The following is a 48,210-nucleotide window of genomic DNA, read 5'->3' as shown; positions in this document are numbered from 1 at the left end:
TCGGCCAGCGCCCGCCACTCGTCCAGCTCTTCGCTATAGCCCGGGGCGATGACCCCGCCGTCGCGGACCAGCACCGGCGGGGCGTCGATCACCGCGCGCTCCAGCAGTTCGCGCAGTTCGGTGAACTCGCCCATTTTCTCGCGCAATTTTTGCACCGGCTGACTGTCAACGTCGGCCAGCAGCTCACGCAGCAGAGGCAGTTGCTGCAGGGCATGACGCATGCGGGCAAGATCGCGCGGCCGGGCGGTACGCAGCGCCAGACGCGCCAGAATACGCTCCAGATCGCCGACCTGGCGCAGCACCGGCTGCAGCTCGGTATAGCGCTCCTGCAGCGCGCCGATGGTCTGCTGGCGCTCCACCAGCACGGCGGTATCGCGGACCGGCATATGCAGCCAGCGCTTGAGCATCCGGCTACCCATCGGCGTCACCGTACAGTCGAGTACCGAGGCCAGGGTGTTGTCGGTGCCGCCGGCCAGATTCTGGGTGATCTCGAGGTTACGGCGGGTGGCGGCATCCATAATGATGCTGTCCTGCTGGCGTTCCATGGTGATGGAGCGGATGTGCGGCAGCGAGGTACGCTGGGTGTCTTTGACATACTGCAGCAGGCAGCCGGCGGCGGACAGGCCGCGCGGGGCGTTTTCGACGCCGAAGCCGACCAGATCGCGGGTGCCGAACTGCAGGTTTAGCTGCTGGCGCGCGGTGTCGATTTCAAATTCCCACAGCGGGCGACGGCGCAGACCGCGGCGGCCCTCGATCAGCGACGATTCGGCAAAATCTTCCGCATACAGCAGTTCCGCCGGGTTGGTGCGCTGCAGCTCTGCCGCCATGGTTTCGCGGTCGGCCGGTTCGCTCAGACGAAAGCGCCCGGAGCTGATATCCAGCGTCGCGTAGCCGAAGCCTTTGCTGTCCTGCCAGATGGCGGCCAGCAGGTTGTCCTGGCGCTCCTGCAGCAGCGCTTCATCGCTAATGGTGCCCGGGGTGACGATACGCACCACTTTACGCTCGACCGGTCCCTTGGTGGTGGCCGGGTCGCCAATCTGCTCGCAAATGGCCACCGACTCGCCCTGGTTGACCAGTTTGGCGAGGTAGTTCTCCACCGCGTGGTGGGGGATGCCGGCCATCGGGATGGGTTCGCCCGCGGAGGCGCCGCGCTTGGTCAGCGAGATATCGAGCAGCTGCGACGCGCGTTTCGCATCGTCATAAAATAGCTCGTAAAAATCCCCCATCCGGTAAAACAGTAGAATGTCAGGATGTTGCGCCTTCAGCTTGAGATACTGCTGCATCATCGGCGTGTGGGCGTCGAGATTGTCAATTGTGCTCATGGGGTGTTATCCAGATCCCTGATTTGAAATGGCTGCGATTTTGTAGTTGTCGTCGTTATCACATGGATGAGACATAATAACGGAGATGGGCAGGTGAGGGAAACCGACGAAAGCACGCGGCGCGATCCGGATTCCAGTTGCAGAGGGGGCGGGGTACCGTCACAGTAATTGAACCGCCGCCACGCGATCGTCTTCATACATTACGTTCGCCGTCGATGTTGTTCTGCCTTCTGGCCGTAGACCTCGTTACGACAACGGCTTGTGGTTGCTAGTCGTAAAGCCATTTACCTGCTTTTGCTGATTCGGCAAACATTTTGATAGTTAAAGGTTTACGCGTTTTTTCTACATCTTCTCGTTTTACTTTAAACCACCGAGTTAGCATTGGAGTATTCTCCCAAGGGAAATAACACGACCATTTAACACTGGAAAGATCAACATTAAATTTTTGTTCAAATTTATTTAAAGCGTCATGCAGATCGTCGCCGGGAGCATCAAATAAGTCATAATCAAGTTCCAATGGGATTTCTTTCCAATTTTTATCTAAACGGGTTGAGATCTCATCTTTAAACAAGTCTAAAACCTGATCTTGAATGCTTTTCATTAAAAGGATGTCCATTGTATACGGTCTTTGGGGCGAGCTATTAGGTTGTATTTTTCCTGAGTTTTTCTTGAAACTTGATAAATTGAGTTTACAAGTCCTATCCAACCTAACCACGGAACATAACGGGCGATAACAGCAGCAAGACTATTCGTTTTTCTCATTCTTACACCAACGGGTGTAGGAACCCTAATACCAAATGGAGTTTTTGCATTTCTCAGAAGCATCCTTCCATATTTAGAAACAACACTTGTTCCTTTTATTGCCTCTCCTGGCTTTGTTCTGGTTTTTAGCCAAGGTTGCCCGGCGAGGATAGCGGCACCAGATTCAATACCAATGCCAAGTTCGTCACAAAATTGTTCAAGAAAAATGACATCAAAAAGTTCACCAGCCGAAAGATTGGATTGTCCGTGATAGAAATAGGTTCCATTTAGTTCTTCTGTCGTATCCATTTGCTCATCTATTATGCTGTTTGTCTTTCATTCCAGGCATCGGTGAAAATTATATTTCCGTCACAATGTTTCCAGGTGATCTTCTCATATCTAAGTTCGACAGATTCAAGATGGTTGTTGTTCTTGTCTTCTGGGGAAGCCATTGTAGGAGATATTGATACGATTCGGACGCCTTCAAGTAGCATATTGAAGTATTCCACTTCTTGACCAGCATCGCTGATTTTATACCATTTGATTTCAGCAGATTTCAGGTTCTGACCAGTAGCTACTGCTTTGTAGAGGTATTGACTGGAATAGTCGAATTCTTTAACGATGATCATTGGTGAGTGCTGACGAGTGCCGGTAGGCTTGCCAGTGGCATTATCAGTGGGAATGGAGAGATTGTGATGAAACCCTTTAAATTCGATGCTGAACTCCCTGTCTGCAACATCACAACCACCTTTGATTAGTGCCCCACCGTCGTCGTATATCCACATATTACCTGGAATAGCCATGCTTCTTCTTCCCTCTATTATCATTAGTAAGAAAACAGTGTATCGAGTTGATTAAGCGCAGTAAATAATCAATGTGTCGTTTTTGGATTAATACGGGAAATATCTTCTCTGTAATGATGGTTTATATTTAAAAATAGCTGTCGTAAATATTTCATTGGGTTATTACGCCATTGGTATAGATTTTAAATATAAATGACCCTCAATAATATAATGCAGGCAATTATTGCCAGAAAGCGTAAGCGCGGCGCGATCCGGATTCCAGTTGCGCCGCGCGGGGGTTACGGCGCCAGATAAACCTGGGGGACCGCGTTGTCCGGGTGCTGGACGAGGCGGACATCCGCCCCGTACCAGCGATGGATAACCGGCTGCTGGATCACCTCCTGCGGCGTGCCCTGGGCGACCAGATGGCCCTGGTGGAGCAGCAGGATGCGGTCGGCCCACAGGGCGGCGAGGTTAAGGTCATGCAGCACCACGCAGACATGCAGTTGCCCGCCGGCGGTGAGCCGTTTGAGCAAACGCAGCAGGTGCTGCTGATAGTAAAGGTCCAGCGCCGAGGTGGGCTCATCGAGAAACAGCCAGCCCTGCGGCGCGCCGTCGCGCCATAGCTGCGCCAGACAGCGGGCCAGCTGTACCCGCTGCTGCTCGCCGCCGGAGAGGCCGGGATAGCGGCGACCGGCAAGGCCATCGCAGCCGGTGACGGCCATCACCGCCGCCAGCACCGCCGGATCCGCCGTCGCGCCCCACGGTGAGCGTCCCATGGCAATGACCGTTTCCACCGTCCAGTCGGCCTGCAGGGCCGTTCGCTGCAGCATGACCGCCCGCCGGCGCGACAGCGCCTCGGGGGACCAGGCCTCCAGCGGCTTGCCTGCAAGATGGCGGGTGCCGCTGTCCGGAGTCAGATAGCCGGTCAACAGGCGCAGCAGAGTGGATTTCCCGGCGCCGTTCGGCCCGATAAGCGCCGTCATCTCGCCGCCGCGCAGCGCGACGGAGACGTTGTCGATAATCTGTCGTTTACCAAGGTGAAGTGACAGCCCCTGGGCGCAGTATTCATTAACCATGTCTGGAGTTCTCCCGACGAAAGACCAGCCACAGAAACCAGGGGGCGCCCAGCAGGCTGGTGAGCAGACCGACCGGTATCTCCGCCGGCGCCGCCACGGTGCGGGCCAGGGTGTCGGCCAGCAGAAGCAGGATCGCGCCGGCCAGCAGCGAGCCGGGGATCAGTCCGCGATGGTCCGGTCCCAGCCACAGGCGCATCAGGTGCGGCACCACCAGGCCGATAAAGCCGATGACTCCGCTGATGGCCACCGCGGCGGCCACCAGCACCGCGCTGCACAGCAGCAGCCAGCGCTGCAGCGCCTGCACGTTGACCCCGAGATAGTGCGCCTCTTCATCGCCAAGCTGCAGCAGATTGAGGCGGGACGCCATCCACCACACCGCCAGCGCAGCCGGGATAATCAAGGTCGCGGCCACCAGCAGCGTCGGCCATTCGGCCTGGCCCAGACTGCCCATTCCCCACAGCGACAGCTGGCGCAGCTGGGCGTCATTGCTCAGCCAGGACAGGACGCCGACCAGCGCGCCGCACAGCGCGTTGATGGCGATCCCCACCAGCAGCAGGCGCGACAGCGAACCCTCCTCCGCCCGACTGAGGATGAAAATCACCACCATCACCGCCAGGCTGCCAATAAACGCCGCCAGCATCGGCATATACAGAGCGATCAGCCCCGCAGCGGAGAACGGGAGCACTAGCCAGCTGGCCACCGCCAGCGCGGCGCCGCTGCTGATGCCCAGCAGGCCCGGGTCGGCAAGCGGGTTGCGAAACAGCCCCTGCATCACGCAGCCGGAGAGGGCCAGCGCCGCGCCCACCAGCAGGGCCAGCAGCACCCGCGGCAGACGGATGGTCAGCCAGATATGGCGCAGCATGTCATCCCCGGAAGGCAGCAGGTTGACCAGCGGCAAGCGCATGGCGCCGAGGGTGGTGGCAAACAACGTCAGGGAGACCAGCAGCAGCGTCATCAGCAGCAAACGGCGAGCGAGGGCAGGGCGCATCAGGGCAACTGCTCCGCTTTGTTTCGCAGCGCGATTATCGCCTGCGGTGTGCGCGGCCCGAAGCCCAGCAGGGCCATATCGTCGATCGTCAGCAGCTGTTTATGACGCCCCGCCGGGGTCTGCGCCAGGCCGGGCAGTTTCCACAGCCCGGCTTCGCCGCCCATCCCTTTGAGACCATCGGCGGAGATCACCACCAGATCCGCCTGGCTGGCGGCGACCCCTTCCTGCGACATGGCGCGATAGTGGTCGAAGCCCTGCATCGCGTTCTGCAATCCGGCGGCGCGAATGGCGCCATCGGCCGCGGTATGCTGTCCGGCCACCAGGGTATTCATTCCGCCGTGGCTGAGAATAAACAGCACCCGCTTAGCAACCGGCTGCGTGGGAATGGCGGCGATCTGCTGCTGAAGCTGCTGGCGCAGCGCGTCGCCTGCCGCCGTTTTGCCTAACGCTTCGGCAATGACAGCAACTTTGTTATCGATCGCGGACAGACTTTCGCCGCCCGGCACGTTAACCACCTTCACCCCGCTCGCCTGCACTTTGTGTAAGACCAGCGAGGGCTGCGCCTGGGCGCTCGCTAACACCAGCTGCGGGCGTAACGCGAGGATCCCCTCGGCGTTCAGCTGTCGCAGGTAGCCGACGTCCGGCAACTTTTGCGCCGCCGGGGGCCAGCTGCTGGTGCTGTCCCGCGCCACCAGGCTCTCCTCCGCGTGAAGGGCATAAACGATCTCAGTGACATCTCCGCCGAGTGTGACGAGCCGCTCAACGGCGGCGTGACTCAGCAGCGGGAAAGCGATCAAGAGCAGTAACCAGCGCATCATGCGGGCTGCCCTTCACGGGTCAGGCGGTCTACCTGCTGGCGCCATTGCGTCTGCTCGGGGTGCCCCTCGCTGCGCTGGCCGTAGAGCTGGGCAATCTGGGTGCCGTCTTTAGCGAACAGTTCGACGCTGGTGACGTGTCCGTCCGAAGTCGGCTTGCGGGTCACCCACACTTCATCGAGGCTCTCTTCGCGCAGATGCAGGGTAAAAGTAGTATTGAAGATATTCAGCCAGCCGCGCATGGGGGCCAGCTTTTCCAGGGCGCCGGTAAAGATCTGCACGCAGCCGCGATTGCCGACGAAAATCATGATTTCATTGCCCTCCTGGCGCACCGTCTCCAGCAGCGACGGAAGCGCATGGCGATCCACGCGGCAGGCGAGGTCGTCGCTCACCAGACGGAAGGCCTGCTGGCGGGAAAGCTGATATTTACGCAGCAGACCGAAGAACTGGTGAACGTCGGTCATCGCGCGCCAGTCGTTCTCCAGGGCGGCGCCGTCGGCGGTATCGGCATATTTCACCGGCTCCAGCGGGCGCAGGGTCAGCGGTGCCGGCGCCGCCACCCGATATTCCGCGATCAGGGTCTCCCAGGCCGCCATGTCGGTCTGCGTGGTCGCATAGACTTTCAGCAGGGCGTCGCCGTGGTGGTCGAAAAACTGGATGCTCTGACGGCCATTATCGTTCAGATGGAAGGCGCTGGCCCACTGGCTGAGGAACAGACGCAGGTCGAGCGCACGCGGGTTCAGCACCAGCCCGGCGTGGCCGCTGAGGTGCTGGTGCGTGAACTGGCCCACCTGCTCATGCACGGCATACTCGTTGCGGCAGATGCATTTGGTTTCGCCGACGCGCTCCAGGGCGGCAATCAGCGCCCGGGCGTCATCGCTCAGGCGCACGGCATCATGGCCGAGGCGGGCGGCGGTCAGCTCGGCTTCGCTGATCCCCATTTCCGCGGCGATATCGCGGGCATATTTCGCGGTACTGGCCGCTTTGGTGGCCTGGTAGCGCTGACACAGGTCAGGGTGTGCATTTGGCATAATCATATCCTTCTCGACAATGAATATCCCCGGCCGGCGGGCCGGGGGCAGGTGCGTTATTATTCGGGCAATCAGAAGTCGACGTTGACGCCCAGCTGCCAGGTGCGGCCCGGCATCACCGCCAGCGCTTTATCGTTGGCGTCCTGGTTGGTGCCGGTCTCGATATTGCGGCTGCTCAGGTAATCCCAGTATTTACGATCGGTGAGGTTGTAGACCCCGCCATTGAGGCGCACGTTTTTCGCCACCTGCCAGTACGCGGTCCAGTCCAGCATGCCGTAGCCCGGCACGCGCATATAGTCGCTGCTGGCATCGGTGATGGCGGATCCGCTGTTGCTGTAGCTTTCGCGGTTGGTGGCGGTCGCCTGTTTCCCTTTGACAAAGGTCGCCGTCAGGGCGGTGCCGTAGCGTTTCGCCGGATCGTCCCACGCCACGCCGACGATGGCTTTCATCGGCGCCACGCTGTCGAGGTCGACGTATTTATCGCCGCTGTAGCTGGATTTCGATTTCCCTTCGCTATAGCCGAGGGCGAGGGTGGCGCTCAGGCCGTCCACCTGCTCAAACCAGGTGCCAAAGTTAAATTTAGTGCTGATCTCACCGCCGTAGATATAGGCTTTATCGCGGTTTTCCGCCTGATAAATGGTGTAGATGTTCGACGGCACATTCGTGAACTGGCCCGGATTGTTGGCGCGGGTATAGCGGGTATAGGCGATAAAGTTCTTATAGCTGTTGTAGAACAGCGCCGTGCGCAGGGTGATGCCTTCGGTAACTTCCCCTTTCAGCCCCCACTCGAGATTATCGCTGGTTTCCGTCTTCAGATCGGTATTGCCGATCAGGGCATACTGCTGGCTGCCGGCGTAGCTGGAGCCGAGGTTCCAGGAGCCATACAGCTGGCTGGCGTTGGGGAACTGCGCCCCGCGCTGGTACTGCAGGTAGGTCATCAGGCGCGGGGTGAGGTCGTACTGGAAGGTCAACGACGGCAGAACCTGGGTATCGCTGTTTTTGCCGTACAGATTCGCCACCGACGATTCGCTCAGCACGCTGCTGTTGGCGGCGAGATCGGACAGATTTTCCGGCTTAGTCGATTGATGCACCACGCGCACGCCGGGAATAACGGCGAAGTTGTGGCTGTCGAGATCGAAGTTGATCTTATCCTGGACAAAGCCGCCGAGGGTGTAGCTGCGGCTGTCTGCCTCCGGCTGCATGATCTCGCTGTAAACGCTGGGGATCGGCGACTGGCTGAACGGCCGCTGGGTTTTGCTGGTGCTGGCGTTGAAACCGGCGCTCAGATCGTGGCGGCCCAGGGTTTTCGCCAGCGCGGTCTGCAGGCCCCAGGTGTCGGTATCGTAGTTAGAGTTCACCTTCTGCATTCTGCGGGTGACGCTGTCCGGCATATAAGTCCAGTCATGGGCTTCGGTATGCTGGTAGTAGATTTTTGTGGAGACGCTGTCGAGGTAGTCGTTCATCGGCGTCCAGTCATCCTTCAGGCTCAGGCCCCAGCGCCGGGTCTGGCTGGTCTGGTTGGCGGTGCCGATGGTGCTGTTGCCGCTGGAGTCCCAGGTATCGTAGTGGGTGTGGTTGGTTTTATGGTAATAGTCGAAGGTGCTGGTCAGCTTGTGCTCATCGTTAGGCTGCCAGATCCCGGAGGCCAGAAAAGCATCGGAGTGCCAGTTCGCCGGGTAGGCGTCGACGGTGCCGCTGTTGTTTTCGGTTTCCTGGCCGTCACGGCGGCTATAGACCAAAATCCCGCGCAGGAACTCATCGCCGCCGGCGACGGTCACCCCGTTGTGCCAGCTGCGATCCGCAGAGTCGTAACCGCTGCGGTAGCCGAAGGCGCTGGTCTTGCCCGGGCGCAGGTAATCATCCGCTGATTTCGGGCGGAAGGAGACATTCCCCCCGATAGCGCTGTTGGCCGTTTCCGTCGAGGTGGCGCCGGACTGGATATCCACGCTGCCGTACATATACGGGTCGATATAATCGCGGCCGATGCCGAAGGTGTTGAGCCCGGCGCGGCCGACGTAGCCGCGGCCGGTGGCGTTGGGTTGCGCGATACCGTCCACGTCGATGCCTACGCGGTTGCTCTCCATACCGCGAATGTTGTAGCCGGTGTAACCTCCGCGGTCGAAGCCGCTTTTGCCGTTGCCGGAGCCGCCGCTGGCCCCGGTGGCGCTGATGAGCGGCTCATAGCGCATGATTGAGCCGAAATCGTTAGCGCCTTTATTCTCCAGCTCCCGAGCGCTGATGCTGTGTTCGCTACCGGCTTTCTGCACCGGCGCGGGGGCGGTGACGGTCATTTGTTCCGAGGTGTCATCCACCGCCTCGCCGCTAACGGCGGAAGTATCTGCTGCGATGGCAGAAGTCTGATAAATTGCTGCAAACAAAGAGGTCACCAGCAGGCGTTTTTTACACCATGCTGCTGACGGAGTCGATTTGTACATAGTCGCCACGCCTTGATCGTTATTAGTATCGGCTCACGCGTTACTTCCAGAGTTGCAGGTTGCTCCGTCTTTTCCGTTGCGGATAGGGTCTTACTCCATTTGTTGATTGCGAATGGTAATGATATGTATTATCGTTTGCAACAAAATAATCATGTGTTCTTCATTTAAACTGCACTTTGTTTACAATTTGCCCTTTCAGACTTAGCGAGACGACGATGAACTCAAAAGCGGCCATCACCATCACCTACTGTTCCCAGTGCAACTGGATGCTGCGCGCCAGCTGGATGGCGCAGGAGCTGTTACATACCTTCAGCACCGACATCGCCTCGGTGACGCTGGTGCCGGGGACCGGCGGGATCTTCACGATCAATGTCGACGGTCAGCAGATCTGGGAGCGCAAGCAGGATGGCGGTTTTCCGGATGCGGCCGAGCTGAAACGCCGGGTGCGCGATGTCTGCTTCCCGGAGAAGCCGCTGGGCCATGTGGATAAAGGTGACCAGAAGGGGTGACAACCCCCTCCGGACGACAAGCGCCCGGAGGAGAAGCCGTTAGTGGGCTAACTGCACGTCAACCAGCACGCTTTGTCGGCGAGTGTGTATGAGGGATACCGCTTCTTCCAGCACGCCGGGGAGATCTTCGGCCCGGGAAACCGACAGGGCCGCCGCGCGGCTGGAGGCGGCGATCGCGGCGAAATCCGGCGAGGTGGTAAAGGCGGTGGCCGGAATGGTTTCCGCGCGGGCCGCGTAGCCGTCCGGGTAGAGCGCTTTGGTGCCGCCCGCGACGGCGCCCCATCCGCCGTTATTTCCGACCACGACGAGGACAGGAAGCTTCATTACCTCCGCAATATGGTGGCAGACCGCAGGGTTGGCGAAAAGGTACGACCCGTCGCCGACGGCGGCAATAATCAGCTCTTCCCGGCGCGCAAGCTGCAGCCCCAGCGCGATGGGCAGGGCTTCGCCCAGGCCGCCGGCCAGCGCTTCCTGGTAATAGCTCTCGGCATGGGTCAGTCCGGCAAACTGCGGCAGCGTGGTCAGTTCAGAAACGATCCGGCCGCGGTGTTGATTAGCCAGATGGCCGAGGCAGTAGCTGAGCCAGGGTTTGGTAATGGCCCCGGTCTGGCTGGCATGGAGAAGCGCGTCGCGCTGGTTTTTCTGTTGCTGGATGCGGCTCTGCGTATATGCCGCCCGCTCCGCCACATGCTGCTGGCGGGCGGCCTGCAGCGGGCGCAGCGCCTCTTCCAGCAGGCTGAAGACTTCATCGGTCTCGCCCGCCAGGTTGATGTCCGCGCGATAGCCGCGCACCGGGTAGCGGGAGAAGAGCGGATCGGGGCCCATCTGGATCACGGTGCAGTCCTGGCGACAGTCGCCCTCGGCGATCATCCATGGCGCCTGCGAGTCGACCACCAGAATCACATCGGCGTCAGCGAGCCAGACGCTGGGATCAGCCCCGGCGAGCAGGGGATTATCGGCGCTCAGGGTCACCTCGGTGCCCCAGTATTCCACCAGAGGGATCGCCCATTCGCGCACCAGACTATCGAGGCGCGCAAAGCCTTCCGCCGTTCGGGCGCCGCGCTGGGCGAAGATGACCGGGTGTCTGGCGCAGGCGATTGCCTCGGCTGCGCGGGCGATATCTTCCCGGACTGGCGCATAGCGGACCGGCTGCTGCGAAGGGCCAGCCTGCAGCGCGGCCTCATCGACGGCAAAGGTTTCGCACAGTGGCTCACGCGGTAAGCTCAGGTAGACCGGCCCTTTCGGCAGGGAGCTGGCGATCGCCCAGGCCCGGTCAACATGCTCGCCGATCTGATCGGCCAGCCGCAGTTCAAAATCCCACTTCACGGATTCACGGATCAGCGCCGCCTGGTCGCGCATCTCCTGGCCGTAGCCAATCGGCGTATTACGGCAGCCGAAGTGGGAATGTTCGCTTATCGGCGTGCGGCCGCCAAAAATCAGCACCGGAATATTGCTGTTCGCCAGATTGATGACGCCGCAGGCGGCGTTGGCTAGCCCGACGTTGGTGTGAACCATCACCGCCTGCACCTTGCCGGTGCCGAGGTAATAGCCATGGGCCATGCCGATGGCGGCGTTTTCATGCGGGCAGATCACTAACTCCGGTACCTTTTGCCCGGTCGCCCGGGCCTTTGCCCAGGCTTCAATGACTGGAGGATAATCGGTGCCCGAGTTGATAAAAATATACGCCACGTCCAGCGCCTGTAGCCGATGCAGTAACAGTTCAGCAGCCGATAATGTGATAGAGGCCATATTCTCTCCGTATTCACGCGGTGTAATCGCGGTAATTAAAAGGTTAAGAAAATAAATCCGCCCATCGTAATGATGGAGGCAATAATACTCAGCGCCATCGTCGAGGCCATTTCCTGCTCGCCGGTTTTATACTGCATAGCAATAATTATCGCGATGGAGCCTACCGGGATAGCCATCGTCAATACGACTTCCTTTATTTGCTCCATGCTGAAGCCCATTTTTAATAAAATGAGATAGCAGGCGCCGGGGACCAGAATATTGCGGGCGATAACGGTGATAATGGTAGCGGTGGTGATAACAATGCTGCGCGTATAGAGCACGATCCCGGCGGCAAACAGCGCCAGCCCGCCAGAGGCTTTGCCCAGCAGACCCAGCGACATCGAGATAGTCTGCGGAATATGGATATCCGCCAGCACGATGATCAGGGCGATCACCGGCGACCAGACCACGGGTTGTTTAATGGCGTTCACCACCCGTGCGCCAAAGGAAATATGCTGGCTCTTATCGCCGGTGGCGACCGACATCAGTATCATCACCAGCGGCAGCTGGAAGACGTTTTGCGTGATGCTGGACACGGTGATCAGCGACGCGCTGACGGTGCCAAATAAAAAGGCCAGCACTGAGGTGCCGATAAACGGGACTGCCGGCGAGCCGATGGCCAGCGCCTGCAGCGTACTGAGGGCGAGGTCGCGTCGAAACAGATAGCGGGCGACCAGTAAGGGAATGACGAAGCTGAGAATCAGCGCCAGGATGATAGCCACGGCGACCGGGCCCATGGTCATGACGATGTGTCGCGGCGTCATCACCATATTGCTGAAAATACTTAGCGGCAATGCGTAGAGCATCACAATTTTATTGATGTCTCCCGCCTGCTGCCAGTTAAAGTCTTTTCGTTTACCGCTAATATAGCCGATGATGACGGTAATGATGACCGGTAATATAGCGCCTGAAATTAATAGAATATTGTTCTGTGTCATGGTGATATATTCTCATTATAAATTATCTTCGGTTCAGAAATGTGTTTTGCCGTGGGTGGTGAGATAAATAAATCCTTTTGAAGTATGCGTTCCGGTGATTTTTGAGCGTATTGATAGCGATATTTATTCGCTAAAAAAGGGCGCAGGGGAAATGCAAAAACCGTTTATTCAATGAGTAAATATCATGCCAATGAAATTTAAGCAGATTCAGGCATTTATTACCGTCGCCCGCGAAGGCAATATGACCCTGGCCGCAGAGAAAATGGGGATCACCCAGTCGGGACTGAGCCGACTGCTATTGAGCCTGGAAGCGGACCTGAGCGCATCCTTATTCGAACGACATAAGCACGGCATGGCGTTGAGCGAATATGGCAGCGCCTTTTTACCCTACGCGCTGACGATGCTGAATACCGAACAAAAGGCGCGCGAGGAAATTGAGCTCATCCGCGGCGCCGGGAAAGGCATTCTGCGGATTGGCTGCGTTTCCAGTCTGCTGACCAGCCATTTCATCGATAAGCTGGCGGCTTTCCATCAGCACCATCCCCAGATCCATCTGCGGATCGTCGACCGCATTGACTCCGAGCTGTATAAGCTGTTGCTGATGCACGACATCGATATCGCCCTCTGCGGTCCCTTACCGCATGATGAGAAAATCGTGGTGCGGGGCAAAATTAACTGGCAGGACCGGATCTGCATCGTCGCCAGGCAGCACCACCCGCTGCATCAGGCGGCGGACGTCACCCTGGAGGCGATGCTGGACTATCCGTGGATTATGCCGCCGCCGTCTAGTACGCCAATGAACATCCTGGCGGATATCTTTCGCGCCCGGCAGTTGCCCTGTCCGCAACCGGTTATTGAGTGCGCCTCATCCTCGGCCATTAAGGCCTTTCTGTGCGAGAGCGATCTGTTAACGTCAATGCCGGCCCCGGTTTACCGACACGAAGAAGCGCTTGGCCTGCTGCGCCCGTTTGAGCTCGAGGGCAGCGTTTTTATCCGGGATTTCTATGCCTACAGCCATTTCGGGGTTCTGTCCGGGGCAGCCCTGCAGTTGATTCAGCATCTGAAGCAGTGAGTCTGGTCGGGTATGGATATTAAGGTGTATGATAAATACACCTTAAGAGCAGACGAAAGGCGGGGAGATGGGGAAGCGTATCGAACGGGAAAAAATGACGATTCAGCGGATGATTGCCCTCTACCAGCGGCGCAGTCCCGAGGCGCAGGCCGATGATGCGCACTATCAGGCGCTGAACGCCTACGCTGACAAGCGCCTTGATAAGTGCGTGTTTGGCGAGAATAAACCGGCCTGCAAGCAGTGTCCGGTGCACTGCTACCAGCCGGCGAAGCGCAAGGAGATGAAGCAGATTATGCGCTGGGCCGGGCCGCGGATGCTCTGGCGCCACCCGATCCTCACTATTCGCCATCTGCTGGACGACAGGCGCCCGGTGCCGCCGCTGCCGGAAAAATATCGACCGAAAAAGTAGCGGCTTTCCCTGGTCAGCGCTGCGCAGCCGGGCGACAAGTCGTGCTCTTGTAGCCCCGGCAAGGCGTTAGCCGCCACCGGGGATAATTGCTGAAGTTTTCTGTTTCTGACTATCGCGGATCGTGCTTGCGACAAAGGCGACTACAAACAGCGCGGTAAACAGCACCACGATAGTCGGCGCTGGCGCGCTGTCGAGATAAAACGCCAGCCACACCCCTCCCGCCGAGCAGCCGATGGCCACCGCTACCGCCAGCAGCAGGGCGTGGATAAAGCGTCTCACCAGCAGAAGCGCGATCGCCCCGGGGGCAATCAGCAGCGAAATCGACAGAATAATCCCCACCGACTGCAGCGTCGCGACGATGGTCAGGGCGATCATGCACAGCAGGCCGTAGTGCAGCAGTCCGCCGCGCAGGCCGCTGGCTTTAGCCTGCGTTGGATCGAAGGCGTGCAGCAAAAAATCCCGCCATTTGAGACCGATAATCAACGCAATCACCAGTGCGATCGCCGTCGTTTGCCCAATATCGCTGAGGGAGATCCCCAGCATATCGCCGAACAGGATATGGTCGAGATGAACATCGGACTGGATCGCTACGTACAGCACCAGTCCGGCGCCAAACATGCCGGAGAAGACAATCCCCATGATGGTATCGCGCTTGAGTCGGCTGTTATCGTCGAGAAAACCGGTCGTCACGGCGCACAGCAGACCGGCGATAAACGCGCCGATGGCGAAGGGGATGCCGATAATGTAGGCCAGCACCACGCCCGGAAAGACCGCGTGGCTCATGGCGTCGCCCATCAGCGCCCAGCCTTTGAGCACCAGAAACACCGACAGCAGCGCGCAGGGAATGGCGACGACGATCGATATCGCTATCGCATTGACCATAAAAGGAAACTGGAACGGGGCCAGGAACAGGTTCAGCATGCGGCCTCCCTGGCGCGGCGGCGGCTGGCCAGCAGGCCGTGCTTCGGCGCGAAGATAAAGGTGATGAGGAACAGCAGCGTTTGCGCGACCACGATAATGCCGCCGGTGGCGCCGTCGAGATAGTAGCTGAGCCAGGCGCCGAAGAAACTGGTCAGGCTGCCGATAGCCACGGCGATGGCCAGCAGGCGCGGGAAGCGATCGGTTAACAGCCACGCGGTGGCCCCGGGAGTGACCACCAGGCAGATGACCAGAAAGGCGCCGACGGTCTGCAGCGCCGCCACGGTGCAGGCGGCCAGCAGGGTAAAGAACAGCAGCTTCAGGCCGCGGGTGTTCAGGCCAATCGAGCGGGCGTGGTGTTCATCAAAGAAGGTCACCATCAGGTCTTTCCACTTCAGCAGCAGAATCGCCATTGAGATAAAGCCGATCGCCGCCAGCTGGATAATATCCTCCGGGGCGATGGCCAGAATATTGCCGAGGATGATGGTCTGAATATTCACCGACGTCGGATTCAGCGACACCATAAACAGCCCGATCCCGAAGAAGGAGGAGAAGATCAGCCCGATAATGGCATCCTCTTTTAGCCGCGAGCGCTGTTGCAAAAACAGCATGCTGCCCGCCGCCAGGCCGCCGGAGAGAAACGCGCCGAGCGCGAAAGGCAGGCCGAGCATATAGGCCCCGGCGACGCCGGGCACAATCGAGTGGGAGAGGGCGTCGCCAATCAGCGACCAGCCTTTGAGCATCAGGTAGCAGGAGAGAAACGCGCAGACGCCGCCCACCAGCGCCGACACCCACATCGCATTGAGCATATAGTGATAGCCAAACGGCTCCAGCAGCCAGCTCATCGTGGGCCTCCCGCCGCGCGCCGGCTGATAAACGGCCACTCGTCATCGGTGATAACCTGCGCTTCCCCGCCGGTCAGCGCGACGTGGCGCAGCACGCCGCTGAAAGCCCGCTCCAGATTCTCGGCGGTGAAGGTGGTTTCTGTCGGGCCGCTGGCCAGCACGGTGCCTTTCACCATCACCGTATAATCACAAAATTCACTCACTGACCCGAGGTTATGGGTGGAGACCAGCATGGTACAGCCCTCATCGCGGAGCTCGCGCAGCAGGCTGATGATCCGCGCTTCGGTCTGCACATCGACGCCGGTGAAAGGCTCATCCAGCAGGATCACCTGACCCTGCTGAGCGATGGCGCGGGCAAGAAAGACGCGCTTTTTCTGCCCGCCGGAGAGCTCGCCAATCTGCCGATGGCGGTACTCGCTCATGCCCACGCGGGCCAGTGCGGTATCGACAATCTCGCGATCGCGCGGCTTTGCCCGCCGCAGCCAGCCCATATGGCCGTAGCGGCCCATCATCACCACATCCTCCACCAGCACCGGGAAGGACCAGTCCACCTCTTCCGACTGCGGGACATAGGCGACCAGGTTCTGGCGCAGCGCGCGGTTGACCGGCTGGCCGAGTATGGCGATCTCGCCGTGGCCGACACGCACAAAGCCCATCAGCGCTTTAAACAGCGTGGATTTACCCGAGCCGTTAACCCCCACCAGCGCGGCAATGGAGCCGCGCGGCACGCTGAACGAGGCGTCGCGCAGGGCAGTGTGGCCGTTGCGCCAGGTGACGGTGAGCTGGTCGACATACAGTCCCGCTTGCGCTGCATTCATGGCTGCTTCCTCATCCCGTCCTGGATACCGTTGACGATGGTTTCGGTGGTGACGCGCAGCAGGTCGAGCCAGGTCGGCACCGGGCCGTCGGCGGCGCTCAGCGAATCGACATACAGCACGCCGCCGTAGTGGGCCCCGGCTTCCCGCGCCACCTGACGCGCCGGTTTATCGGAGATGGTGCTTTCGCTGAAGATGGTCGGGATGCGTTCTTTCTTCATGGTGTCGATAACCTTGCGCACCTGCTGCGGGGTGCCCTGCTGGTCGGCATTGATCGGCCACAGATACAGTTCGCGCAGGCCATAGTCGCGGGCCAGATAGGAGAAGGCTCCCTCGCTGGTGACCAGCCAGCGCTTATCCGCCGGCAGCTGCGCCAGTCTGGCCTGCAGCGGCGCCATCGTCTGACGGATCTTCTCTTTGTAGGCCTCGGCGTTACGGCGATAGGTGTCGGCGTGAGGCGGATCGTACTTCACCAGCGCATCGCGAATGTTATCGACATAGATCAGGGCGTTATCTGCCGACATCCAGGCATGGGGATTGGGCTTCCCGCTATAGGGGCCCGCGCTGATGCCCATCGGCTGGATCCCCTCGCTGACCACCACCTCCGGAACGCCCTGTAAGTGCTGATAAAAACGGGCAAACCACCGTTCGAGATTAAGCCCATTGCTGAGGATCAGCTGCGCCCCCTGCGCGCGTTTGATATCGCCGGGCGTGGGCTGGTAATCATGGATCTCCGCGCCCGGTTTAGTAATGGAGCTCACGTCGGCGGCGTCGCCGGCCACGTTCTGCGCCATATCGGCGATAACCGTGAAGGTGGTGATAACCCTGAATTTCTCCTGCGCGGTGGCCGGCGTCGCGGCCAGCAGAGCCAGCGCGCTGGCCAGCAGCAATGATTTCAGCGGTGTCAGGTGTAGCATAGGATCCCTCGCAATGGTGTGGTTAATTTCCCAGCGTTTATAGCCATTGCTATGTTATATAGCACAAGCTATTTATAAATGAAAATAATTCTTATTTGCATGCGTGGGTAATAATGAGCCGGGAAACGAAAGCGCGAAAAGGGGAGGTAAGTCTGGCCCGGCGCCAACCGGGCGAAGATCAAGAGATATCGGCGACCGACTGGCGCGGGATCAGGCGGCCAGCCAGCGAGCGGCCCTCGGCGGTGAAGGTTGGCCGGTCGTCAATCAGGCTGCGAATACGCTGAATACAGTTATCCAGCAGCGCCTCCAGTGGCCAGGAGATGCAGGTCAGCGGCGGGTAGAGCAGCGAGGCGAGCGGGGAATCCTCAAGGCTCAGCAGGGAGACCTCCTGCGGGACGGCGATGGTGAATTCGCGCAGCAGACGCATCGCCTCAGCCGCGTAGCGGTCGCGTTTAACGATAATGACTGAGTATTTACTGAAGCTGTTAATTAAGGTCAGCAGCGCCTGCTCGACGTCATCGTTGGCCGTCAGCACCAGCTGACGGTTAAAAGGAATGGAGTAGTTCTGCAGGACGTTGCGGTAGCCTTCCAGCATCTGACGGCTGGCATCGTCGCTATCGCTGTCCACCAGCAGGGCGATGTTGCGGTGTCCCTTGCCAATCACATAGCGGCAGGCGCTTTCGGTGGCAAAGGCGAAGTCATAGCCCTGGCTGTTGCTCCCGGCGACGCCGAAGCGGTCAAAGGCGATAACGTTGCGCGGCGCGTCGGCGGCAACGGCGCCCAGCACCACCACCGCCACGCACTGGCGCTGCAGATCGTCGATTACCGCCGCCTGCTCTACCGGGTCGCTGACGTACTGGACCAGCAGGCTTTTATTCAGCCCTTTCAGCGCCTGAGAGAGCAGCGGCAGCAGACGTGCGCCGTGGCTTTCGTCCTGCGCGGAAATCACCAGACCAACGTGGCTGGATGTCTGACTGGCGAGGTTTTGCGCGGCAAAGCTCGGGCGATAGTTGAGTTCTTCAACGGCCCGCAGCACAGCTTCCCGGCTCTCTTCGCGCACGCCCCGGGTGCCGGTCAGCACGCGGGATACCGTCGCTCTTGAGACATTCGCTAATCTTGAAACATCATCAATCGTTGGCATGGCTTTTTCTGTCTGAACATTTTCGCCTAGCTTAACATACCTGCTGAAAAAAGTGTCTACCGCTGCCCTTGCGCGGCGCCGGGAAGCCGGGGCAGCCAGGCCGCGCCGCGCACGCCGCTGGCGTCGCCGAAACGGGCCGGTTTGATCTGCGTGCGGCAGGTGTCGGAGAAGATCCACGGCACGATGGCGGCAGGCAGATCGCGATAGATCTGGCTGACGTTGGACAGACCGCCGCCCAGCACAATCACCTGCGGGTCGAGAATATTGATCACCGACGCCAGGCTGCGGGCAAAGGCATCGATAAAGTGTCGCCAGTGGGCCAGCGCGTGCGGATCGCCGTTTTGCGCCGCGGCGACAATGGCTTCCGCACGGGCTTGTTCCCCATAGCGGCGGGCGAAGCCGGTACCGGAGAGAAAGCTTTCGATGCAGTTCGTTTTGCCGCAGTAGCAGGGCTGCGGCGGGCCATCGCGCTCAGGAGTATAGCCCGGCAGCGGATTATGCCCCCACTCCCCGGCGATAGCGTTGGGGCCGCTGAGCAGCTGTTGATGAACGGCGATCCCGCCGCCGCAGCCGGTACCGATAATCACCCCGAAGACGGTGGTAGCTCCGGCGCCGGCGCCATCCACCGCCTCCGAAAGGGTGAAGCAGTCGGCATCGTTTGCCATCCACACCGGCTGGCCAAGCTGCTGCATGATATCCCGGCGCAGATCGTGACCGTTGAGCACCAGGCAGTTGCAGTTTTTAATGCGTCCGCTTTGCGGATCGATAGCCCCGGGCAGGCCGATCCCCAGGGTGAACGGCTGCGGGCTGACCGCGCGAATATCGGCAATCAGGGTCAGCAGCTGACGCATAAAGGCGTCATAGCTCTCTTTGTGGGTCGGCCGGCGCAGGCGCTGGACGCATTCGCCCGCCGGGTCCAGCAGTACGGCTTCCATTTTGGTGCCGCCAATATCTATTCCAAGATGTAACATAGTGACCTCGGGGAATCAGGCCCGGCCAGCGCGTCTGGCCGGGCAAGGCGCTAGGCGTGAAGCGGCTGCGCGCGGTAAATCGCAATCAGTTCGGCAATAAGCTCTTTCGCCAGAATGGATGTCATCAGGTGATCCTGAGCATGGACCATTACCAGCGTCATTTTGGTTTTTCCCTCGCCTTCGTCAGCTTCGATAAGCTGGGTCTGTACAAGGTGAGCTTCGCGGGAATAGTGCGCCGCTTCCTGCATTTTGGCGTCGGCGGTGGCGAAATCACCCGCTTTAGCGGCGTGCAGCGCTTCGTAGCACAGGCTACGTGACTGGCCGGCATTGATGATGATCCCCATCACCTGTTCTTCTAATTCCATGATTATCCTCTGAATCGTTAGCGTTAAGCGGTTTGCGCCGCGTTGTCAGCCTGGCCGACGGCGTTTTCACGCTCCTGGGCCAGCAGCTGTTTTTCGTAAGCTTTGAGAAATGGCAGGTACATCACCATGGCGGTGGCCATACAAATGAGGCACAGGATCACCGGGCTAAAGCTCCAGTTCGCCGCCCACGAGGCGCCGATAGGCGCCGGCGTTGTCCATGGCGTCATCGACACTACGCGGCTGACCAGGTCCAGCTTCAGCGCGAAGTACGCCAGGGTCGCGTTCACCATCGGCACCAGCACGAACGGCAGGAAAAACAGCGGGTTCATGATGATCGGCGCGCCGAAGAGGATCGGTTCGTTAATATTGAATACCCCAGGCACGACCCCCATCCGGCCGATCGTCCGCAGATGCACGGCCTTGCTGCGCAGCAGCATCAGCGCCAGCGGCAGGGTGGAGCCGACGCCGCCGATCAGCAGATAGTGATCCCAGAAGCCCTGGACATAGATGTGCGGGATAGCGGTGCCAGCGGCCATGGCCGCCTGATTGACCGACAGGTTGGCCATCCAGAACGGGTTCATGATCCCGGTGACGATCAGCGCGCCGTGGATCCCGGCGAACCACAGCACCTGACAGACCAGCACCGACAGCAGGATCGCCGGCAGCGTATCGGAAGCCGCGACCAGCGGCTTCACCAGCGACATGATCGCTTCCGGAATGATCATCCCCAGCTGGGCTTCGATAAACAGGTTCAGCGGATGCAGCGTCAGAATGATCGCCAGCACCGGGATCAGGATTTCAAACGAGCGCGCCACCCCGGCAGGCACTTCCGGCGGCAGGCGAATGGTGATGTTATGCCGTTTGAGGAAGGCGTACAGCTCGGTGGAATAGATGGCCACCAGAATGGCGGTAAAGATCCCCTGACCGGAGAAGTAGGCAGTAGAGATCTGGCCATCTTTCAGCGGCGCGGCTACCAGCAGAAACGACATCAGCGACAGCATCCCGGCGGTCAGCGAGTCCAGATGATGGTGTTTGGCGAGGCTGGCGGCGATCCCGACGGCGATAAACAGGGTCATCACCCCCATGCTGAAGTTGAACGGCAGCATCAGCGCATCGCGATGATCGAGCGAAAATTGCAGCCAGGCGCGTGCAAACCCCCACGTCGTATCCGGAGAAAACGGCGGGAAGATAAACACCAACAGGAACGAGCCGACGATCATAAAGGGCAGGGCAGTGATAAAGCCATCGCGGATCGATGTGACATATTTTTGCTGGCCGATCGCGCCGGCCATAGGCGTGATCTGCCGTTCGATCACGTCGATCAGTTTAGCGTACAGAGAGCTCATGATCTTTCCTTAGTTCTTGTTTTCGATAAGGGAAAGGGCGAAATCAAGGACCGCGGCGCCTTTTTGCATGCCGTAGTCCATCATATTGATGGGTTCGACGCGGATACCGTATTTATCCGCCTGTTTTTGCAGATCCTGCTGCATGTATTTCACCTGCGGCCCCAACAGCACCACCTGATAATGGCCGACCTGTTCGGCGAACTCCGCTACGCCATAGGCGTTGATCTCTACCGGCAGGCCCCGCTGTTCGGCTTCCGCAATCATTTTTTTCATCAGCAGGCTGGTGGACATGCCTGCTGAACAACACAACATAATTTTTTTCATAATTACCGCTCCTGATGAGGTTGGATGAGCGGACTATAGTCAAAATGGATGCATTACGGAAAGCGCTTTCCGTTTGTGGATTTATTAATTGTGACCATGATCACCTATGGCAGGCTTTCACTTTCCGGTGTTGTGGGCGATCATCCCGGCGAGACAACCATTCGCAAAGGTAGGAGTATGAACATTCAGTTAATGAATGTGGCCGTGGACATCATCGAGCAGCGGCTGGCGCCGCTGGCGAATGTTCTGACGCGCAACAACCACATTACGGCGATGCGCGATAGCTTTGCGCTGGCTATGCCCTTTGTGATTGTTGGCAGCCTGTTAGTTCCCATTTTGTTTCCGCCCGTTTCCATCGACGGCGCCTCGCGTTTCGGCCAGGTCTATTTGCTGCTGCGGCCTATCCTGCAGCCGACCTTTCAGCTAACTATTGGCCTGGTGGCGCTGATTGTCGCCTTCGGCGCCAGCGCCAGTCTCGCCAAGCAGTACCGTCTGCCGGAACGGCTCTGCGGTTTAACCGGGTGTCTGGCTTTTCTGCTGTTTATCGGCTTTCGCGAGACTGCGGTGAGCAATGTTTATCTCGGCGGTATGGGGATATTTACCGCCCTGATATCCAGCACCTATTCCATTGAGATAATTCGCTTTTTCTACAAAAAAGGCTGGTGCATTCGCTTGCCTGATGAAGTGCCGCTGATGACCCGCAATGGCTTTCAACTGCTGATCCCGCTGCTGGTGGTGATGCTGTCGATAAGCGTGATGAATGCCATACTGCTGCAGACCACCGGACGCATCGTACCGGAGTTGATCAGCGAAGCGGTGCGGCCGCTGGTGCTGGCGTCCGACACGCTGATGGCGGTACTTATCTCTTTATTTATCTGTAACTTACTCTGGTTTATCGGTATCCACGGCGCGCTGATCATCACCGGGATCATGAACCCCTTCTGGATGACCTATTTGTTTGAAAATCAGCAGGCGCTGGCGGCGGGTTCGCCAACGCTGCCGCATATTTATCTGCAGGGGTTCTGGGATTTTTACCTGCTGATCGGCGGTATTGGCTCCACTTTGCCGCTGGTGCTGATGGCGATGCGCAGCCGCTCGCGGCAGCTGAAAAGCGTGGCCAAGATTGGCCTGCTGCCGTCGCTGTTTAATATCAACGAGCCAATACTGTTTGGTTTTCCGGTGATCATGAACCCGGTTTTTTTACTGCCGTTTCTCTTTGTTCCGCTGATAAATGCCTGTATCGCATGGTATTTAACTCAGCTGGGTATCCTCGACCGCGCGGTGGCGATGCTGCCATGGTCGATGCCTTCCCCGCTGGGGGCAGCATGGTCGGCGAACGGCAGCTGGAAAAATTTGTGCATGAGCCTGTTCGCGATGTTTAACGCCTGGATGCTCTATCGCCCCTTCTTCAAAGTGTACGAACGTCAGCTCGCGGAAACCGAACGCTGATCCTCTCGCCGTCGGCGGCTTATCCTCCGGCGGCACCTGCTCATCTCCTCCTCCTTCCGCTCCACTGCCGGCGCCCGGCGGCATTCTTGTAATTTTATGTGATCAGTCTCACGAATATATTCGCCGCAGAGCTAATTTTGTGAACCAGATAGGCAATTATGGAAAGCGCTTTCCGTAAGTGGATGTACATTTCCGTTTTTGATCCGTAAATTTCCCCTCCGTTATCGGTTCGTGTTAACAAACATAACGTGGGAAAAAAATAATGATAAAGCTGAAACACTCAATACCTCTGGCTCTCCTCTCGCTGGCAGGGGCCAGCAGCCCGGCCTGCGCCGATCCGAAGTATGATTTTGCGCTGCATGGCTATATCCGCTCCGGGATCCTGGCGAACTCCGATGGCAACCGCGCGGACTCCGTCGGCCTGATGCCGGACGGTAAGTGGCGACTGGGCAACGAAGAAGACACCAAGATCGAACTGATCCCCACCGTGACGCTGACGGCGGACAGCGGCGTGGTGGCGAAAGTGCAGGCCAACCTCACTCACCAGTCGAAATGCACCTCCGACTGGAACTGTCAGGATGACGATGGCCATGACGTACAGTTTCGTGAAGGGTTCGCCGAGCTGAGCAATCTGGATTTTGCGCCGGAGATGACCTTCTGGGCCGGTAAGCGCTATAGCAGCTCCAACACCTCCAGCCATCAGTTCGACTGGGAGTACATTCAGTACAACGGCACCGGCGGCGGCTTCGACAACATGGATCTCGGCTTCGCCCGCTTCGACGCCGGGGTGTACGCCTTTTCACCCACCGATGAAACCAAAGCATACCCGGTGGATAAGGGAGATCAGGGCTACCCGGATGACTATTCCCTCAACCTGTGGCTGAAAAAGATCGCGGGGACAGGCTTCGATCTGGAGCTGATCGGCCACCACATGAACCGTAACGAAAACCATCCGACTTCCGCCGAGAAGGGCTATGGCGTGACCGGTATTTATAACTTTGACGGCTTCTATGGTCTGACCGGAGGATATTCCCGCCTCGCATTGCAGTACGGGAAAGGGCTGGCGGCGGGTGACTCGCTGGGTAAAAACGGCTGGGGCTGGGCCAATCTGGAAAACACCCAGTCCTGGCGAGTGGTGCTGGATAGCGTGGCCTCGATGGGCGACCTGGAGATCTCGACCTTCGCTTTCTGGCAGAAAGATAAAAACTACCGCTGGTGGACGGAAGATGAAAATGGCTGGGGACGCTCGATGTGGGTCGCTGGTATCCGCCCTTATCATCAGATCACCCGCAACTTTGCCATGCAGTACGAGCTGGGCTACGAATACCTGGATGACAAAAACTACAAAGGGGTAAACGGCAAAGGCAAAGGCGGCCTGACCAAAGTCACCGTTGCGCCAACGCTGACCTTTGACTCCGGTTTCTGGGCGCGTCCGCAGCTGCGCTTCTTCGTCACCTACGCGAAGTGGGATAAAGGTGTCTCCGATGCATTAGACGGTAACTACAACTGGGACACCAATACCATCACCGCCGGCGGGTATTCCCGCAGTGGCTCTACCGATACCGTTAACTTCGGCGTACAGGCCGAGGTCTGGTTCTAAGGAGAGAGAACGATGAAGCCGATGAAAAACCTGCTGCTGATGGGGCTGCTGTCCGCGCTGGGGGCCGGCGGGGCGCTGGCCGCCGAGCGCTCGCACTTTACGCACTTTATCACTCGCGACGGCGCCACCCTCAAGGACGGCGACAAGGTGTTTCGTTTCGCCGGGATCCACGCGCCGGAGCTGCACCGCATTGAAGACGACGCCCGCGGCCCCTGCAGGGCAGACCCGCGCGGCTGGGGACAATACTTTAAATGGCCAACGGCCCAGGAGCAACAAAACTGGATCCAGGCGATGGTGCAAACCGGGGCGAAAGCCCAGCGCGTCTACGTGCTGTCGGTGCAGCAGGAATTTGATAAGGCCTGCGGGCGCGAGACCCATATTCTGGCGCCGGAAACGGCGGACGGCATGCCGCGGCTGAATGAGAAAGCCATGCGGGTGTATGACAACATGATTGCCGAAGCGGATAAACAGGGATTGCGTCTGATCCTGCCGTTTATCGACCACTGGTGGTGGTGGGGCGGGCGCGAGCAGCTGGCGGCGTTCTATCATGAAAAAGCGGAAGACTTTTATCGGACCGATAGCAAGACCTTCAAAGCCTATCTGGATGTGATCCGCCAGGTTATCACCCGGACAAATACCGTCACCGGCCGCGCCTATTATGATGAAAAGGCGATCATGGCCTGGGAAACCGGTAACGAGCTGGAGGATACCAACGCCGATTTCCTGCATCAGACCGCGGCGTGGATTAAAAAGTGGGCCCCTCATCAGCTGGTGGTGGATGGCACCTATAAGAAAATTAATCCGTTTGCGTTGACCGACCCCAATGTGGATATCGTCAGCAATCACTATTACACCAATGCCGATAATAACCATCCCGGGCAGGTGACGCAGGATCTGCGCGCCGTCGGCGGACAAAAAGTCTATCTCGTCGGCGAGTTTGGCCTGCTGCCGGCGGATCAACTGAACGCCATTATGCAGTCGATTGTTCACAGCGAGGTCAACGGGGCGCAAGCCGCCGGCGGGCTTATCTGGGGCTTCCGCGGCCATCGTCACGACGGCGGCTTCTACTGGCATAAGGAGTCGACCGGGCACTATAGCTACCACCTGCCGGGGTTTGCCAAAGAAGGCGAAGCGAACCAGGAGCAGGCGGTGGTCGGTCTGGTGCGCACCGCCGCGGCGCAGATGGCCGGGCAGCAGACGATGGCGCCGCTGCCGAAGCCGGACGCGCCTTTGCTGCGCGAAACCACCTCGCCCTTCGCGATCAACTGGATGGGCGCTGCGGTGGGACGCAGCTACGATGTCGAACGCGCCGCCTCACCGACCGGGCCGTGGACGGTGGTGGGCCGGGATATCTCCGATGGCGTTAACGAATGGAATCCGGAAACCATGGTTCTGTTCCGCGACGATTATCGTCAGCTTCAGCTCGGGCACACGTATTACTACCGGGTGACGGCGAAAAACGAGAGTGGTCGTTCGGCCCCTTCCAATGTGATTAGCGTGCAGCATAGCGAGGAGAATCAGCCACCGGTTGTCACGCTGGAACCGGCCCTAACCACCACGCAGGACCAGGGCGTCGAGCTTACGGCCAGCTGGCAGGACGATGGCCTGCCGTCGCGAGAGGTTAAGGTGGGCTGGCAGCACGCCGGCGATGGCCAGGTGCATTTCTGCCATGCCGATCGGGCTCAAACCCGGGCCTGGTTTACGGCGCCAGGTACCTATGCGCTGACGTTCACGGCGGACGATGGGCTGTTGAAAAGCAGCAAAACCGTGACCGTGACGGTGGGCGAGGCGGCGGGGAAAGCGCCAGCGGATTTCTGTCGTTATCACGGCGAAGTTTATGGCGTGGCTGAGGGGCGGCTGACGGTGATGAAGAGTGATAAAGACGCGCTGGCAGTTGGCGAGGACGGCTTCCTCGGCCCATTTGCCAACGAGGGGGATAAGGTCAGCTGGCAGGTGCAGGCGCCGTGGAGCGGTCAGTTCCTGCTCAATGTAACCTTCAACGGCAAATGGGGCGGTAAGCAGAACTCATTTGTCGTCAACGGGGGCGCTCCGCAGGCGGTGGCCTTCCCGCAGACGGATGAGCAGGGCCAGCAGCTGCGGATACCGGTGACGCTTAAAGCCGGGAGCAATCAGATTGACTTCGGCCGCTTCGCCGGCGACTGGGGCTATATGTTCATTAAATCGATCGAAGTGGTCGCTGAGTAGTACGTTCAGGCTGCGCCAGACGGGCGCAGCCTTTTTTCGAAGGAGAGGTTATGCAGCAGTATCAGTTTCCGCAAGGGTTCCTGTGGGGGGCGGCGGCGTCCGGCCCGCAAACGGAAGGGGTCACCAATAAGCGCCATCGTTCCATCTGGGACAGTTGGTTTGCCGAACAGCCGGAGCGATTTTATCAGCAGGTAGGGCCGCAGACCGTGTGTGATACTTATCATCAGTATCCGCAGGACGTGGCGCTGATGAAACAGACCGGCTTCAACTCATTTCGTACCTCGATACAGTGGTCACGACTGATCGCTGATTTGGAAACCGGCGCGCCGGACCCGGACGCGGTGCGTTTTTATCACGCCTATCTGGATGAGATGATCGCTAACGGCATTGAGCCGATGATCAATCTCTACCACTTTGATATGCCGGAAGCGCTGCAGAAACAGTACGGCGGCTTTGAATCGGCGTACGTAGCCGAGCTGTTTGCCCGCTTTGCCCGCACCGCCTTTAGCCTGTTTGGCCATAAGGTTAAATACTGGATAACCTTCAACGAGCCGATTGTGCCGGTTGAGGGAGGCTACCTGTACGACTTCCACTATCCATGTAAGAAAGATGGCCGGCTGGCGGCGCAGGTGGCGTTTAACATTATGCTGGCGCACGCCAAAGCGGTAACGGCTTATCGTGAACTGGCGCTGGCGGGCGAGATCGGCGTGGTGCTCAACCTGACCCCGAGCTATACCCTCACCGACAGCGACGCGGATAAAAAAGCCGCCGGGTATGCCGACCTGTTTTTTAACCGCAGCTTCCTTGACCCGCTGGTAAAACATGAGTTCCCCAAAGCGCTGTGCGAGATCCTTGCCGCCCACGACTGCCTGCCGACGACCAGCAAAGACGACGCGGCGTTGATCCTCAGCGCGGATATCGATTTTCTTGGGGTAAACTATTACGTGCCGCGGCGGGTAAAAGCGCGTGAGAGCGAATATGACCTCGATTATTTCACTCCGGAATACTATTTCGAAAACGCGGTGAACCCGCAGGGCCGCTTTAATCCTTATCGTGATAACAACGAGATCCTGCCGCAGGCGATCTATGACATTGCCGCCAATATTCGCGATAACTACGGCAATATTAAGTGGTATCTCGCGGAAATCGGCATCGCGATGGATCGACAATCAGAGGGCGAGCCCGGGGCGGACGGGGTGATAGACGATACTTTCCGCATCCAGCTGATGGAGGAGCATCTGGTGCAGCTGCATCGGGCGATAGCCGACGGCGCGAACTGCTTTGGCGTGCACCAGTGGACGTTTATCGACAACTGGTCGTGGATCAATGCCTTCAAACGGCGCTACGGCTTCTGGCGACTGGATCTGGAGACCGGCGAGCGACAGATAAAACGCAATGCGCTGTGGTTTGCCGAACTGGCGACCAGCAACGGTTTTACCAGCGATAAATAGCGCGCTGCGCCAGCGCTCCCTCTCACCGGCGCGGAAAGGGGGAGCGCGCGAGGTTACACCAGTTCGTCTTTATTAATACCCAGCCGCTTCATGCGTGACAGGAGCGTGGTGCGCTTGAGCCCCAGCCGCTGGGCGGCGCCTTTCGGCCCGGCCACCACGCCGTTGCTCTCCTTCAGCACCCGGACGATCAGCTGATATTCATCCTCACCTTCCTCAGGCAGGACCGCCGGCGTCCGCGGGGCTTCCACGATATCCCGCTCCGGCAGGGAGAGCTGCAGTACATTGCCGCGGGTGAGCAATACCGCCCGTTCGATAACGTTTTCCAGCTCGCGCACGTTGCCCGGCCACTCCATACGCGTCAGAGTGCGCAGGGTTTCCGCCGGAATGCTGTCGATATTGCGCCCCATGCGGCGGGCGATTTTAAAGGTAAACGCCTTCACCAGCAGCGGAATATCGTCGGGACGTTCGCGCAGCGGCGGCAGGTGGATCGGGAACACGTTGAGCCGGTAGTAGAGATCGCTGCGGAATTCCCTGTCGATAACCATCTGCTTGAGATCGCGGTTGGTGGCGGCGATCAATCGAACGTCGGTCTGAATCAGCTTGTTGCTCCCCAGACGTTCGAACTCCTGCTCCTGGAGGACGCGCAGCAGTTTGGGCTGCAGTTCCAGCGGCATATCGCCCACTTCATCGAGGAACAGGGAGCTTTTGTCCGCCAGTTCGAAGCGGCCGATACGCTGGGCGCTGGCCCCGGTGAACGCGCCGCGTTCGTGGCCGAACAGATCGCTCTCCAGCAGCCCGGCGGGCATAGCCGCGCAGTTCATCTTCACCATCCGCCGACCGTTGCGTCCGCTGAGGTTGTGGATAGCGCGGGCGATAAGCTCTTTGCCGGTGCCGGTTTCGCCGAGGATCAGCACGGTGCTGTCGCTCTGCGCCACCATCTCTACCTGCTTGAGCACATTGTTCATCGCCTCGCTGCGGCCGATAATCTCCCCGAATTCGCTCTCGACATTATTGAGCTGCTCGGTGAGCGCGAGGTTCTCATCCACCAGCCGCTCTTTCAGGCGCTGAATTTCGCGGTAGGCGAGGGCGTTATCGATAGCGATCGACACCCGCTCGGCGATCTGCCGCAGCAGCTTGAGATTGGTGGTGGTGAAGACCTGTTCGTCGCACTGCGCCAGCTTAAGCACCCCGAGCAGGGTATTGCCGGACATCAGCGGCAGCAGGCACAGGGTCTGGATCTTATTGCCCCACATCTCGAAGAGCATTTTCTCATACGGCGCGAGAGTGTCATGTTCGTGCAGATTAAGCAGCAGCATCTCTTTGCTTTTGAACACGCGCTCGGTGAGGGTGCCGGCTTCATCCACCTCGCTCTGGTCGTGAACCGGGTGGCTGGCGTCAAGATAATGCGTGGAATAGATGTTGAGCTTCCCCTTGCGGTCGCTGCGCAGCACCACGCTGATGGCGTCGATCCGGAAGTAGCGATGGATCTCTTTCGCCACCTCGCTGACCAGCTCGTCGATATCCAGTCGCGAGAGCACCGCGTTAGTGATCGCCACCAGGATGCGAAAATTGTCGCGCTCGTGGCACAGCAGATCGTAATCGACGTTATTGCTGACCCGGTTCTGAATCTGTTCGGTGACGACGGCGACGATCTGCGCGAAGGTATGCAGCCGCTGGAACTCTTTCTCGCTCCACGGCCGGTTGTCACGGCGGAGGAATTCGCAACCGCCAAAGATCCGCCCGTCCGCCGCCAGCGGCAGCAGCGAGTAGTAACCGAACGGACGATACAGTCCGCTGCGGATAAGCTGCGGCCAGGTATCGGCAAAGGTTTCATGATCGCAATGCAGGGCATCCGGCCGGGAGAGTAAGCGACGCACCGGACCGTGGGCCAGGACGGTTTCATCCTCGTAGCTTACCGGATGGCCGGCCTCATCGCAGGCGTACCTGGCCGCGCGGTGATTACCCGCGTTCCACAGGATGATGGCCGCCTCATCGGCCAGCGCGGACTGTTGCACCAGACGGGTCAGAGTTTCGCTTAGCGCGGCCAGGTCGGGCTGCTGTAATAAAAGCCGGGTGATATCGAACAGCCCCTGCTGGCCGAGATCGCTCATCGGTGTATACGACATTGCTTACGTCCAAAACGCGCCGACAACGCGGCGCATAAGAAAATGATGGTACAAATAATAGTATGTTAATAAAGCGGTTATTGCCGCTTTAACCCATCCATGGGCGCCCGCTGGTTTGGGCAAAATAATTACGCTGGCTTTTTCCCGGCTCGCGCTGCGCTTAGCCGGGCTACATGTGCGCGCAGTTTTGTAGCCCGGATAAGGCGCCAGCCGCTATCCGGGACCCGACGCCGTCGTTAACAAATTCTCGGCAGCGGTTCGGCGTGGGGAAGATCGAGCGTCCGCTTCACGCCGTACAGCCCAACGGAACGTACGCCCGGGCGGGCGACCACTTCGCCGATTATCGCCGCATCGCGTCCTAACGCGTGAGACCGCAAATGCGCCAGCGCGTTTTCCGCCTCGTCGCGGGCGACGGCGAGCACCAGCTTGCCTTCATTGGCGAAGTTCAGGGCGTCCAGACCAAGCAGCTCGCAGACGCCGCGCACCGTGTCGTTGACCGGCAGCGTTGCCTCCTGCAGTTCGATGCCGCAGCCGCTGGCGGCGGCGAACTCATGGGCGACCGCGTTAACCCCGCCGCGGGTGGCGTCGCGCAGGGCTTTCACTCCGCTCAGCGGGCGCAGGGTCTGGATAAGCGGCGTCAGCACCGTGCAGTCGCTGGACAGCGCGCCGTCCAGCCCCATCTGCTCGCGCAGGTTAAGGATGGTGGCGCCATGATCCCCCAGCGTGCCGCTGACCAGCAGCACATCACCGGCGCTAATCTGCTGCGTCCCCCAGTGAACGTCCGCCGGGATGGCGCCGATGCCGGCGGTGTTAATAAACAGCTTATCCGCCGCGCCGCGCGGCACCACTTTAGTGTCGCCGGTGACGATGGCGATCCCTGCCGCCCGGGCGGTGTCGGCCATGCTGGCGACCACCGCTTCCAGGGTGGCCATCTCCAGCCCCTCTTCGAGAATAAAGCCGCAGGAAAGATAGCGCGGGATGGCGCCGCTGACCGCCACATCGTTGGCGGTACCGCAGACGGCAAGCTTGCCGATATTGCCGCCGGGAAAGAACAGCGGGTCAATCACGTAGCTGTCGGTGGAGAAGGCGAGGCGGTCCCCCTGGGCGGCGAGCGCCGCCAGATCGAGGCGCGCCTGATCCTCCTGCTCCGCCAGCCAGGGGTTGGCGAAGGCCTGCATAAACAGGTCGCCGATCAGCTGCTGCATTGCCTGTCCCCCGCTACCGTGGGCTAACTGGACGCTTTTCATACTTCATTTTCCTGACTGCGATATTGATACCAGGCGGCGCAGGCCCCTTCAGAGGAGACCATTAGCGCGCCAAAGGCGCTTTGCGGATTGCAGGTGCTGGCGAAGAGCGGGCACTGGTGCGGTTTACAGCGGCCGGTCAGCACCTCGCCGCAGCGGGCGCGCGGGTCGTCGCACACGCGCTGCGGCGCCGGGCGAAAATGCGCCTCGGCATCGAAGCGCTGATAGGCTGGCGTAAGCTGCACGCCGGAGTCGCTGATGACCCCCAGGCCGCGCCATTCGCTGTCGCCATCCAGGCGGAAGACGTCGGCCATCGCCGCCTGCGCCAGCGGGTTACCCTCATCCGGCACCACGCGACGGTACTGATTTTCCACATCGCTGCGCTGCGCTATTGTCTGCTCAACCAGCATCACCGCGCCTTGCAGTAGATCAAGCGGTTCGAAACCGGCGACCACTAAAGGACGGTGATAGTCGCTGGCGATAAAGCCGTAGGCCTCAGTGCCGATCACCATACTGACGTGGCCCGGGGCGAGAAAGGCGTCGATACTGTTGTCCGGCTGGTCCAGCAGGCTGCGCAGGGTCGGCAGCAGGGTGATGTGCTGGCAGAAAAAGTAGAAGTTATCGACGTTGCGCTCTCGCGCCTGACGCAGGGTCAGGGCGGTAGCGGGCATGGTGGTTTCGAAACCAAGACCAAAAAAAACCACCTCGCGCTGCGGATTTTGCTGCGCCAGCCGCAGAGCGTCCATCGGCGAGTAAACGATGCGGACATCGGCGCCACGGGCTTTCGCCTGCAGAAGCGAGCCGTTTTTACCCGGCACGCGCATGGCGTCGCCGAAGGTGCAGAAGATCACTCCCGGGCGGCTGGCAATCTCAATGCAGGCGTCGATGCGCCCCATCGGCAGGACGCACACCGGGCAGCCGGGCCCATGAATAAATTCGATGTTCTCCGGCAACAGCTGGTCGAGCCCGAATTTAAAAATGGCATGGGTATGGCCGCCGCAGACCTCCATGATGCGCAGCGGTCGCGCGGCGGTGTGCGGCAGCAGACGAGCACGCTGCTGAAGATGGGCCACCAGCTGCATCACCTGTTCGGGGGCGCGGTATTCATCTACGTAACGCATTATCGCTCCTCGCCGTACAGCAGCGCGCCGACGTCCGGCTCCACGTCAAACATATTTTGCAGCGCCTCGAGGGTGTCGCGGGCTTCGGCTTCATTAATGACGCTCATGGCGAAGCCGACGTGCACCAGCACCCACTGGCCGAGCCGCGGCTGGCCCTGCTCATCTACGGCGCCGACCAGCGTCAGGTCGACGTCGCGCTGAATACCGCAAACTTCCACCTTCGCCAGCACGCCGTCGATGGCGCAAATTTGTCCCGGAATGCCTATGCACATCGCTGCGTCTCCAGCCAGGTGAGCCATTGCTCCATGCCTTCGCCGCTGGTGGCGGAGACAAGAATAATTTCAATATGCGGATTGACCTCGCGGGCGCAGGCCAGGCACCGCTCAACGTCGAAATTGAGATACGGCAGCAGGTCGACTTTGTTGAGCAGCATCAGGCTGGCGGCGGCGAACATATGCGGATACTTCAGCGGTTTGTCTTCGCCTTCGGTGACCGACAGCACCGCCACCTTATGGCGCTCGCCGAGATCAAAGCTGGCCGGGCAGACCAGGTTGCCGACGTTTTCGATAAACAGAATGCCGCGGTCAGCCAGCGGCAGGCGCGGGGCGGCGTCGGCGATCATCTGGGCGTCGAGATGGCAGCCTTTCCCGGTATTGACCTGAATCGCCGGGGTGCCGGTGGCGCGAATGCGGGCGGCGTCATTGACCGTTTGCTGATCGCCTTCAATCACCGCGCAGTCGGCGCGTCCTTTCAGCCGGGTGAGGGTTTCGGTGAGCAGGGTGGTTTTGCCGGAGCCGGGGCTGGAAACCAGATTCAGCACCAGCTGCTGTTTTGCTGCGAAGCGTGCGCGGTTGCGTGCCGCCAGGCGGTTGTTTTTATCCAGCACGTCGATCTCCACTTCCAGCATCCGCCGCTGGCTCTGCCCCGGGGCGTGGGTACCCGCTTCGCCGTGGCCGTAATGCAGGTCGCCCTCTGGCGTGCGGGTGGGGGCGAAGTGGTCGGTTTTGACACCGGTGATGGTCATCGTCTGGCGTGGGGCGGGCGCGAAGGGGGCGCTGCGGAACGCGGAATGCGGGTTTCGTTCGTCTCCTTCAATATAGAGGTTGCCTTCGCCACAGCCGCATGTTGTACACATAATTTACTCCAATTCTAAACGCTGAATCTGTAAGCCATCATCCGCCACGATCTGCAGCTGGTCGTTATTGCAGTGCGGGCAGCGGCGAACGTGCTGCGAGACAAGATGGACGTACTGCTGACAGCGATCGCACCAGCATTCAGCCTGTTGTTCGGTGATATGCAATTCACACCCCTCCGCCAGCGTGCCGCGGCAGACCAGCTCAAAGCAGAAGGTCAGGGCGCTGGCTTCCACGCAGGAAAATGCGCCGACCTTAAGCCACACGCCGGTAACCCGCCGCGCGCCGGCCTGCTGCGCCTGTTGTTCAATAATTTCCAGCGCCCGCTGGCTGAGGGTGATTTCGTGCATAGTCGCCTCCGTATCGCGATGCGCCTTCTATGCAATAACGATGCCAGAATGAAATCGTCGTGGCAGTCAATGTCGATGTCGACGCCCCGGGGCTGTCATCGACATGTCGCATCGGCAGAGGTCGATAAAAAAACATAGTTAAATCAATTAAATAAAACCTGGCATGAAAAATGCTTAGAGGGTGCATCTCATGCTACGGAGAAACCGATATGACTATTTGGGAAATAAGTGAAAAGGCGGATTACATCGCCGACCGTCACCGGCAGCAGCAGGAGCAGTGGCACATCTACTGTAACTCGCTGGTTCAGGGGATCACCTTGTCGAAGGCCCGCCTGCATCACGCGATGAGCTGCGCGCCGGACAAAGAGCTGTGCTTCGTGCTGTTCGGCCATTTTCAGGTGTTCGTCGCCCTCGCGGAAGGCTTCAACAGCCACACCATCGAGTACTACGTCGAAAACAAAAACGGCGGTGATAAGTATCTGATTGCTCAGGCCACCCTCGCAATGGATGGCACGGTGGACGGCCGCATCAGCAACCGCTCCCGCGACCAGGTGCTGGAGCACTATCTGGCGATTATCGCCACCGTCTATGACCGTCTGTATGACGCCATGGAACAAGACCAACCGGTGGATTTAAGCCATCTGGCGCTGACCCACTGATCGTAAGGTGTCGACACGTGTCGAAAATGACACCTGCGCAACCTGATTTCGTCAAAAATGACTTTCACCCGAGGATGACCCGGTGAACCGTTTTGTAATTGCTGACTCCACTGTCTGTATCGGCTGCCGCACCTGCGAAGCCGCCTGCTCTGAGACGCATCGCCAGCACGGCCTGCAGGCTATGCCGCGGCTGCAGGTGATGCGTAATGAAAAAGAATCGGCACCGCAGATGTGCCACCACTGTGAAGATGCTCCCTGCGCCACCGTCTGCCCGGTTAACGCCATCCAGCGCGTCGATGGCGCGGTCCAGCTCAACGAGAGCCTGTGCGTAAGCTGTAAACTGTGCGGCATTGCCTGCCCGTTCGGCGCCATTGAATTTTCCGGCAGCCGCCCGCTGGATATCCCGGCGAATGCCAATACCCGGCTGGCGCCCCCCGCGCCGCCGGCGCCGGCGCGCGTCAGCTCGCTGCTCGACTGGGTACCGGGCGTGCGCGCTATTGCCGTGAAATGCGACCTCTGCCACTTCGATGACCAGGGCCCGGCCTGCGTGCGGACCTGTCCGACCAACGCGCTGATGCTGGTGGATAGCCGTGATATCGCCCAGGCCAGCAAGCGTAAACGCCAGCTGACCTTTAATACCGACCTTGGCGACTTGTCGCTGTTCCAGGCGCAACAGGGGGAGAGGGAATGAGTGTAATTGGATTAGTGAATCAGGCGGTGGCGTGGTATGCCGCCAGCGCCGTACTGGCCTTTCTGTTTGCCATGCGCAAACCGCTCAGCGGCGCCATTGCCGGGATCGGCGGCGCGGTGGCCAGCGCCATGCTGGTGGTCGCCGGCGGCGCCGCGCTGCTGATGCCGGAGCGGATCCACGGCGGCATGCTGCAGTTTCTCCACCTGACGATACGGGTGGGGGGCGTCAACGCGCTGTGGCTGCTGGCCATCGGCCTGTCGGCGCTGCCGGTGTCATTGTTCAATATTAGCTGGCATCGCCACCCGCAGGTGAAGGCCAACGGCCCGCTGGTCAACCTGCTGCTGGCCGCCGCGACCTGCGCGGTGGTGGTGACCAATATCGGTTCACTGGTGGTGATGGCGGAGATCATGGCGCTCTGCGCGGCGTTTCTCACCGGCTGCGCCGCCTCCGGTAAGCTGTGGTTTGCGCTGGGGCGTCTCGGTACTTTGCTGATGGCCTGGACCTGCTGGCTGGTGTGGTCAACCTACGGCACCCTCGAGCTGGCGCAGATCAACCTTCAGGCGGTGGATATGATGCAGAACCCGCTGCTCTGGCTGCCGGGTCTGGTGGGGTTCGCCCTGCTGGCCGGGGCGATCCCGCTGCACGGCTGGGCGCCGCAGGCCCACGCCGGGGCCAGCGCGCCGGCCGCCGCGCTGTTTTCCACGGTAGTGATGAAAGTCGGTCTGTACGGCATGCTGACCGTTTCGCTGGCCGGCGGCGTGCCGCCGCTGTGGTGGGGCGTGATGCTGCTGGCGCTGGGGATGATCACCGCCTTTATCGGCGGACTGTATGCGCTGATGGAGCATAACATTCAGCGCCTGCTGGCCTATCACACCCTGGAGAATATCGGCATTATCCTGCTGGGGCTGGGCGCCTTCGTCACCGGCGTGGCGACCCGCAACAGCACGCTGATGGTGCTGGGCTTTATCGGCGGCATGTATCACCTGATTAACCACAGCCTGTTCAAAACCACGCTGTTCCTCGGTGCCGGAGCGGTGTGGTTCCGCACCGGCCATCGCGATATCGAGAAGCTGGGCGGCATCGGTAAAAAAATGCCGCTGATCTCCCTCGCCATGCTGGTGGGGCTGATGGCAATGGCGGCCCTGCCGCCGCTGAACGGCTTCGCCGGCGAATGGGTTATCTATCAATCCTTCTTCAAAATGAGCACTGGCGACCTGTTTATTGGCCGTCTGCTGGGGCCGCTACTGGCCGTTGGCCTGGCGATCACTGGCGCACTGGCGGTGATGTGTATGGCGAAAGTCTATGGCGTGACCTTCCTCGGCGCGCCGCGGACGAAAGAGGCGGAAAACGCCACCTGCGCCCCCTGGCTGATGACCCTGAGCGTGGTGCTGGCGGCGGTTTTCTGCCTCGTTGGCGGCATCGCCGCGCCGTGGCTGCTGCCGCTGGTGAGCGGCGCCTTCCCGGTGCAGGCTCAGGTATCGAGCGTGGTGTCGCAGCCGATGATCGCGCTGCTGCTTATCGCCTGCCCGCTGCTGCCGTTCCTGCTGATGATCTTCTTTAAAGGCGATCGCCTGGCGGCGCGCTCGCGCGGCGCGGCGTGGGTCTGCGGTTACGACCACGAGCAGTCGATGGTGGTAACGGCCCACGGCTTTGCCATGCCGGTGAAAGAGGCCTTTGCGCCGTTGCTGAAGCTGCGTCACTGGCTGAACCCGGTGCGTCTGGTGCCGGGCTGGCAATCGGCCTCGGCGCCGGCGCTGCTGCGCGGGATCGCGCTGGTTGAGCTGGCGGTGCTGGTGGTGATTGTCATTTCGCGAGGAGCCTGAGAATGAGTCTGTTAATTGCATTGCTACAGGCGCTGGTGCTGTTTGCCGTCGCGCCGCTGTTGTCCGGGATCGTTCGCGTCGCCCGCGCGCGGCTGCATAACCGCCGTGGACCGGGGGTACTGCAGGAGTATCGCGATATCCTGAAACTGCTGGGCCGCCAGAGCGTCGGTCCTGACGCCTCGGGCTGGGTGTTTCGCCTGACGCCGTACGTCATGGTGGGCGTGATGCTGACCATCGCCACCGCGCTGCCGGTGGTGACGGTAGACTCCCCGCTGCCGGTGCTGGGGGATCTCATCACCCTGATCTACCTGTTCGCCATCGCCCGTTTCTTCTTTGCCATTTCCGGTCTGGACACCGGCAGCCCGTTTACCGCGCTGGGCAGCAGTCGCGAAGCGATGCTCGGCGTGCTGGTGGAGCCGATCCTGCTGTTGGGCCTGTGGGTGGCGGCGCAGGTCGCCGGCTCGACCCATATCAGCGCCATCACCGATACCCTTTACCACTGGCCGGCGGCGCGCAGCATTCCACTGATTCTGGCGTTATGCGCCTGCGCCTTCGCCACCTTTATCGAGATGGGCAAACTGCCGTTCGATCTGGCGGAAGCGGAGCAGGAGCTGCAGGAAGGGCCGCTGTCGGAATACAGCGGCAGCGGCTTTGGCATCCTGAAGTGGGGCATCAGCCTCAAACAGCTGGTGGTGCTGCAGATGTTTGTCGGGGTCTTCTTTCCGTGGGGCCAGATGACCAGCTTCAGCGTCGGCGGCCTGCTGCTGGCGCTGGTGGTCGCCATCGTTAAGCTGGTGGTTGGGGTGCTAATTATCGCGCTGTTTGAAAACAGCATGGCGCGTCTGCGTTTTTGTGCCACCTCCCGCGTCACCTGGGCCGGGTTTGGTTTCGCCTTTTTAGCTTTCGTCTCCTTGCTGGTGGCGTGATTAAGAGAGTTTGAGCATGTCTGAAGAAAAAATCGGTCAACACTACCTTGCGGCGCTGCACCAGGCCTTTCCCGGCGTGGTGCTGGACGAAGCCTGGCAGACTAAAGACCAGTTAACCATCACCGTGAAGGTCAACTACCTGCCGGAAGTGGTGGAGTTTCTCTACTACCAGCAGGGCGGCTGGCTGTCGGTGCTGTTCGGCAACGATGAACGTAAGCTCAACGGCCACTACGCGGTCTATTACGTGCTGTCGATGGAGCAGGGCACCAAATGCTGGATCACCGTGCGCGTGGAAGTGGACGCCAACAAACCGGAATACCCGTCGGTGACGCCGCGCGTCCCGGCGGCGGTATGGGGCGAGCGCGAAGTGCGTGATATGTACGGCCTGGTGCCGGTCGGCCTGCCGGACGAACGCCGGCTGGTGCTGCCGGACGACTGGCCGGACGAACTCTATCCGCTGCGCAAAGACAGCATGGATTATCGCCAGCGTCCGGCGCCGACCACCGACGCCGAAACCTACGAGTTTATTAACGAGCTCGGCAGCAAGAAAAACAACGTGGTGCCGATTGGCCCGCTGCACGTCACCTCTGATGAACCTGGCCACTTCCGCCTGTTCGTTGACGGCGAGAACATTATCGACGCCGACTACCGCCTGTTCTACGTCCATCGCGGGATGGAAAAGCTGGCGGAAACCCGCATGGGTTATAACGAAGTGACCTTCCTGTCGGACCGGGTGTGCGGCATCTGCGGCTTCGCCCACAGCACCGCTTACACCACCTCGGTGGAGAATGCGATGGGCATTGTGGTGCCGGAGCGGGCGCAGATGATCCGCGCCATTCTGCTGGAGGTGGAACGCCTGCACTCGCACCTGCTGAACCTCGGTCTGGCCTGCCACTTTACCGGCTTTGACTCCGGCTTTATGCAGTTCTTCCGCGTGCGCGAAACCTCGATGAAGATGGCAGAGATCCTTACCGGCGCGCGTAAAACCTACGGCCTGAACCTGATCGGCGGGATCCGCCGCGACCTGCTGAAAGAGGACATGATCCAGACCCGTCAGCTGGCGCAGCAGATGCGTCGCGACGTGCAGGAGCTGGTGGATATGCTGCTCAGCACGCCGAATATGGAACAGCGTACCGTCGGTATTGGCCGTCTCGACCCGGAAATCGCCCGCGACTTCAGCAACGTCGGCCCGATGGTGCGCGCCAGCGGCCACGCCCGCGACACCCGCGCCGACCACCCGTTTGTCGGTTACGGCCTGCTGCCGATGGAAGTTCACAGCGAACAGGGCTGCGACGTGATATCTCGCCTCAAGGTGCGGATCAACGAGGTTTACACCGCGCTGAATATGATTGATTTCGGTCTCGATAACCTGCCGGGCGGCCCGCTGATGGTGGAGGGGTTCACCTATATTCCGCACCGCTTCGCGCTGGGCTTCTCCGAGGCGCCGCGCGGCGACGATATCCACTGGAGCATGACCGGCGACAACCAGAAACTGTACCGCTGGCGCTGCCGGGCGGCGACTTACGCCAACTGGCCGACCCTGCGCTATATGCTGCGCGGCAACACCGTTTCCGATGCGCCGCTGATCATCGGCAGCCTCGACCCGTGCTACTCCTGTACTGACCGCATGACCGTGGTCGATGTACGCAAGAAGAAGAGCAAAGTGGTGCCATACAAAGAGCTGGAGCGCTACAGCATCGAGCGTAAAAACTCGCCGCTGAAATAAGGAATCGCCATGTTTACCTTTATTAAAAAAGTTATTAAGACCGGCACCGCGACGCACGCCTACCCGCTGGAGCCGATGCCGGTAGACAAAAACTTTCGCGGCAAGCCGGAGCATACGCCACAGCAGTGTATCGGCTGCGCGGCCTGCGTGAACGCCTGCCCGTCGAACGCCCTGACGGTCGAGATCGATCTGGCCACTAACCAGCTGGCGTGGCAGTTTAACCTCGGGCGCTGCATCTTCTGCGGTCGCTGTGAAGAGGTGTGCCCGACGGCGGCGATTAAGCTGTCGCCGGAGTATGAGCTGGCGGTGTGGAAGAAAGAGGATTTCCTCCAGCAGTCGCGCTTCGCTATCTGCCACTGCCGGGAGTGCCAGCGTCCGTTCGCGGTGCAGAAGGAGATCGACTACGCCATCGCGCTGCTCAAGCATAACGGCGATACCCGCGCCGAGCTGCACCGCGAAAGCTTCGAAACCTGCCCGGAATGCAAGCGCCAGAAATGCCTGGTGCCGTCCGATCGTATTGAACTGACCCGCCATATGAGGGAGGCCAGCTGATGAGTACTTTACTTGGCCCGCGCGATGAAAACGGCATTCCCGTGCCGATGACGGTGGATGAATCCATCGCCAGCATGAAGGCCTCGCTACTGAAGAAGATTAAACGTTCGGCCTACGTCTACCGCGTCGACTGTGGCGGCTGCAACGGCTGCGAAATCGAAATTTTCGCCACCCTTTCGCCGCTGTTCGACGCTGAACGCTTCGGGATTAAGGTGGTGCCTTCGCCGCGCCATGCCGATATTCTGTTGTTTACCGGGGCAGTGACTCGCGCGATGCGCTCCCCGGCGCTGCGCGCCTGGCAGTCGGCGCCGGATCCGAAGATCTGTATCTCCTACGGCGCCTGCGGCAACAGCGGCGGCATCTTCCACGACCTGTACTGCGTCTGGGGCGGTACCGATAAAATCGTACCGGTCGACGTCTATATTCCGGGCTGCCCGCCGACGCCAGCCGCCACGCTGTACGGCTTCGCCATGGCGCTTGGCCTGCTGGAGCAGAAAATTCATGCCCGTCTGCCGGGTGAGCTCGACGAACAGCCGACCGAGCTGCTGCATGCCGATATGGTGCAGCCTCTGCGGGTGCGCATCGATCGCGAAGCGCGGCGTCTGGCGGGCTATCGCTATGGACGGCAGATTGCCGATGACTATATGCGTCTGCTTGGCCAGGGCGACAGCCAGGTGCTGCGCTGGCTGGAGGCGGAGAAAGATCCGCGTCTGACCGAGATCGTCACCCATCTCAACCAGGTGGTCGAGGGGGCGCGTATCCGATGAGCGAGACGGTGGTGTTCAGTCAGCTGAGCCGTAAATTTATTGATGAGAACGACGCCACGCCGGATCAGGCGCAGCAGGTGGTCTATTACAGCCTGGCGATTGGCCACCACCTCGGCGTCATCGACTGTCTGGAGGCGGCGCTGAGCTGCCCGTGGGACGCGTATCTGGCATGGATCGCCACCCTTGAGGCCGGAAGCGCCGCGCGGCGCAAAATGGAGGGCGTGCCGAAGTATGGCGAAATCGTCATCGACAGCAGTCATGTGGCGATGCTGGCCAACGCCTTTGATAAAGCGCAGTCCGCGCAGACCCCGCAGCAGCAGGCGTGGAGCAAAACCCTGCTCAGCATGCTGCATGATATTCACCAGGAGAGCGCCATCTACCTGATGGTGAGGAGATTACGTGACTGACGTTTTACTCTGTGTCGGCAACAGCATGATGGGCGACGACGGCGCCGGCCCGCTGCTGGCGGAGATGTGCGCGGCGAACCCGGCCGGCCAGTGGGTGGTCATCGACGGCGGCAGCGCGCCGGAAAACGACATCGTGGCGATCCGCGAATTACGCCCCGAACGCCTGCTGATTGTCGATGCCACCGATATGGGCCTAAACCCCGGCGACATTCGCATCATCGATCCCGACGACATCGCCGAGATGTTTATGATGACCACCCATAACATGCCGCTCAACTATCTGGTCGATCAGCTGAAAGAAGACGTCGGCGAGGTGATTTTCCTCGGCATTCAGCCGGATATCGTCGGTTTTTATTATCCGATGACCCAGCCGGTGAAAGAGGCCGTTGCCCGGGTGTATCAGCAGCTGGCAGGCTGGCAGGGCAAGGGCGGCTTTACTCAGCTGGAGGCCGCGGACGACTAGCCCTGCGGCGAACCGGGCTCTCCGCCGGCGCACGACTGGCCGGAAGGGAGCCCCGTTCCCGGCGCTGCCAGCTCAAGATTCTCTATCACTAATTTACCGGGCGACACCGAGACTCTGACCTGCGTGCCGACCGGAAACCCCGCCTGCTCCAGCCAGTCGCCGTTTAAGCTTAATGCCGCGTGGCGGGTGTAGCGCCGCGTCTCCCGCGTTTTGCGGTCCTCATGGCGTTTTCTGACATATCCCACGGTTAACTGGCGAATGGCCCTGGCTATCCCTCTGGCTGCGGTAGGGTGCTGTGCGCTCATGATGTGCTCCTTGCTGAAGATACCCGGTAAAAGTACTGGATAAAATACCAGTTATTGTAAACAGGTGGCAAACCAGAAACTGGAATCAGACTCGAGAAAAAAGCATGTAATGGATGCAACAGATAGCCGACGTCCGTCCCCCGGTTATCGCGGGGAACGGGCGCGCGTGGGCGAGGGTGCTTAGTCGAGATCGGCGCCGTTACTGGCTATCACCTTCTGGTACCAGAAGAATGACTTTTTACGCTTACGCGCCAGGGTGCCGTTGCCGGCATCGTCGCGATCGACATAGACAAAGCCGTAGCGCTTGCTCATCTCGCCGGTGGACGCCGAGACCAGATCGATGCAGCCCCAGCTGGTGTAGCCCATTACCGGAATGCCGTCGCCGATAGCATCGCGCATCGCCCTGATGTGCTCGCGCAGGTAGCTGATGCGATAGTCGTCATTGATGTCCCCATTGGCATCGATCTCATCGCGGGCGCCAAGCCCGTTTTCCACCAGGAACAGCGGTTTCTGATAGCGGTCGTACATCATGTTCATGGTGATGCGCAGGCCCAGCGGGTCGATGCCCCAGCCCCATTCGCTGGCCGGAATGTGCGGGTTCTTCAGCGACTTGACGATGTTGGCGGCATTGGTGTTGCTGGCGTTCATCTCCGCCGAGGCGCAGCGCGACGCGTAGTAGCTAAAGGAGACGAAATCGACGGTGTTTTTTAGGATCTCGTCATCGCCCGGCTGTTTCGCAATCGTGACCCCTTTTTCCCGGAACACTCGCGCGGCCCACACCGGATAGGCGCCGCGGGCCTGGACATCGATAAAGAACAGGTTTTCGCGGTCCTTCTCCAGCGCCATCCATACATCTTCCGGCTTGCAGGAGTAAGGGTAGAAATTACCGCCGGCCAGCATACAGCCGACCTGATTTTGCGGGTTAATCTCATGGGCGATTTTCGTCGCCAGCGCGCTGGCCACCAGCTCGTGATGCGCGGCCTGATACTTCACCTGCTCCTGGTTTTCACCCTCTTCAAACACCAGCCCGGCGCCGGAGTAGGGGCTGTGCAGCATGATGTTGATTTCATTAAAGGTGAGCCAGTATTTCACCAGGCCGTCAAAAGCTTCAAAGCAGGTGCGGGCGTAGTGGCTGAAAAAATCCACCATTTTGCGGTTGCGCCAGGAGCCGTACTCCATCACCAGATGCATCGGCACGTCAAAATGGCACAGGGTGACCAGCGGCTCGATACCGTGCTTTTTGCACTCCTCGAACAGTGAGCGATAGAAGGCGATGCCCTGCGGATTCGGCTGCTGTTCGTCGCCGCGTGGGAACAGGCGGCTCCAGGCGATGGAGGTGCGAAAGACGCTGAACCCCATCTCGGCCATCAGGGCGATATCTTCTTTATAGCGATGGTAAAAATCGATCGCCTGGTGGCTGGGGTAAAATTCGTCTTCACGCAGCGTAAAGCGCTTCTCCAGGCCTAATTTTACCGGCAGGCGATGGGCGCCGTGGGGAAGGGTATCCACGGTGGTCAGCCCCTTACCGCCTTCAAGATAAGCGCCTTCAGACTGGTTGGCGGCCAGTGCGCCGCCCCATAAAAATCCCTGTGGGAAACTCGCCATGCATTACCTCATTATCAATAGTGTATTCAGGCGTGGGATGCCTGGGCCCGGGCCTGGCGCGCTCTGGCGTCGGCAGCGGCCTGCTCAACGGGAATGTCCTCAAAGCCAAGGATCAGCGTCAGGGCAAACGACAGCACCACCGACAGCGCCATCACGCCAAACACCCAGACGATGGTCATTGGATTGGCCGGATCGAAAAACTGCACGCTGGTAAACAGCCCCGGCGCCGCCATCGAATGGCTGGCCAGTCCGGCAATACCTGCCACCGCGCCGCAGATAAAGCCGCTGATTAAGCTGGCGATCAGCGGGCGCTTCAGGCGCACCGCCACGCCATACAGCGCCGGTTCGGAAATCCCGGCCAGAATCGCCGATGCCGCGGCGGCCAGCGCCGTCTGGCGCAGCTCCGGGTTTTTGGTTTTCCACGCTACCGCCAGCGAAGAGCCGCCGAGCGACAGGTTGGCGCCGATCTCCGATGGCATCACCATACCCTCTTTGCCGGTTTCGGCGATGGTCTGAATGATGGTCGGCGTAAAGACGCGGTGCATACCGGTCATCACCAACAGCGGCCACAGCCCGCCCATGATCGCCACCGACAGCCAGCCGAGATAGCTGTGGATCGTATACACCAGCGCGGAAATGGCGCTGCCGATCCAGATGCCCAGCGGGCCAATCAGCAGGATCGCCAGCGGGGCGGCGATCAGCACGATCAGCATCGGCTTCAGAAAGTTTTTCGTCACCGCCGGGGTAATGCGATCCACCCAGCGCTCGATATACGACAGGCACCAGGTCATCACCAGCGCCGGGATCACCGTATAGGTGTATTTCACCGCGGTAACCGGAATAAAGGCGAATTCAACGTGTTCTCCTTGGGCGGCTTTGGCCATCAATTCGATAAACCCAGGATGCACCAGCACCCCGGCGATGGCGATAGCCAGCGACATATTAGTTTTGAATTTCACCGCCGCGGAGGCGGCCACCATCAGCGGCAGGAAGAAAAATGCGCCGTCGCCGATAAGCGCCAGCAGGGTCAGCGTCGGCGAGCCTTTCGGCAACGCGCCGCTCATCTCGAGGATCATCGCCAGCAGCTTGACCATCGATCCGCCGATAATCGCCGGGATCAGCGGTGACATGGTGCCGATCAGCGCGTCGAGGATCCCGGCGCCGATGCGTTTCAGGGTCAGCGGCGCTTTGCCCTGCGGCTCAGCCGGGCGCAGGTCGCCAGGCAGCAGATTCACCACCTCGCGGTAGGCCTGGGAGACAGTGTTGCCGATGATCACCTGGCACTGGTTATCGCTGCGCACGACGCCGAGCACCCCGGCCAGGCCTTTCAGGGTAGAGCTATCGACCTGTTCGTCGTCTTTAACCACGAAGCGCAGACGGGTCATGCAGTGGGTAACGGCGGCGACGTTGTCGACCCCGCCGATTGCCGCGACTATCTGTTGCGCCAGGGCTGCATAATTTTTCGACATCGGATTTTATCCTGTTTATCAATAGGGTACTGATCTGCCACCGCCCCGCATCGCTGGGCGATACCATGTTTTTATAGGAAACCGGTTCCACAAAATCATGGTGAGTTTTATTTAATTGCACAAGAAATAAAAAAATATGATCTCAATTTTGTGATTTTGATCGCTAAGCGTCGCCGTGAGCAGGATCGCGGTGATGAACAGGGGGGTGCTGTAAAAGCGGGAAACGTGCAGTACACTGCCTGCAACTTTTGCAACAGGAAGAATCACATGGCAACGATGCTGGAGGTCGCAAAGCGCGCGGGGGTATCGAAGGCGACCGTTTCGCGGGTGCTGTCGGGCAACGGCTATGTCAGCCAGGAGACCAAAGACCGGGTGTTTAAGGCGGTGGCGGAGAGCGGCTACCGGCCTAATCTGCTGGCGCGCAACCTGGCGACCAAAACCACGCAAACCCTCGGCCTGGTGGTGACCAATACCCTGTACCACGGCGTCTATTTTAGCGAACTGCTGTATCACGTGGCGCGGATGACGGAGGATAAAGGGCGGCAGCTGATCCTGGCCGACGGCAAGCACAGCGCGCAAGAGGAGCGGGAGGCGATCCAGTACCTGCTGGATCTGCGCTGCGATGCGATCATCATCTACCCGCGCTTTCTCACCGTCGATGAGATGGACGAGATCGTTGAGAACCACTCGCAGCCGATCATGGTGCTTAATCGCCGCCTGCGCCGCCACGCCAGCCACTGCGTCTGGTCCGATCAAAAAGCCTCGGCGATGCGGGTAGTGGAGCGGCTGATTGCGCTTGGCCATCGCGATATCGCCTTTATTACCGGCTCCCTTGACTCTCCCACCGGCGTCGAACGCCTCGCCGGCTACAAAGACGCGCTGGCTGGCCACGGCATCGCCCTGAACGAGGCGCTTATCGCCGAAGGGCGCTGGACGCCGGAAACCGGGGCGGCGGGGGTGGAGAGCCTGCGTCAGCGCGGGGTTACCTACAGCGCGCTGGTGGCGAGCAATGACGATATGGCCATCGGGGCGATGAAGCAGCTTCACCAGCTGGGCGTTAAGGTGCCAGAACAGGTCTCGGTGGTGGGGTTTGACGATATTGCTCTTGCGCCGTATATGGTGCCGTCGCTCGCCAGCGTCCGGGTGCCGGTGACGGAGATGATTAAAGAGAGCATCAATCGGCTGATCTTTATGCTGGATGGCGGGGAATTCAACTTTCAGCAAAGCTTTCCCGGAGCGCTGATTGAACGCGAGTCGCTGGTGGCGGGCCCCTGTGCCTGACGTCGTCAGCTGTCATCGTCACTACTGACGATGACAGCAAAGCCCAGCTATAATAGTCTTTATAATCAATATATTAAAAACTTGGAACGTATTATGCATACTTCGGCGCGTAACCTTCTTACTGCTGGAGAAATGGATGAACCGTTTCATTATCGCCGATGCGAGCAAATGTATCGGCTGTCGCACTTGCGAAGTGGCCTGCGTGGTATCCCATCAGGAACATCAGGACTGCGCCTCCCTGACGCCTCACACCTTTCAGCCGCGTATTCACGTGATCAAAGGGGTCAATGTTTCCACGGCGACCGCCTGCCGTCAGTGTGAAGACGCCCCCTGCGCCAATGTCTGCCCGAACGGCGCCATCAGCCGCGATAAAGGCTTTGTCCATGTGATGCAGGAGCGTTGCATCGGCTGCAAAACCTGCGTCGTCGCCTGCCCGTACGGGGCGATGGAGGTGGTGGTGCGCCCGGTGATCCGCCATAGCGGCGCCGGACTGAACGTCGTGGCGGAAAAAGCCGAAGCCAACAAGTGCGATCTCTGCTTCCACCGCGAGAGCGGCCCGGCCTGCATGGAAGTCTGCCCGACGCATGCCCTCGTGTGCGTTGACCGCAACAAACTTGAGCAGATGAATATCGAGAAACGTCGCCGTACGGCGCTGGCCTGGTAAGTCAAGGCATGAACGGGGTGCAAATCCGCATTCGCGGTAAAGTGCAGGGGGTGGGGTTCCGCCCCTTTGTCTGGCAGCTGGCCCGGGCGCAGGCCCGCTGCGGCGATGTCTGTAACGACGGCGACGGCGTACTGGTGCGGCTGGTCGGGGGCGACGACGGTTTTACTGCCGCTCTGGCTGACCACTGCCCGCCGCTGGCGCGGATCGACAGTACCGCCTGCATTCCCTATCGCTGGGCGGCCACGCCGCAGGATTTCACCATCCGCGAGAGCGGGGCGGGACGGATGCGCACTCAGATTGTGCCCGATGCCGCGACCTGCCCGGCGTGCCTCGAGGAGATGAACGATCCCCGGGCACGCCGCTACCGCTACCCCTTTATCAACTGCACCCACTGCGGCCCGCGGTTGACCATTATTCGCGCCATGCCCTACGACCGGCCCTTCACCGCAATGGCGCCGTTCCCGCTCTGTTCCCCTTGTGAGGCGGAATTCCGCGATCCTGCCGATCGCCGTTTTCACGCCCAGCCGGTGGCCTGCCCCGACTGCGGGCCGCGACTGGAATGGCGGGCTGAGGGGGAAACGCTGGACGGCGAGGCGGCGCTGCAGGCGGCTATCGCCCGGCTGGCGGCGGGCGACATCGTGG

The 48,210-nt window shown here is 60.0% G+C and carries 48 protein-coding genes; 19 read left to right on the top strand and 29 right to left on the bottom strand.

The genetic code is table 11. The features are described 5' to 3' along the window. The 9 genes from mutS to BHE81_RS13670 all read right to left on the bottom strand — a co-directional run. Positions 1-1,322: DNA mismatch repair protein MutS (mutS, locus tag BHE81_RS28760; protein ID WP_228268717.1), on the bottom strand; the 1,322-nt coding region annotated here is incomplete at its 3' end. Positions 1,323-1,590: 268 nt separating this feature from the next. Next, the gene (locus BHE81_RS13705; protein WP_008806210.1) at positions 1,591-1,938 is read right to left on the bottom strand and encodes a DUF1493 family protein; all 348 of its coding nucleotides are present in this window, start codon (positions 1,936-1,938) and stop codon (positions 1,591-1,593) included. Further along, positions 1,923-2,372 carry an STM2901 family protein gene (locus BHE81_RS13700; protein ID WP_004188736.1) on the bottom strand — a complete coding sequence of 150 codons (450 nt, stop codon included), beginning with the start codon at positions 2,370-2,372 and terminating at the stop codon, positions 1,923-1,925. Before BHE81_RS13700 ends, BHE81_RS13705 begins: the two co-directional genes overlap by 16 nt. 11 nt (positions 2,373-2,383) lie before the next feature. After that, positions 2,384-2,866: an Hcp family type VI secretion system effector gene (locus tag BHE81_RS13695; RefSeq protein WP_110246443.1), complete on the bottom strand. Its 483-nt coding sequence runs from the start codon at positions 2,864-2,866 to the stop codon at positions 2,384-2,386. Between the two features lie 278 nt (positions 2,867-3,144). Then, a complete protein-coding gene (locus BHE81_RS13690; protein ID WP_004149516.1) occupies positions 3,145-3,924 on the bottom strand; it encodes a heme ABC transporter ATP-binding protein in 780 nt (259 codons plus the stop codon). After that, positions 3,917-4,912 (bottom strand): FecCD family ABC transporter permease, encoded by a 996-nt coding sequence (locus BHE81_RS13685; protein WP_004185411.1) that lies wholly within the window; start codon positions 4,910-4,912, stop codon positions 3,917-3,919. The genes BHE81_RS13690 and BHE81_RS13685 overlap by 8 nt, the downstream gene beginning before the upstream one ends. Next, on the bottom strand, positions 4,912-5,730 hold the full coding sequence (locus BHE81_RS13680; protein ID WP_004181072.1) for a heme/hemin ABC transporter substrate-binding protein: 819 nt from the start codon (positions 5,728-5,730) through the stop codon (positions 4,912-4,914). Before BHE81_RS13680 ends, BHE81_RS13685 begins: the two co-directional genes overlap by 1 nt. Next, positions 5,727-6,758, bottom strand: a complete 1,032-nt coding sequence (locus tag BHE81_RS13675) for a hemin-degrading factor (RefSeq protein ID WP_110246442.1) — start codon at positions 6,756-6,758, stop codon at positions 5,727-5,729. The genes BHE81_RS13680 and BHE81_RS13675 overlap by 4 nt, the downstream gene beginning before the upstream one ends. A 71-nt stretch (positions 6,759-6,829) precedes the next feature. Next, positions 6,830-9,193 (bottom strand): TonB-dependent receptor domain-containing protein, encoded by a 2,364-nt coding sequence (locus BHE81_RS13670; RefSeq protein WP_023301530.1) that lies wholly within the window; start codon positions 9,191-9,193, stop codon positions 6,830-6,832. Positions 9,194-9,408: 215 nt separating this feature from the next. Between BHE81_RS13670 and BHE81_RS13665 the strand changes: the two genes are divergently transcribed. Next, entirely contained in the window at positions 9,409-9,702 is a 294-nt protein-coding gene (locus BHE81_RS13665; protein WP_004174667.1) for a SelT/SelW/SelH family protein, read from the top strand. 39 nt (positions 9,703-9,741) lie between these two features. On the opposite strand, the gene BHE81_RS13660 is transcribed toward BHE81_RS13665, so the two are convergent. Beyond that, entirely contained in the window at positions 9,742-11,451 is a 1,710-nt protein-coding gene (locus BHE81_RS13660; protein ID WP_023301531.1) for a thiamine pyrophosphate-requiring protein, read from the bottom strand. 35 nt (positions 11,452-11,486) lie between these two features. Continuing rightward, positions 11,487-12,428, bottom strand: coding sequence for an AEC family transporter (locus BHE81_RS13655; RefSeq protein ID WP_002915041.1), 942 nt, complete (start codon positions 12,426-12,428; stop codon positions 11,487-11,489). 184 nt (positions 12,429-12,612) lie between these two features. On the opposite strand from BHE81_RS13655, the gene BHE81_RS13650 reads away from it, so the two are divergent. Beyond that, positions 12,613-13,500, top strand: coding sequence for a LysR family transcriptional regulator (locus BHE81_RS13650; protein ID WP_004181063.1), 888 nt, complete (start codon positions 12,613-12,615; stop codon positions 13,498-13,500). Positions 13,501-13,567: 67 nt separating this feature from the next. After that, on the top strand, positions 13,568-13,909 hold the full coding sequence (locus BHE81_RS13645) for a nitrous oxide-stimulated promoter family protein (RefSeq protein ID WP_023301532.1): 342 nt from the start codon (positions 13,568-13,570) through the stop codon (positions 13,907-13,909). Positions 13,910-13,975: 66 nt separating this feature from the next. Here the strand turns inward: BHE81_RS13645 and BHE81_RS13640 are convergent, their stop codons facing one another. The 9 genes from BHE81_RS13640 to BHE81_RS13600 form a co-directional block, all read right to left on the bottom strand. Next, on the bottom strand, positions 13,976-14,830 hold the full coding sequence (locus BHE81_RS13640; RefSeq protein WP_004181059.1) for a metal ABC transporter permease: 855 nt from the start codon (positions 14,828-14,830) through the stop codon (positions 13,976-13,978). Beyond that, entirely contained in the window at positions 14,824-15,672 is an 849-nt protein-coding gene (gene sitC / locus BHE81_RS13635; RefSeq protein ID WP_004145794.1) for an iron/manganese ABC transporter permease subunit SitC, read from the bottom strand. The genes BHE81_RS13640 and sitC overlap by 7 nt, the downstream gene beginning before the upstream one ends. Then, positions 15,669-16,490: a manganese/iron ABC transporter ATP-binding protein gene (locus tag BHE81_RS13630; RefSeq protein ID WP_023301534.1), complete on the bottom strand. Its 822-nt coding sequence runs from the start codon at positions 16,488-16,490 to the stop codon at positions 15,669-15,671. The genes sitC and BHE81_RS13630 overlap by 4 nt, the downstream gene beginning before the upstream one ends. Continuing rightward, positions 16,487-17,404, bottom strand: coding sequence for a metal ABC transporter substrate-binding protein (locus BHE81_RS13625; protein ID WP_004185390.1), 918 nt, complete (start codon positions 17,402-17,404; stop codon positions 16,487-16,489). Before BHE81_RS13625 ends, BHE81_RS13630 begins: the two co-directional genes overlap by 4 nt. A gap of 178 nt (positions 17,405-17,582) precedes the next feature. Then, complete coding sequence (locus BHE81_RS13620) at positions 17,583-18,545, bottom strand: LacI family DNA-binding transcriptional regulator (RefSeq protein WP_002915031.1); 963 nt, start codon at positions 18,543-18,545, stop codon at positions 17,583-17,585. Between the two features lie 56 nt (positions 18,546-18,601). Further along, positions 18,602-19,516, bottom strand: coding sequence for an ROK family protein (locus BHE81_RS13615; protein ID WP_023301535.1), 915 nt, complete (start codon positions 19,514-19,516; stop codon positions 18,602-18,604). 50 nt (positions 19,517-19,566) lie between these two features. Then, the gene (locus BHE81_RS13610) at positions 19,567-19,881 is read right to left on the bottom strand and encodes a PTS lactose/cellobiose transporter subunit IIA (protein ID WP_002914983.1); all 315 of its coding nucleotides are present in this window, start codon (positions 19,879-19,881) and stop codon (positions 19,567-19,569) included. Positions 19,882-19,904: 23 nt separating this feature from the next. Continuing rightward, positions 19,905-21,227 carry a PTS cellobiose transporter subunit IIC gene (locus BHE81_RS13605; RefSeq protein WP_002914981.1) on the bottom strand — a complete coding sequence of 441 codons (1,323 nt, stop codon included), beginning with the start codon at positions 21,225-21,227 and terminating at the stop codon, positions 19,905-19,907. A gap of 9 nt (positions 21,228-21,236) precedes the next feature. Further along, on the bottom strand, positions 21,237-21,551 hold the full coding sequence (locus BHE81_RS13600; protein ID WP_002914979.1) for a PTS sugar transporter subunit IIB: 315 nt from the start codon (positions 21,549-21,551) through the stop codon (positions 21,237-21,239). A 177-nt stretch (positions 21,552-21,728) separates the two neighbouring features. On the opposite strand from BHE81_RS13600, the gene BHE81_RS13595 reads away from it, so the two are divergent. From BHE81_RS13595 to BHE81_RS13575, 4 genes are all read left to right on the top strand, one after another. After that, on the top strand, positions 21,729-23,000 hold the full coding sequence (locus BHE81_RS13595; RefSeq protein WP_024622941.1) for a PTS sugar transporter subunit IIC: 1,272 nt from the start codon (positions 21,729-21,731) through the stop codon (positions 22,998-23,000). A gap of 262 nt (positions 23,001-23,262) precedes the next feature. Beyond that, positions 23,263-24,600, top strand: a complete 1,338-nt coding sequence (locus BHE81_RS13585) for a maltoporin (RefSeq protein ID WP_002914972.1) — start codon at positions 23,263-23,265, stop codon at positions 24,598-24,600. A 12-nt stretch (positions 24,601-24,612) separates the two neighbouring features. Beyond that, positions 24,613-26,805: a CBM35 domain-containing protein gene (locus BHE81_RS13580; protein ID WP_023301538.1), complete on the top strand. Its 2,193-nt coding sequence runs from the start codon at positions 24,613-24,615 to the stop codon at positions 26,803-26,805. 50 nt (positions 26,806-26,855) lie between these two features. Further along, entirely contained in the window at positions 26,856-28,256 is a 1,401-nt protein-coding gene (locus BHE81_RS13575) for a glycoside hydrolase family 1 protein (protein ID WP_023301539.1), read from the top strand. A 53-nt stretch (positions 28,257-28,309) separates the two neighbouring features. Here BHE81_RS13575 and flhA read toward each other — a convergent pair whose 3' ends face one another. From flhA to hypA, 6 genes are all read right to left on the bottom strand, one after another. After that, positions 28,310-30,382: a formate hydrogenlyase transcriptional activator FlhA gene (gene flhA, locus BHE81_RS13570; RefSeq protein WP_004185384.1), complete on the bottom strand. Its 2,073-nt coding sequence runs from the start codon at positions 30,380-30,382 to the stop codon at positions 28,310-28,312. Positions 30,383-30,618: 236 nt separating this feature from the next. Beyond that, on the bottom strand, positions 30,619-31,629 hold the full coding sequence (hypE, locus tag BHE81_RS13565) for a hydrogenase expression/formation protein HypE (protein ID WP_023301541.1): 1,011 nt from the start codon (positions 31,627-31,629) through the stop codon (positions 30,619-30,621). Beyond that, positions 31,626-32,747: a hydrogenase formation protein HypD gene (hypD, locus tag BHE81_RS13560; RefSeq protein WP_023286815.1), complete on the bottom strand. Its 1,122-nt coding sequence runs from the start codon at positions 32,745-32,747 to the stop codon at positions 31,626-31,628. Before hypD ends, hypE begins: the two co-directional genes overlap by 4 nt. Next, the gene (locus BHE81_RS13555) at positions 32,747-33,019 is read right to left on the bottom strand and encodes a HypC/HybG/HupF family hydrogenase formation chaperone (RefSeq protein WP_002914934.1); all 273 of its coding nucleotides are present in this window, start codon (positions 33,017-33,019) and stop codon (positions 32,747-32,749) included. Before BHE81_RS13555 ends, hypD begins: the two co-directional genes overlap by 1 nt. Beyond that, entirely contained in the window at positions 33,010-33,882 is an 873-nt protein-coding gene (gene hypB, locus BHE81_RS13550) for a hydrogenase nickel incorporation protein HypB (RefSeq protein ID WP_004181043.1), read from the bottom strand. Before hypB ends, BHE81_RS13555 begins: the two co-directional genes overlap by 10 nt. 3 nt (positions 33,883-33,885) lie before the next feature. Next, positions 33,886-34,230 (bottom strand): hydrogenase maturation nickel metallochaperone HypA, encoded by a 345-nt coding sequence (gene hypA / locus BHE81_RS13545; RefSeq protein ID WP_004145778.1) that lies wholly within the window; start codon positions 34,228-34,230, stop codon positions 33,886-33,888. A gap of 209 nt (positions 34,231-34,439) precedes the next feature. On the opposite strand from hypA, the gene hycA reads away from it, so the two are divergent. The 9 genes from hycA to hycI all read left to right on the top strand — a co-directional run bounded on the left by hycA (position 34,440) and on the right by hycI (position 42,244). Next, the gene (gene hycA, locus BHE81_RS13540; protein WP_002914925.1) at positions 34,440-34,889 is read left to right on the top strand and encodes a formate hydrogenlyase regulator HycA; all 450 of its coding nucleotides are present in this window, start codon (positions 34,440-34,442) and stop codon (positions 34,887-34,889) included. Positions 34,890-34,971: 82 nt separating this feature from the next. Beyond that, the gene (locus tag BHE81_RS13530; RefSeq protein WP_004151047.1) at positions 34,972-35,580 is read left to right on the top strand and encodes a 4Fe-4S dicluster domain-containing protein; all 609 of its coding nucleotides are present in this window, start codon (positions 34,972-34,974) and stop codon (positions 35,578-35,580) included. Beyond that, complete coding sequence (gene hycC, locus BHE81_RS13525; RefSeq protein WP_004890213.1) at positions 35,577-37,403, top strand: formate hydrogenlyase subunit 3; 1,827 nt, start codon at positions 35,577-35,579, stop codon at positions 37,401-37,403. The genes BHE81_RS13530 and hycC overlap by 4 nt, the downstream gene beginning before the upstream one ends. Before the next feature lie 2 nt (positions 37,404-37,405). Beyond that, positions 37,406-38,329: a respiratory chain complex I subunit 1 family protein gene (locus tag BHE81_RS13520; RefSeq protein WP_004149485.1), complete on the top strand. Its 924-nt coding sequence runs from the start codon at positions 37,406-37,408 to the stop codon at positions 38,327-38,329. 16 nt (positions 38,330-38,345) lie between these two features. Then, the gene (gene hycE / locus BHE81_RS13515; RefSeq protein ID WP_004151044.1) at positions 38,346-40,055 is read left to right on the top strand and encodes a formate hydrogenlyase subunit HycE; all 1,710 of its coding nucleotides are present in this window, start codon (positions 38,346-38,348) and stop codon (positions 40,053-40,055) included. Positions 40,056-40,064: 9 nt separating this feature from the next. After that, complete coding sequence (locus BHE81_RS13510; RefSeq protein ID WP_002914893.1) at positions 40,065-40,607, top strand: formate hydrogenlyase complex iron-sulfur subunit; 543 nt, start codon at positions 40,065-40,067, stop codon at positions 40,605-40,607. Continuing rightward, positions 40,607-41,374, top strand: coding sequence for an NADH-quinone oxidoreductase subunit B family protein (locus tag BHE81_RS13505; RefSeq protein ID WP_002914891.1), 768 nt, complete (start codon positions 40,607-40,609; stop codon positions 41,372-41,374). Before BHE81_RS13510 ends, BHE81_RS13505 begins: the two co-directional genes overlap by 1 nt. Beyond that, positions 41,371-41,781 carry a formate hydrogenlyase maturation HycH family protein gene (locus BHE81_RS13500; protein WP_002914887.1) on the top strand — a complete coding sequence of 137 codons (411 nt, stop codon included), beginning with the start codon at positions 41,371-41,373 and terminating at the stop codon, positions 41,779-41,781. Before BHE81_RS13505 ends, BHE81_RS13500 begins: the two co-directional genes overlap by 4 nt. Continuing rightward, the gene (hycI, locus tag BHE81_RS13495) at positions 41,774-42,244 is read left to right on the top strand and encodes a hydrogenase maturation peptidase HycI (protein WP_004174683.1); all 471 of its coding nucleotides are present in this window, start codon (positions 41,774-41,776) and stop codon (positions 42,242-42,244) included. Before BHE81_RS13500 ends, hycI begins: the two co-directional genes overlap by 8 nt. On the opposite strand, the gene BHE81_RS13490 is transcribed toward hycI, so the two are convergent. The 3 genes from BHE81_RS13490 to ascF form a co-directional block, all read right to left on the bottom strand. Beyond that, positions 42,241-42,549, bottom strand: coding sequence for a SymE family type I addiction module toxin (locus tag BHE81_RS13490; RefSeq protein WP_002914883.1), 309 nt, complete (start codon positions 42,547-42,549; stop codon positions 42,241-42,243). The two genes, hycI and BHE81_RS13490, sit on opposite strands and share 4 nt — an antisense overlap. Positions 42,550-42,729: 180 nt before the next feature. Further along, positions 42,730-44,154: a 6-phospho-beta-glucosidase gene (locus BHE81_RS13485; protein WP_004181034.1), complete on the bottom strand. Its 1,425-nt coding sequence runs from the start codon at positions 44,152-44,154 to the stop codon at positions 42,730-42,732. 26 nt (positions 44,155-44,180) lie between these two features. Continuing rightward, positions 44,181-45,623, bottom strand: a complete 1,443-nt coding sequence (ascF, locus tag BHE81_RS13480; protein WP_002914879.1) for a PTS cellobiose/arbutin/salicin transporter subunit IIBC — start codon at positions 45,621-45,623, stop codon at positions 44,181-44,183. Positions 45,624-45,890: 267 nt separating this feature from the next. Between ascF and BHE81_RS13475 the strand changes: the two genes are divergently transcribed. The 3 genes from BHE81_RS13475 to BHE81_RS28755 form a co-directional block, all read left to right on the top strand. Beyond that, on the top strand, positions 45,891-46,904 hold the full coding sequence (locus BHE81_RS13475; RefSeq protein ID WP_004174685.1) for a LacI family DNA-binding transcriptional regulator: 1,014 nt from the start codon (positions 45,891-45,893) through the stop codon (positions 46,902-46,904). 136 nt (positions 46,905-47,040) lie between these two features. After that, positions 47,041-47,568 (top strand): electron transport protein HydN, encoded by a 528-nt coding sequence (gene hydN, locus BHE81_RS13470; protein WP_002914875.1) that lies wholly within the window; start codon positions 47,041-47,043, stop codon positions 47,566-47,568. An 8-nt stretch (positions 47,569-47,576) separates the two neighbouring features. Then, positions 47,577-48,210: acylphosphatase (locus tag BHE81_RS28755; RefSeq protein WP_228268716.1), on the top strand; the 634-nt coding region annotated here is incomplete at its 3' end.

The sequence above is a fragment of the Klebsiella sp. AqSCr genome, assembly GCF_008452795.1.
Lineage (GTDB): Bacteria > Pseudomonadota > Gammaproteobacteria > Enterobacterales > Enterobacteriaceae > Klebsiella > Klebsiella pneumoniae.
The sequence above is the reverse complement of the archived record's forward strand: the minus strand, read 5'-3'. Positions and strand labels throughout refer to the sequence as shown.

Coding starts and splice junctions, on each gene's coding strand:
- hypD (WP_023286815.1), bottom strand. CDS start 32,747: ATGCGTTACGTAGATGAATACCGCGCCCCCGAACAGGTGATGCAGCTG.
- BHE81_RS13615 (WP_023301535.1), bottom strand. CDS start 19,516: ATGTTACATCTTGGAATAGATATTGGCGGCACCAAAATGGAAGCCGTA.
- BHE81_RS13505 (WP_002914891.1), top strand. CDS start 40,607: ATGAGTACTTTACTTGGCCCGCGCGATGAAAACGGCATTCCCGTGCCG.
- BHE81_RS13665 (WP_004174667.1), top strand. CDS start 9,409: ATGAACTCAAAAGCGGCCATCACCATCACCTACTGTTCCCAGTGCAAC.
- BHE81_RS13510 (WP_002914893.1), top strand. CDS start 40,065: ATGTTTACCTTTATTAAAAAAGTTATTAAGACCGGCACCGCGACGCAC.
- BHE81_RS13630 (WP_023301534.1), bottom strand. CDS start 16,490: ATGAATGCAGCGCAAGCGGGACTGTATGTCGACCAGCTCACCGTCACC.
- BHE81_RS13695 (WP_110246443.1), bottom strand. CDS start 2,866: ATGGCTATTCCAGGTAATATGTGGATATACGACGACGGTGGGGCACTA.
- BHE81_RS13555 (WP_002914934.1), bottom strand. CDS start 33,019: ATGTGCATAGGCATTCCGGGACAAATTTGCGCCATCGACGGCGTGCTG.
- hypA (WP_004145778.1), bottom strand. CDS start 34,230: ATGCACGAAATCACCCTCAGCCAGCGGGCGCTGGAAATTATTGAACAA.
- BHE81_RS13655 (WP_002915041.1), bottom strand. CDS start 12,428: ATGACACAGAACAATATTCTATTAATTTCAGGCGCTATATTACCGGTC.
- BHE81_RS13645 (WP_023301532.1), top strand. CDS start 13,568: ATGGGGAAGCGTATCGAACGGGAAAAAATGACGATTCAGCGGATGATT.
- BHE81_RS13620 (WP_002915031.1), bottom strand. CDS start 18,545: ATGCCAACGATTGATGATGTTTCAAGATTAGCGAATGTCTCAAGAGCG.
- BHE81_RS13650 (WP_004181063.1), top strand. CDS start 12,613: ATGCCAATGAAATTTAAGCAGATTCAGGCATTTATTACCGTCGCCCGC.
- BHE81_RS13575 (WP_023301539.1), top strand. CDS start 26,856: ATGCAGCAGTATCAGTTTCCGCAAGGGTTCCTGTGGGGGGCGGCGGCG.
- hycE (WP_004151044.1), top strand. CDS start 38,346: ATGTCTGAAGAAAAAATCGGTCAACACTACCTTGCGGCGCTGCACCAG.
- BHE81_RS13580 (WP_023301538.1), top strand. CDS start 24,613: ATGAAGCCGATGAAAAACCTGCTGCTGATGGGGCTGCTGTCCGCGCTG.
- hycA (WP_002914925.1), top strand. CDS start 34,440: ATGACTATTTGGGAAATAAGTGAAAAGGCGGATTACATCGCCGACCGT.
- hypE (WP_023301541.1), bottom strand. CDS start 31,629: ATGAAAAGCGTCCAGTTAGCCCACGGTAGCGGGGGACAGGCAATGCAG.
- BHE81_RS13675 (WP_110246442.1), bottom strand. CDS start 6,758: ATGCCAAATGCACACCCTGACCTGTGTCAGCGCTACCAGGCCACCAAA.
- ascF (WP_002914879.1), bottom strand. CDS start 45,623: ATGTCGAAAAATTATGCAGCCCTGGCGCAACAGATAGTCGCGGCAATC.
- BHE81_RS13500 (WP_002914887.1), top strand. CDS start 41,371: ATGAGCGAGACGGTGGTGTTCAGTCAGCTGAGCCGTAAATTTATTGAT.
- BHE81_RS13595 (WP_024622941.1), top strand. CDS start 21,729: ATGAACATTCAGTTAATGAATGTGGCCGTGGACATCATCGAGCAGCGG.
- BHE81_RS13600 (WP_002914979.1), bottom strand. CDS start 21,551: ATGAAAAAAATTATGTTGTGTTGTTCAGCAGGCATGTCCACCAGCCTG.
- BHE81_RS13520 (WP_004149485.1), top strand. CDS start 37,406: ATGAGTCTGTTAATTGCATTGCTACAGGCGCTGGTGCTGTTTGCCGTC.
- BHE81_RS13705 (WP_008806210.1), bottom strand. CDS start 1,938: ATGGACATCCTTTTAATGAAAAGCATTCAAGATCAGGTTTTAGACTTG.
- BHE81_RS13475 (WP_004174685.1), top strand. CDS start 45,891: ATGGCAACGATGCTGGAGGTCGCAAAGCGCGCGGGGGTATCGAAGGCG.
- BHE81_RS13585 (WP_002914972.1), top strand. CDS start 23,263: ATGATAAAGCTGAAACACTCAATACCTCTGGCTCTCCTCTCGCTGGCA.
- hypB (WP_004181043.1), bottom strand. CDS start 33,882: ATGTGTACAACATGCGGCTGTGGCGAAGGCAACCTCTATATTGAAGGA.
- BHE81_RS13485 (WP_004181034.1), bottom strand. CDS start 44,154: ATGGCGAGTTTCCCACAGGGATTTTTATGGGGCGGCGCACTGGCCGCC.
- hycC (WP_004890213.1), top strand. CDS start 35,577: ATGAGTGTAATTGGATTAGTGAATCAGGCGGTGGCGTGGTATGCCGCC.
- BHE81_RS13670 (WP_023301530.1), bottom strand. CDS start 9,193: ATGTACAAATCGACTCCGTCAGCAGCATGGTGTAAAAAACGCCTGCTG.
- BHE81_RS13685 (WP_004185411.1), bottom strand. CDS start 4,912: ATGCGCCCTGCCCTCGCTCGCCGTTTGCTGCTGATGACGCTGCTGCTG.
- flhA (WP_004185384.1), bottom strand. CDS start 30,382: ATGTCGTATACACCGATGAGCGATCTCGGCCAGCAGGGGCTGTTCGAT.
- BHE81_RS13680 (WP_004181072.1), bottom strand. CDS start 5,730: ATGATGCGCTGGTTACTGCTCTTGATCGCTTTCCCGCTGCTGAGTCAC.
- BHE81_RS13490 (WP_002914883.1), bottom strand. CDS start 42,549: ATGAGCGCACAGCACCCTACCGCAGCCAGAGGGATAGCCAGGGCCATT.
- BHE81_RS13605 (WP_002914981.1), bottom strand. CDS start 21,227: ATGAGCTCTCTGTACGCTAAACTGATCGACGTGATCGAACGGCAGATC.
- BHE81_RS13690 (WP_004149516.1), bottom strand. CDS start 3,924: ATGGTTAATGAATACTGCGCCCAGGGGCTGTCACTTCACCTTGGTAAA.
- BHE81_RS13660 (WP_023301531.1), bottom strand. CDS start 11,451: ATGGCCTCTATCACATTATCGGCTGCTGAACTGTTACTGCATCGGCTA.
- BHE81_RS13700 (WP_004188736.1), bottom strand. CDS start 2,372: ATGGATACGACAGAAGAACTAAATGGAACCTATTTCTATCACGGACAA.
- BHE81_RS13625 (WP_004185390.1), bottom strand. CDS start 17,404: ATGCTACACCTGACACCGCTGAAATCATTGCTGCTGGCCAGCGCGCTG.
- BHE81_RS13640 (WP_004181059.1), bottom strand. CDS start 14,830: ATGCTGAACCTGTTCCTGGCCCCGTTCCAGTTTCCTTTTATGGTCAAT.
- sitC (WP_004145794.1), bottom strand. CDS start 15,672: ATGAGCTGGCTGCTGGAGCCGTTTGGCTATCACTATATGCTCAATGCG.
- BHE81_RS13610 (WP_002914983.1), bottom strand. CDS start 19,881: ATGGAATTAGAAGAACAGGTGATGGGGATCATCATCAATGCCGGCCAG.
- hydN (WP_002914875.1), top strand. CDS start 47,041: ATGAACCGTTTCATTATCGCCGATGCGAGCAAATGTATCGGCTGTCGC.